Annotated in this window: 53 protein-coding genes (1 of these 53 only partly in view); 19 read left to right on the top strand and 34 right to left on the bottom strand. The window is 66.8% G+C overall.

The features are described 5' to 3' along the window. The first annotated feature begins 70 nt into the window (after positions 1 to 70). Positions 71 to 808, top strand: a complete 738-nt coding sequence (locus tag IEW19_RS02470; RefSeq protein WP_188570109.1) for a dienelactone hydrolase family protein — start codon at positions 71 to 73, stop codon at positions 806 to 808. 88 nt (positions 809 to 896) lie between these two features. Here the strand turns inward: IEW19_RS02470 and IEW19_RS02465 are convergent, their stop codons facing one another. Further along, on the bottom strand, positions 897 to 2,357 hold the full coding sequence (locus IEW19_RS02465; RefSeq protein ID WP_188570108.1) for an amino acid permease: 1,461 nt from the start codon (positions 2,355 to 2,357) through the stop codon (positions 897 to 899). A gap of 207 nt (positions 2,358 to 2,564) precedes the next feature. Between IEW19_RS02465 and IEW19_RS02460 the strand changes: the two genes are divergently transcribed. The 5 genes from IEW19_RS02460 to IEW19_RS02440 all read left to right on the top strand — a co-directional run bounded on the left by IEW19_RS02460 (position 2,565) and on the right by IEW19_RS02440 (position 6,998). After that, positions 2,565 to 3,326, top strand: coding sequence for a CPBP family intramembrane glutamic endopeptidase (locus tag IEW19_RS02460; RefSeq protein WP_188570107.1), 762 nt, complete (start codon positions 2,565 to 2,567; stop codon positions 3,324 to 3,326). 59 nt (positions 3,327 to 3,385) lie between these two features. Continuing rightward, positions 3,386 to 3,826 (top strand): VOC family protein, encoded by a 441-nt coding sequence (locus IEW19_RS02455; RefSeq protein ID WP_188570106.1) that lies wholly within the window; start codon positions 3,386 to 3,388, stop codon positions 3,824 to 3,826. Positions 3,827 to 3,848: 22 nt separating this feature from the next. Next, the gene (locus IEW19_RS02450; protein WP_188570105.1) at positions 3,849 to 4,802 is read left to right on the top strand and encodes a 1,4-dihydroxy-2-naphthoyl-CoA synthase; all 954 of its coding nucleotides are present in this window, start codon (positions 3,849 to 3,851) and stop codon (positions 4,800 to 4,802) included. A gap of 12 nt (positions 4,803 to 4,814) precedes the next feature. Then, a complete protein-coding gene (locus tag IEW19_RS02445; protein WP_188570104.1) occupies positions 4,815 to 6,041 on the top strand; it encodes an AMP-binding protein in 1,227 nt (408 codons plus the stop codon). Between the two features lie 75 nt (positions 6,042 to 6,116). After that, positions 6,117 to 6,998, top strand: coding sequence for a 1,4-dihydroxy-2-naphthoate polyprenyltransferase (locus IEW19_RS02440; RefSeq protein ID WP_188570103.1), 882 nt, complete (start codon positions 6,117 to 6,119; stop codon positions 6,996 to 6,998). Here the strand turns inward: IEW19_RS02440 and IEW19_RS02435 are convergent. Then, entirely contained in the window at positions 6,995 to 7,303 is a 309-nt protein-coding gene (locus IEW19_RS02435) for a DUF4229 domain-containing protein (RefSeq protein ID WP_188570102.1), read from the bottom strand. The two genes, IEW19_RS02440 and IEW19_RS02435, sit on opposite strands and share 4 nt — an antisense overlap. Positions 7,304 to 7,364: 61 nt before the next feature. Between IEW19_RS02435 and IEW19_RS02430 the strand changes: the two genes are divergently transcribed. Both IEW19_RS02430 and IEW19_RS02425 read left to right on the top strand, forming a co-directional pair. Beyond that, positions 7,365 to 7,754: a PLD nuclease N-terminal domain-containing protein gene (locus IEW19_RS02430; protein ID WP_188570101.1), complete on the top strand. Its 390-nt coding sequence runs from the start codon at positions 7,365 to 7,367 to the stop codon at positions 7,752 to 7,754. A 5-nt stretch (positions 7,755 to 7,759) separates the two neighbouring features. Continuing rightward, entirely contained in the window at positions 7,760 to 8,329 is a 570-nt protein-coding gene (locus tag IEW19_RS02425; RefSeq protein WP_229748270.1) for a hypothetical protein, read from the top strand. On the opposite strand, the gene IEW19_RS02420 is transcribed toward IEW19_RS02425, so the two are convergent. From IEW19_RS02420 to IEW19_RS02375, 10 genes are all read right to left on the bottom strand, one after another. Next, positions 8,321 to 9,844, bottom strand: a complete 1,524-nt coding sequence (locus IEW19_RS02420; RefSeq protein WP_188570100.1) for a dynamin family protein — start codon at positions 9,842 to 9,844, stop codon at positions 8,321 to 8,323. The genes IEW19_RS02425 and IEW19_RS02420 overlap by 9 nt on opposite strands. Further along, complete coding sequence (locus IEW19_RS02415) at positions 9,841 to 11,709, bottom strand: dynamin family protein (RefSeq protein WP_188570099.1); 1,869 nt, start codon at positions 11,707 to 11,709, stop codon at positions 9,841 to 9,843. The genes IEW19_RS02420 and IEW19_RS02415 overlap by 4 nt, the downstream gene beginning before the upstream one ends. Before the next feature lie 182 nt (positions 11,710 to 11,891). Then, positions 11,892 to 12,968: an IniB N-terminal domain-containing protein gene (locus tag IEW19_RS02410; protein WP_188570098.1), complete on the bottom strand. Its 1,077-nt coding sequence runs from the start codon at positions 12,966 to 12,968 to the stop codon at positions 11,892 to 11,894. Between the two features lie 164 nt (positions 12,969 to 13,132). Beyond that, entirely contained in the window at positions 13,133 to 15,217 is a 2,085-nt protein-coding gene (locus tag IEW19_RS02405) for a LuxR C-terminal-related transcriptional regulator (RefSeq protein WP_188570097.1), read from the bottom strand. Position 15,218: 1 nt separating this feature from the next. Continuing rightward, positions 15,219 to 17,375 carry an Hsp70 family protein gene (locus IEW19_RS02400; RefSeq protein ID WP_188570369.1) on the bottom strand — a complete coding sequence of 719 codons (2,157 nt, stop codon included), beginning with the start codon at positions 17,373 to 17,375 and terminating at the stop codon, positions 15,219 to 15,221. 162 nt (positions 17,376 to 17,537) lie between these two features. Further along, entirely contained in the window at positions 17,538 to 18,626 is a 1,089-nt protein-coding gene (gene ccsB / locus IEW19_RS02395) for a c-type cytochrome biogenesis protein CcsB (RefSeq protein ID WP_188570096.1), read from the bottom strand. Further along, a complete protein-coding gene (gene resB / locus IEW19_RS02390; RefSeq protein ID WP_188570095.1) occupies positions 18,626 to 20,383 on the bottom strand; it encodes a cytochrome c biogenesis protein ResB in 1,758 nt (585 codons plus the stop codon). Before resB ends, ccsB begins: the two co-directional genes overlap by 1 nt. Beyond that, positions 20,383 to 21,138, bottom strand: a complete 756-nt coding sequence (locus IEW19_RS02385; RefSeq protein ID WP_188570094.1) for a cytochrome c biogenesis CcdA family protein — start codon at positions 21,136 to 21,138, stop codon at positions 20,383 to 20,385. Before IEW19_RS02385 ends, resB begins: the two co-directional genes overlap by 1 nt. A 15-nt stretch (positions 21,139 to 21,153) precedes the next feature. Continuing rightward, entirely contained in the window at positions 21,154 to 21,765 is a 612-nt protein-coding gene (locus IEW19_RS02380; RefSeq protein WP_188570093.1) for a TlpA family protein disulfide reductase, read from the bottom strand. A 3-nt stretch (positions 21,766 to 21,768) separates the two neighbouring features. Further along, positions 21,769 to 22,449 carry a histidine phosphatase family protein gene (locus IEW19_RS02375; protein WP_188570092.1) on the bottom strand — a complete coding sequence of 227 codons (681 nt, stop codon included), beginning with the start codon at positions 22,447 to 22,449 and terminating at the stop codon, positions 21,769 to 21,771. Between the two features lie 203 nt (positions 22,450 to 22,652). Here IEW19_RS02375 and IEW19_RS02370 point away from each other — a divergent pair, with 203 nt between their 5' ends. Both IEW19_RS02370 and IEW19_RS02365 read left to right on the top strand, forming a co-directional pair. Beyond that, positions 22,653 to 23,201 (top strand): YceI family protein, encoded by a 549-nt coding sequence (locus IEW19_RS02370; protein WP_188570091.1) that lies wholly within the window; start codon positions 22,653 to 22,655, stop codon positions 23,199 to 23,201. Between the two features lie 220 nt (positions 23,202 to 23,421). After that, a complete protein-coding gene (locus IEW19_RS02365; protein WP_188570090.1) occupies positions 23,422 to 24,234 on the top strand; it encodes an ABC transporter permease family protein in 813 nt (270 codons plus the stop codon). 69 nt (positions 24,235 to 24,303) lie between these two features. On the opposite strand, the gene IEW19_RS02360 is transcribed toward IEW19_RS02365, so the two are convergent. Then, positions 24,304 to 25,008, bottom strand: a complete 705-nt coding sequence (locus tag IEW19_RS02360) for a redox-sensing transcriptional repressor Rex (RefSeq protein WP_188570089.1) — start codon at positions 25,006 to 25,008, stop codon at positions 24,304 to 24,306. 10 nt (positions 25,009 to 25,018) lie between these two features. Then, complete coding sequence (locus IEW19_RS02355) at positions 25,019 to 25,273, bottom strand: glutaredoxin family protein (protein ID WP_188570088.1); 255 nt, start codon at positions 25,271 to 25,273, stop codon at positions 25,019 to 25,021. Between the two features lie 78 nt (positions 25,274 to 25,351). Between IEW19_RS02355 and IEW19_RS02350 the strand changes: the two genes are divergently transcribed. Then, positions 25,352 to 26,170, top strand: a complete 819-nt coding sequence (locus IEW19_RS02350) for an HAD family hydrolase (RefSeq protein ID WP_188570087.1) — start codon at positions 25,352 to 25,354, stop codon at positions 26,168 to 26,170. Positions 26,171 to 26,236: 66 nt separating this feature from the next. Here IEW19_RS02350 and IEW19_RS02345 read toward each other — a convergent pair whose 3' ends face one another. From IEW19_RS02345 to IEW19_RS02310, 8 genes are all read right to left on the bottom strand, one after another. Beyond that, the gene (locus IEW19_RS02345; RefSeq protein WP_003792170.1) at positions 26,237 to 26,335 is read right to left on the bottom strand and encodes a 30S ribosomal protein bS22; all 99 of its coding nucleotides are present in this window, start codon (positions 26,333 to 26,335) and stop codon (positions 26,237 to 26,239) included. A gap of 151 nt (positions 26,336 to 26,486) precedes the next feature. Next, positions 26,487 to 26,699 carry a helix-turn-helix domain-containing protein gene (locus IEW19_RS02340; RefSeq protein ID WP_043452394.1) on the bottom strand — a complete coding sequence of 71 codons (213 nt, stop codon included), beginning with the start codon at positions 26,697 to 26,699 and terminating at the stop codon, positions 26,487 to 26,489. Positions 26,700 to 26,842: 143 nt separating this feature from the next. After that, positions 26,843 to 27,964, bottom strand: coding sequence for a 3-deoxy-7-phosphoheptulonate synthase (locus tag IEW19_RS02335; protein WP_188570086.1), 1,122 nt, complete (start codon positions 27,962 to 27,964; stop codon positions 26,843 to 26,845). Between the two features lie 297 nt (positions 27,965 to 28,261). Continuing rightward, positions 28,262 to 29,281, bottom strand: coding sequence for an acetylxylan esterase (locus IEW19_RS02330; protein ID WP_188570085.1), 1,020 nt, complete (start codon positions 29,279 to 29,281; stop codon positions 28,262 to 28,264). A 57-nt stretch (positions 29,282 to 29,338) separates the two neighbouring features. Further along, a complete protein-coding gene (locus tag IEW19_RS02325) occupies positions 29,339 to 30,829 on the bottom strand; it encodes a rhamnulokinase (RefSeq protein ID WP_188570084.1) in 1,491 nt (496 codons plus the stop codon). Beyond that, complete coding sequence (locus IEW19_RS02320) at positions 30,826 to 32,862, bottom strand: bifunctional aldolase/short-chain dehydrogenase (protein ID WP_188570083.1); 2,037 nt, start codon at positions 32,860 to 32,862, stop codon at positions 30,826 to 30,828. Before IEW19_RS02320 ends, IEW19_RS02325 begins: the two co-directional genes overlap by 4 nt. 6 nt (positions 32,863 to 32,868) lie before the next feature. Further along, complete coding sequence (rhaI, locus tag IEW19_RS02315; RefSeq protein ID WP_188570082.1) at positions 32,869 to 34,035, bottom strand: L-rhamnose isomerase; 1,167 nt, start codon at positions 34,033 to 34,035, stop codon at positions 32,869 to 32,871. Positions 34,036 to 34,115: 80 nt separating this feature from the next. Beyond that, entirely contained in the window at positions 34,116 to 34,454 is a 339-nt protein-coding gene (locus tag IEW19_RS02310; RefSeq protein ID WP_188570081.1) for an L-rhamnose mutarotase, read from the bottom strand. 149 nt (positions 34,455 to 34,603) lie between these two features. Between IEW19_RS02310 and IEW19_RS02305 the strand changes: the two genes are divergently transcribed. Next, positions 34,604 to 35,626, top strand: coding sequence for a LacI family DNA-binding transcriptional regulator (locus IEW19_RS02305; protein ID WP_188570080.1), 1,023 nt, complete (start codon positions 34,604 to 34,606; stop codon positions 35,624 to 35,626). A gap of 15 nt (positions 35,627 to 35,641) precedes the next feature. Here the strand turns inward: IEW19_RS02305 and IEW19_RS02300 are convergent, their stop codons facing one another. Next, positions 35,642 to 36,019 carry a DUF7793 family protein gene (locus tag IEW19_RS02300; protein ID WP_188570079.1) on the bottom strand — a complete coding sequence of 126 codons (378 nt, stop codon included), beginning with the start codon at positions 36,017 to 36,019 and terminating at the stop codon, positions 35,642 to 35,644. Between the two features lie 306 nt (positions 36,020 to 36,325). Between IEW19_RS02300 and IEW19_RS02295 the strand changes: the two genes are divergently transcribed. Then, on the top strand, positions 36,326 to 36,892 hold the full coding sequence (locus IEW19_RS02295; protein WP_188570078.1) for an ABC transporter substrate-binding protein: 567 nt from the start codon (positions 36,326 to 36,328) through the stop codon (positions 36,890 to 36,892). 77 nt (positions 36,893 to 36,969) lie between these two features. Here the strand turns inward: IEW19_RS02295 and IEW19_RS02290 are convergent, their stop codons facing one another. The 4 genes from IEW19_RS02290 to IEW19_RS02275 form a co-directional block, all read right to left on the bottom strand. Then, positions 36,970 to 37,173 (bottom strand): DUF1961 family protein, encoded by a 204-nt coding sequence (locus tag IEW19_RS02290; protein WP_229748268.1) that lies wholly within the window; start codon positions 37,171 to 37,173, stop codon positions 36,970 to 36,972. A 144-nt stretch (positions 37,174 to 37,317) separates the two neighbouring features. Beyond that, positions 37,318 to 38,676 (bottom strand): ABC transporter substrate-binding protein, encoded by a 1,359-nt coding sequence (locus tag IEW19_RS02285; protein ID WP_188570077.1) that lies wholly within the window; start codon positions 38,674 to 38,676, stop codon positions 37,318 to 37,320. 200 nt (positions 38,677 to 38,876) lie between these two features. Beyond that, a complete protein-coding gene (locus IEW19_RS02280; RefSeq protein ID WP_188570076.1) occupies positions 38,877 to 39,821 on the bottom strand; it encodes a carbohydrate ABC transporter permease in 945 nt (314 codons plus the stop codon). Next, positions 39,811 to 40,755: a carbohydrate ABC transporter permease gene (locus IEW19_RS02275; RefSeq protein ID WP_188570075.1), complete on the bottom strand. Its 945-nt coding sequence runs from the start codon at positions 40,753 to 40,755 to the stop codon at positions 39,811 to 39,813. The genes IEW19_RS02280 and IEW19_RS02275 overlap by 11 nt, the downstream gene beginning before the upstream one ends. A gap of 196 nt (positions 40,756 to 40,951) precedes the next feature. Here IEW19_RS02275 and IEW19_RS02270 point away from each other — a divergent pair, with 196 nt between their 5' ends. Genes IEW19_RS02270 through IEW19_RS02260 form a run of 3 tightly spaced genes read left to right on the top strand, consistent with a single transcriptional unit; the run spans position 40,952 to position 45,312 of the window. Then, positions 40,952 to 42,124, top strand: a complete 1,173-nt coding sequence (locus IEW19_RS02270; protein ID WP_188570074.1) for an acetylxylan esterase — start codon at positions 40,952 to 40,954, stop codon at positions 42,122 to 42,124. Positions 42,125 to 42,154: 30 nt separating this feature from the next. Beyond that, entirely contained in the window at positions 42,155 to 44,200 is a 2,046-nt protein-coding gene (locus IEW19_RS02265; RefSeq protein ID WP_188570073.1) for a DUF6807 family protein, read from the top strand. Further along, positions 44,197 to 45,312 (top strand): M24 family metallopeptidase, encoded by a 1,116-nt coding sequence (locus IEW19_RS02260; protein WP_188570072.1) that lies wholly within the window; start codon positions 44,197 to 44,199, stop codon positions 45,310 to 45,312. The genes IEW19_RS02265 and IEW19_RS02260 overlap by 4 nt, the downstream gene beginning before the upstream one ends. 118 nt (positions 45,313 to 45,430) lie before the next feature. Here IEW19_RS02260 and IEW19_RS02255 read toward each other — a convergent pair whose 3' ends face one another. The 5 genes from IEW19_RS02255 to IEW19_RS02235 are packed head-to-tail and all read right to left on the bottom strand — an operon-like array spanning position 45,431 to position 51,300. Beyond that, positions 45,431 to 46,882: an aldehyde dehydrogenase (NADP(+)) gene (locus IEW19_RS02255; RefSeq protein ID WP_188570071.1), complete on the bottom strand. Its 1,452-nt coding sequence runs from the start codon at positions 46,880 to 46,882 to the stop codon at positions 45,431 to 45,433. Between the two features lie 28 nt (positions 46,883 to 46,910). Beyond that, complete coding sequence (locus IEW19_RS02250) at positions 46,911 to 48,020, bottom strand: mandelate racemase/muconate lactonizing enzyme family protein (protein WP_188570070.1); 1,110 nt, start codon at positions 48,018 to 48,020, stop codon at positions 46,911 to 46,913. Then, positions 48,020 to 48,925: a 5-dehydro-4-deoxyglucarate dehydratase gene (locus IEW19_RS02245; RefSeq protein WP_188570069.1), complete on the bottom strand. Its 906-nt coding sequence runs from the start codon at positions 48,923 to 48,925 to the stop codon at positions 48,020 to 48,022. The genes IEW19_RS02250 and IEW19_RS02245 overlap by 1 nt, the downstream gene beginning before the upstream one ends. After that, a complete protein-coding gene (locus IEW19_RS02240) occupies positions 48,922 to 49,887 on the bottom strand; it encodes an NAD-dependent epimerase/dehydratase family protein (protein WP_188570068.1) in 966 nt (321 codons plus the stop codon). Before IEW19_RS02240 ends, IEW19_RS02245 begins: the two co-directional genes overlap by 4 nt. Before the next feature lie 9 nt (positions 49,888 to 49,896). Continuing rightward, complete coding sequence (locus tag IEW19_RS02235) at positions 49,897 to 51,300, bottom strand: Gfo/Idh/MocA family protein (protein ID WP_188570067.1); 1,404 nt, start codon at positions 51,298 to 51,300, stop codon at positions 49,897 to 49,899. Positions 51,301 to 51,653: 353 nt separating this feature from the next. Here IEW19_RS02235 and IEW19_RS02230 point away from each other — a divergent pair, with 353 nt between their 5' ends. After that, the gene (locus IEW19_RS02230; RefSeq protein ID WP_188570066.1) at positions 51,654 to 52,688 is read left to right on the top strand and encodes a LacI family DNA-binding transcriptional regulator; all 1,035 of its coding nucleotides are present in this window, start codon (positions 51,654 to 51,656) and stop codon (positions 52,686 to 52,688) included. Positions 52,689 to 52,756: 68 nt separating this feature from the next. Further along, positions 52,757 to 54,094: an alpha-hydroxy acid oxidase gene (locus tag IEW19_RS02225; RefSeq protein ID WP_308419964.1), complete on the top strand. Its 1,338-nt coding sequence runs from the start codon at positions 52,757 to 52,759 to the stop codon at positions 54,092 to 54,094. Positions 54,095 to 54,169: 75 nt separating this feature from the next. On the opposite strand, the gene IEW19_RS02220 is transcribed toward IEW19_RS02225, so the two are convergent. Next, positions 54,170 to 54,775: an ArsR/SmtB family transcription factor gene (locus tag IEW19_RS02220; protein WP_188570065.1), complete on the bottom strand. Its 606-nt coding sequence runs from the start codon at positions 54,773 to 54,775 to the stop codon at positions 54,170 to 54,172. Positions 54,776 to 54,845: 70 nt separating this feature from the next. Continuing rightward, complete coding sequence (locus IEW19_RS02215; RefSeq protein ID WP_188570064.1) at positions 54,846 to 56,057, bottom strand: acetoin utilization protein AcuC; 1,212 nt, start codon at positions 56,055 to 56,057, stop codon at positions 54,846 to 54,848. Between the two features lie 107 nt (positions 56,058 to 56,164). On the opposite strand from IEW19_RS02215, the gene IEW19_RS02210 reads away from it, so the two are divergent. After that, positions 56,165 to 56,449 carry the 5' portion of a TrkH family potassium uptake protein gene (locus IEW19_RS02210; RefSeq protein WP_188570063.1) on the top strand. It continues 1,149 nt past the right edge of the window, so only the first 285 of its 1,434 coding nucleotides appear in the window; the start codon lies at positions 56,165 to 56,167; its stop codon lies off the right edge, out of view.

Raw genomic sequence — 56,449 nt, 5'->3', positions numbered from 1 at the left:
CTTTGCCCGCATTCTCCGGCACTGGAAGTCAAGCAGCGGACTTTCCGCAGGCGGACGGTTAGCCTTGGGCATGACCTACGTAGACCTGAGCGCACAGAGCATCGCAGCCGGCGGATCGCCTTCCCTCCGGGGCTACCTCGCCGTACCGGACGGACAGGGCCCTTTCCCCGGCGTCGTCATGATCCACGAAGTGTTCGGCCTGGATGACCAGACCCGCCGGCACGCGGACCGGCTGGCGCGCGCCGGCTACCTCACCCTGGCGCTGGACCTGTACAGCGACGGCGGCGCGCGGCGCTGCCTGGTGGGAACCATGCGCGCCATGGCCGCCCGCAGCGGCCGGCCCTTTACCGACATCGCCACCGCGCGCACCTGGCTTGCGCAGTCGGAGCTGGGTAACGGCAGAACCGGCGTGATCGGCTTCTGCATGGGCGGCGGGTTCGCCCTGCTGGTGGCCCGGGACGGGTTCGACGCCGCCTCAGTGAACTATGGCAGGCTCCCGGGAAAGCAGCAGGAGGAGCTGGTGGAAGCATTGCGCGGCGCGTGCCCCATCGTGGCCAACTACGGCGGCGCGGACAAGTCCCTGAAAGGAGCCGCGGCCCGGCTCGAATCGGCCCTCGACCAGCTGGGCATCGAGCACAGCGTCAAGGAGTTCCCCACAGCCGGCCACGCCTTCCTCAATGATGAAGAGCAGGGGCCGGCACTCCTCAGGCCGCTGATGCGGGTCATGGGCGTGGGCCCGGATCCCGCGTCCTCGCCCGAGGCCTGGCAGCGCATTGAAGACCACTTCGCCCGGTACCTGAAGGAGTGAGCGCTCCCCACCGTCCGTATGAAACGCCGACGGCGGCCCGCCCCACCCAGGGGACGGCCCGCCGTCGAACGTTATTCCGTGAAAAATGCTAGCTGTAGAGCTCGCTCTTGGGCTGGTTGTCCTTGACCTTCTGCCAGCCCAGCCACAGGACCACGGCGAAGAACGGGATGGTGGCCAGGGTCCACAGGCCCAGGTAGAACACTTCGCCGTCCTTGCTGGTCATGGTGTCGAAGCCAATGAGCACGGTGATGGCGAGCAGGCCCAGCATGCCCGCCCAGCTGGTCCATGGCGAACCGGGCATGGGCAGGGTGGAGGTGACGCCCTTGCGGCGCCGGAGCACGATCTGGCTGGCAAAGATGGAGCCCCAGCAGAAGATCACGCCGATGGAGGCGGTGTTCAGGGCGAGGTCGAACGCGTGCGAGCCGCCCAGCCAGATGTTCAGCAGGATCCCCACCAGGTAGAACGCGGCGATGGCGAGAATGGCCGCGTACGGGACGTGCCGCTTGGACATTTTGGTGAGCCATTGCGGGGCGTGGCCGTTGTTGGCCATGGTGCGGAAGACGCGTCCGATGGAGTACAGGCCCGAGTTGCAGGAGGAAAGCGCTGCGGTGATGACGATCATGTTCATCACATCACCCACCCAGCCCAGGCCCATCTGGCCGAAGACGGTGACGAACGGCGAGGTGCCGGCCTTGTACTGGTCGGACGGAAGCAGCATGGCCAGCAGCAGGACGGACCCTACGTAGAACACCACGATGCGGAGTACGACGGCGCGGATCGCCTTGGGCACTTCGCGTTCCGGCTTTTGCATCTCGCCGGCGGTGACGCCAACCAACTCGATGCCGTTGTAGGCGAAGATCACGGCATTCAGGACCAGGACCATCACCAGCGCGCCCTTGGGGAACATGCCGCCCTCGGACGCGAAGAGGTTCGACACGGATGCGTGGCCGTCGCCCACCTTGGCGTTGGTGACCACCATGAAGGTGCCCACGGCCAGGAAAATGACGATTGCGCCGACCTTGAGGCAGGACGCCCAGAATTCGAACTCGCCAAACGCCTTGACGCTGAGCAGGTTGACGGCCACCAGGAGTGCCAGCGCGGCGATGGCCGAGGCTTCCACGGGGACGTTGGGGAAGAAGAACTGGAAGTACAGGCCGATCGCGATGAGCTCCGCGATGCCGGTCATGCCCCAGTTGATGAAGTACATCCAGCCGGACATGAAGGCGCCCTTTTTGCCGAACATCTCGCCGGCATAGCTCACCAGGGAGCCGGAGGTCTGGCGGTACATGATGAGTTCGCCCAGGGCGCGCATCAGGAGGTAGGCGATGACGCCGGCGATGGCGTAGGAGAAGATCAGGGCCGGGCCGGTGGAGGCCAGGCGCCCGCCGGCTCCCATGAAGAGGCCCACGCCGATGGCGCCGCCCATGGCGATCATGGTGACGTGGCGGCGGCCAAGGGTCTTGCTGTAGCCCTCGGCGCTGAGGGAGGGGTCGACGGCGGTGGATGGCGCCGTGCTGTTCATTAGGTCTGTGGGGGTACTTTGAGGCACAACTGTTCCTTGTGGGTTGGGGGTTGGCCGCATCCGGACTTCGTATGATCAAGCTCACAAAATTCGGCCTGTGGGCCGTGCAACCAGCAATTGTGAGGGCAAATCGTCGAACTGCCGAAGCTTCACGCGACCTGATCATCCTACAAGACCGTCGGGGGTGGTACGTGACGCGCACTACATCCGGGTGCCCGGCGATAGGCTGGAGGCATGGCCACAGTCCGCCGCTTACCGCCCGCTCCGCAGCCCCAGCTGTACCGTTTCTCCGCCATGGACCTGGCCACCCTGTGCCTCTATGTTGCGATTGCCGGGTTCTTCGCTGCCGCGGGTGATTTGGTGGCCCCGTTCCTTCGGCAGATTACCCCCTCCCCGGCGGCGGCCTCTTACGCCGTGAACCTGCTGTTCTATGCCTCGGTGGGAATACTCGCGCTCCTGGCGGCCCGCAAAGTGGTGGTCCGCGACCTTAAGGTCCTGGCAACGCGGCCCTGGTTCACGCTGTTGATGGTGCCCGCGGCGGTGATCGCGATGATGATCCTCACCGCGGTGGTGGTGGCCGCAAACGGGCAGGTGGAAACCTCCGCGAACCAGGCCGGGCTGCAGGCGCTGATGCAGCAGGTCCCCGCCTGGCTCATGGTTCCGCTCCTGGTAGTGGTGGGCCCCTTCGTGGAGGAATACATCTTCCGCCACCTCCTGATCGGGAAACTGGGCAGGCGGGTGAACGTCTGGATCTGCTGCGCCCTGTCCGTAGGGCTGTTCGCGGCCCTGCACATCGTGGGGCAGGAAGCGATTACCGTCACCGCGTTGCTGCCCTACCTGGCCATGGGCGCCACGCTGGTGTTCGTCTACATGTGGACCGGCAGGAACGTGATGTTCTCCTACTTCGTGCACGCATCCAAGAACCTGCTGGCCGTAATCCTGGTCTACGCCATCCCGCCCGAAGTCTTCAACCAGATGCAGAACGTGCAGGCGTAGGTACCGCCGGCTCCCCCAAAGATCTTCCGCAACGCCCCCGCCGCATTTACCGTGGACGGATGGGACTGAACATCCAGATAGTTGTCGATTCCGCCCGGCCGCACGAGCTCGCAGACTGGTGGGCAGAAACCCTGCAGTGGGCGGTGGAGCCGCAGGACGCCGGATTCATCCGCTCCATGGTCGAGCAGGGGTTCGCCACGGAGGACCAGACCATGACGCACCGCGGCGACCTGGTGTGGAAGGACGGCGCAGCCATCCGGCCGCCGGAGGAGATTGAGGCTCCGGCCCCGGAGCGGCGGATCCTGTTCCAGGCCGCACCCGAGGGGAAAACGGTAAAGAACCGGGTGCACTGGGACGTCAGGCTCGACGGCCGGGACAAGGACGACGTGCGGCGCGAACTCGAAGCCCGCGGCGCCTCCTTCCTCTGGTCCGCGCGGCAGGGCCCGCATTCCTGGCATACCATGGCGGACCCCGAGGGCAACGAGTTCTGCATCAGCTGACACCGATTACTAGACTTGGACGGTGAGCAACCAGATCCCCGCCCCGGTGTCCGATGTCTTCGATCCCACCCGCTGGCGGGTGGTCTCCGGTTTCGAGGACTTCCAGGACATGACCTACCACCGCCAGGTGGAGCGGGATACCGACGGCGGCTGGGTCCGGGACCTGCCCACGGTCCGCATCGCGTTCAACCGCCCCGAGGTCCGCAACGCGTTCCGGCCCGGCACCGTGGACGAGCTCTACCGGGCCATGGACCACGCCCGGATGACGCCCGACGTCGCAACCGTCCTGCTCACCGGCAACGGCCCGTCCCCCCAGGACGGCGGCCATTCCTTCTGCTCCGGCGGCGACCAGCGGATCCGGGGAAGGGACGGCTACCGGTATGCCGACGGCGAGACGCAGGAAACCATCGACCCCGCCCGCGCCGGCAGGCTGCACATCCTGGAAGTCCAGCGGCTCATGCGCACCATGCCCAAGGTGGTCATCGCCGTCGTCAACGGCTGGGCAGCCGGCGGCGGGCACTCGCTGCACGTGGTGGCGGACCTCACCATTGCATCCCGGCAGCACGGCAGGTTCAAGCAGACGGACGCCACCGTGGGAAGTTTCGACGCCGGCTACGGCTCGGCCCTGCTGGCCCGGCAGGTGGGGCAAAAAACCGCCCGCGAGATTTTCTTCCTGGCACGCGAATATTCCGCAGAGGACATGGTTCGGATGGGCGCGGTGAATGAGGCCGTGGACCACGCGCGGCTGGAGGAGGTGGCGCTGGAGTACTCGGCGGACATCGCCCGGCAGTCCCCGCAGGCCATCCGCATGCTGAAGTTCGCCTTCAACCTGGCCGACGACGGCCTGGCCGGCCAGCAGGTGTTCGCCGGTGAAGCTACCCGCCTGGCATATATGACGGACGAGGCTGTGGAGGGCAAGGAGGCCTTCCTGCAAAAACGCGACCCCGACTGGTCACGCTTTCCGCACTACTTCTAAGGCAGGACGGCAATGAACAGCGAAGCAACCCCGGCGTCCGTCCCCGGCGGACCCCTCAACATCGAACCCGCCCTGAAAGCCCTGGCGGCCGCCCTCCACGGTGAGGGCCCCGCCGTCGAACTATCCGTCGGGCGTGACGGCGGACTCCTTGTGGGGCACGTCGATACCCCAGGCTGCGACGACGCCGTGGCCGTGGTCCGCACCTCCGGATCCACGGGTGCACCCAAGGCAACGCTGCTGACCGTTGAGTCGCTGGCTGCCTCCTCGATGGCCACAGCGCTGCGGCTCAAGGGCGAGGGCCAGTGGCTCCTGGCCCTGCCGGTGCAGTTCGTCGCCGGCATCCAGGTGCTGGTGCGGTCCCTGTTTGCCGGGACCCGACCCTGGGTCATGGACATGTCCGGCGGCTTCACCCCGGAAGCCTTCACCGCCGCCGCGCTGGAACTGACCGACAAAATCCGCTTCACCTCGCTGGTCCCCACGCAGCTCCAGCGCCTCCTGGATGATCCGTCGCCGGACACGCTGGCGGTGCTCCGCCGGTTCAATGCCATCCTGCTGGGCGGCGCACCTGCACCGCAGGCCCTGCTGGCGGCCGCCCGCGACGCCGGGGTACGGGTCATCACCACGTACGGTTCCGCGGAAACCTCCGGCGGCTGCGTGTACGACGGCTACCCGTTGGAAGGCGTTTCGGTCCGGGTAGATACCGACGGCCGCATCCTGCTGGGCGGGGACACGGTCGCTGCCGGCTACATCGAGGCGCCCGACGAGGAAACCCGAACGTTCTTTGAGGAGGACGGGGTGCGCTGGTACCGCACCAGCGATCTGGGCACGATCGACGACGACGGCCGGCTCACCGTGCTGGGCCGCGCCGACGACGTCATCATCACCGGCGGCGTCAAGGTCTCCGCCGGGCATGTGCAGGAGCAGTTGGAACAGTCCGACGCCGTCGCAGCGGCTTTCGTGGCCGGCGTCCCGTCCGCCGAGTGGGGGCAGGCCGTGGCGGCCTACGTGGCCCTGGCCGGGGACGGCGCTGGCGGGGAGCGCGGGTCAAGGCAACGAGGTGCCGCCGGGCAGCAAGCCGGGGACGCCGCCGTCGTACTCCAACAGCACTGGCAGCGGCAACTGGGGGTCCTGGCGCCCAAAACCGTCCTCACCGCGTCTGCATTGCGGATGTTGCCGAACGGCAAACCGGACCGGCTCGCCATGACCGCCGAACTCAGCGCCCTGCACGGGGGAAAGTAGAGTGGACCCTGCACCACCGCGGCGGGTGCGCCCGTTCCATCCTGCCGTCTACCGAAACAACACGAGGTACTAACCGTGGCCACAGCCGCCCAATGGATCCAAGGCGCCCGACTCCGGACGCTCCCGGCAGCAATAGCTCCGGTGCTGATCGGCACTGCCGCCGCCTACGAAATGGACTCGTTCCTCCTGCCCAACGCCATCCTCGCGGCGTTGGTGGCGCTCCTGCTCCAGGTGGGCGTGAACTTCGCCAACGACTACTCGGACGGCATCCGCGGGACGGACGATGACCGGGTAGGTCCGCTGCGGCTGGTGGGCTCGGGGGCCGCCAAGCCGGAGCACGTCAAGTGGGCGGCGTTGGGAACGTTCGCCCTGGCCATGGTGTTCGGCCTGGTTCTGGTGTTGCTCACCCAGGCATGGTGGCTGATCCTGGTGGGCCTGGGCTGTGTGATGGCCGCGTGGGGCTACACCGGCGGCAAGAACCCCTACGGCTACATGGGCCTGGGCGACCTCTTCGTGTTCGTCTTCTTCGGCCTGGTGGCCACCCTGGGCACCACCTACACCCAGGCCGGGCACATCAGCCTGTCCGCGGTCATTGGTGCCATCGGCACCGGACTCATCGCCACCGCGCTGCTCATGGCCAACAACGTCCGGGACATTCCCACCGACATGCAGGCCGGCAAGAAAACCCTGGCCGTGCGGCTTGGGGACAAGCACGCGCGTGAAAGCTACGTCCTGATGCTCGCCGTCGCCATCCTGCTGGTGGTGATCCTGGCACCGGGACGGCCGTGGATCCTGATCGTGCTGCTGCTCATTCCGGCCTGCTTGATGCCGGCTTGGCTGATGATCAACGGCCGCAAGCGCAAGAGCCTGATCCCGGTCCTGAAGCAGACCGGCCTGATCAACCTCGGCTACAGTGTGCTGTTCTCACTGGGGCTGATCCTCAGCCACGGTTTCTAGCTGTTCTTACTGCCCTTGGCGTTGTTGATGGTGATGTCCGGATTGGCGTCAAGCAGCGCGTCCTCAGCGTTTGCGTCCTGGACCTCGCCTGCCGAGCGCAGCGGCTTGGCCTTCCCGGAGAAGCGGTGCTGCAGGGCTGCGGTGGCAGCGTCGCGCTGCTTCTGGAAAAACAGGTAGCTGATGGCGAAGGCAATGAGCGCGGCGCAAATGACGGACATCAACACCCCCACCTGCAGGAGCGCGAACAGGACAAACAGGGGCACGAAGATTGCCAGCCGGATCAGGGAGTATTTCAAAAAGGCCACTACCCAAGTTTAGCCGTCTCCGCCCGCGGCCCCTGCGCGTTCCGACGATAGACTTAATGGCATGCTCTTCCGTGTGGCTTTGGCCGTCGCAGTCCTCGTCATCTTCGTGTATGGCCTTGTGGACGTGATTCGCACTGAGGGCCGCCTGACCCGTGGCATCTCCAAACCGGCCTGGATCATCGTGCAGATCGTCCTTCCCGTCCTGGGTGCCATCCTGTGGCTGCTGGTCGGCCGGCCGCGTGGGACAGCGCAGCCACGGCCCAGCTACCCCCATCCCACGGCACCGGATGATGATCCGGACTTCCTCCGCAACCTTGAGGCCCGCCGCCGCTCCCAGGCCGAGGCGGAGCGCCTGAAGAAGCTTCGCGACGAGCTGGAGGCCAAGGCCAAGGAGGACGGCGGGAAGCGCCAGCGCGGCACCGACGAACACGATACCGACGGACTGAAGTAAGGCCCATGGCGTCCCAACCCGGCGGCGAAGAGCGGCGCGTTTCCGCTCCCCCACCGCGGCCCGGCCTCTCCTACTCGGCGCCGCCGCCCATCCCGGTCGCTCCCCCGGTTCCCCGGACAGTCCGCACCGCCCGGACGCTCTGGCTGCTCAGCTTCGCCGCGGGGCTGGCGGTCCTGCTGGGATCCTTCGTGGCCCGCGAATCAAACCTGCAGCGGCTCCGCGGGGTAGTGGCCGGCATGGCTGCGGGCAGCGACACCGAGTCGGTGGGTACCGCGGCGGGCATCGTCTTCTGGGGAAGCATCTGCGCACTGCTGCTGGTGACCCTGCTTGAGGCGGTTGTCCTTGCTGCGGTGCTGGGCCGCCGGAGCTGGGCCCGCTGGACGCTGGTTCCCCTCCTGGCCAGCCATCTGCTCCTCCTGGTTCCGGCGTCCGCCTTCCTGGTCCCCGGTGGCGCCGCGGGCAGCTACGTGGTGATGCTGTGGGGGGCCGGGCTGCTCCTTGCCTTCGCCGGGCTGGTGCTTCTGTTCCTGCCGTCCGCCGGCGCGTGGCTGAGGCGGGAGCAGGCGCTAGGTTGAGCGCGCACGTCCCGCGCTGACCGCGGCTGCCGGTCCCATCCGGTCCCTGCCTGTGCAATCCGCCAGGATACCCTCACAGCTGCGGATCACAACGCGGCAGGCTTCAAGTGCGGAACGTGCCGTCAGCGGGCTTTCAGCTGCTCCGCGCCAGCGGACCAGGCGCCGCCGGGCTTCGGCCGCCAGCACCTCGGGTCCGGAGTCGGGCGCCACGCCCAGCCGCCGGGACGCGGCCGCGCCGCAGCCCCCGATGAGCTGTTCTGCATCGGCCGCAAGTTCGGGGGCCAGGCCCACCCCCGTGGTCCGCAGCGCCGCCAGGAGCCGGAGTTCGCGGAACTCATGCGCGTTGGCCTGCAGCCGCTCCAGGGAGGCCGCCAAACGGTCTGTCCCCTGCCGGGGGCGGCTGTCCAGGAGGTTTCCCACCGCCGCCAGCGCCGTCCGGGCCTTCAATGCCCCTGCCCTCGCCTGGAACTGCAGGCCCAGCACCTCCAGCAGCGGGTCCAGGCCGCTGCGGCGTGCCAGTTCGTGGGCCAGCGGGGTGGGTTCCGTGAACCCGTTGCGGATCAGGACCACGGCCAGCCGGATGCCAAAGAGCCCATAGCGCTCCAGCAGTGATGCCCGTGCGTCTTCCGTCAGCCCCGCAGGTTCCGTGGACCGGCGGAACCTGTCCGCCGACAGCATCATCCGTTCGCGCGCGGCGCGGTCCAGGGTAGCCAGCAACTGGAGGGCTTCGAAGTCCGGCTGGCGCAAGGTGCGGGCGCTTTGGGCCAGCAGCCCGGCCACCGGGACAACGCCCAGCGCCAGCTTCCGGAGGTTGGGGTCCCGGCTGTACCTTTCCGCGATGCCGGCGGCGGACAAAAGGGAGTCGATGCGTCCGGCTCCCACCTCATCGGCCCGGGACAGCACCGCGATGGCGTTGACCGTGCCCGACCGGCCGGCCTCGGTGTCACGGAATGATTCCAGGAAGCGCAGATCGGAGGCGTGCATGTGGCGCATCAAATAGATGACGGCATCAGCTTCCGACGGCGAATCCTCCGGGGTCAGGAACCTTACGGACCGTGCGGATACATCCTGGGAGAGGGAGGCGATCCCGGGGGTGTCGATCAGCGTCATGGCCTGCAGGGCCGGGGACGGCCATTCAACGTCGAGCCACTCCACTTCTTCGGCCCGCACGCCGTCCAGGACGAAGACCAGGCGCCCGTCCACGCGCTTCAGCGGCAGGTTCCGGGGTTCCCCCGCTGTGGGGTGCAGGGTGATTCGGGGCGTGTGTCCGTGACGGTACCAGGTGAGGATCCGGGTGCATTCGCCTGTATCCGTGGGCGCAATCTCCTCCCCGATGATGGCGTTGAGGAGCGTTGACTTACCTGCCTTCACCATGCCGGCAACAGCAACCCTCAGCGGCTCAGCCAGCCGCCGGGCATAGTCCTGCAGCGCCTCGGTTGCTTGCGGGTCGTCGCCATAGACCTCAAGCGCTTCCCGGATCAGCGCTGCGGCCCCGGCCGTGGTGGATGCCGTCATCCCACCCCCGCCGCAGTGCGGGTCCCGCCAGCGGCGGCTTCCGCTGACACTGCTTCGGCCGCCCGGTGCAGCGCATCGACCTTTTGGAGCTCTGCCTTGATGTCCCGAATGCGGCCTTCCTTCTCCTGGGCATACGAGTTGGCGGCCTTCTGGGCCACGGCCACTGAATCCGACAGCGAGCGGTGGTATTCATCCGCGATCTCTGTGAAGTGGTCCCTAATGGTGCGCTGAACCAGGCGCAGCCTGTCCTTCAGTTGCTTGCCCACCTGGAACGTCACATCGTCCAGTTGGCGCCTGACCAGGGCTTTGGCCTCGCCCTGGCGGCGCTTCAGCCGCGTTTCCCTGTCCTCCCGGTAGGCCTTGCGCCCCAGCAGCAGCCCCGCGCCCACCGAGAGCGGATTGATCAGGGCCATCCCGAAAATTCCCGTCAGGAGGCCAAACATCAACACACCGCCATAGGATCCGCGCATGCCGATGAGGACTTTCTGGATCGGATTGACGCGGCCCGGGTCCAGCTCCGGCATCTGGTCCACCGGGTCCAAGGCATCTCCGGAGTCGGACACATGCAGGACGGGCAGCGACACCTCGTCGGCGGCGAAGTGCTCGGCCACCTGTGCCGCCAGCCACTGCGACCGCTCACTGGTCCAGACGAACGTATCCGAAACCGCTGCGGCAACGCACTCTTCGAGCCACTGGGAGAATTGCGTCCACACAGGGCCGGGATCGCCTTGGTCGATGGCACTCTCGGCTTCCCTTTGGATCCGGCGCAGGCGGTCCCGGAGGTCGTATTCCATGTCGGCAATGAGGTCGTTGATGCCGTCGCTGAGCGTGAGCTGCCAGCGGGCCGACCGCTTCCGCAGGTCGTCCGCCTCCGTCTTGGCCTGTTCAAGCGCTGCGAGCATTTGTGGCGTATTGGCGGGGTTCTCCAACGCCTCAAGTTCGGATTGCAGGGACAGCCGCAGGTTGTCGGTAACCGAGAGCAGGTCCTGGCTTACCGAGCGCCGCTGGATTCGTTGTGCCTTGCCCACCACGTCGTTGCGCAAGTGGGCGACCAAGGCCGGGAAGCCCGACTCGGTGTTGAGCTCGCTGTCCTGGAGCCGGGACGCCTCGAGGCGGAGGTCCGCGGACAACGGAAACAGCGGAATGTCAGGAGCCACCTGGTCCAGGTGTGCCCTGTCCAGCTCCTCCACGCGGCGCCAGTCCGGGTAAAGGTCGGTCTTGGACAGGACCGCTGCAACGCTGGGGGTGATCCGCATGGCCTGGCGCAGGAACCGCAGTTCCGGTTCCGTGTATTCCTGGGACGAGTCCGAAACCAGCAGCATGGCGTCCGCGGTGGGGAGGGCGGTGAGGGTGGTCAGGGTGTGCGTGGAGCCCATGCCCCCCACCCCTGGGGAGTCTATGACGGTGAGGCCGCCGGTGAGGATCCGGCGGGGCAGGCAGACCTCAGCGGCCACGAGTTTCCGGGCGTTGCCCGGGTTGCCCTGCTCGGAGACGAGGGAAGGCAGGTCCTGCAGGTCCACGGGCCGGCGCTCCACGCTGCCGTCCCCGCCGTCGCCGGCACCGTTCCCGGCAGGGCTGTCCGACGTGGGGACCAGGACGGCGGCCGAGGCTGGTTCGCCGTAACGGACGATGGTGGGCAGGGAAGTGGCAATATCGTCATCCACGGGACACACCGGGGCGTTCACCAGGGCATTGATGAGCTTGCTCTTCCCCTGCTTGAACTCGCCCACCACGATGACCCTGATGCTGGGGTCCTGCAACCGGAACATGGCCTGCTCCAGCCTGCGGCGCAGGTCCGAGCGGTCCCCGTTGCCCACCAACTGCAGGCCCTGCTCGACGAGCTTCATCAGCTGTCCGGCCGTCATGGGCCCCCGTGGCCTTGCCGGTCCTGCTTCTGCCACAGCGTGTCCCCTGTCCCAGCGCCTAAGCCCTGTCCCGGTGCCGAAAATCTGCTCCAGTCCGAAAATCCTGCCTGCGGTAAAGCCGGAAGAGCCCGGCAGGAGGTTTATGCCTCCTGCCGGGCGGTTTGCCTCCCGCCACCAGCGTGTTACAGCACGGTGGAGTCGTCAACCACCGAATGGTCAATGGTGGCGTGGTTTTCCAGGTCCGGATCTGTGTGGACGGAGTGGTCCTCCGTGAAGCCGAGCTGGTTGTCCGCCATCACCAGGTTGTCCTCGGCGATGTTTGTGGCCGAATTGTCCTGAATGGAACCGTCCACGTGGAGATCCACCGCGGTGTCGGCGGAGCTGTCGTGGTTGAAGGAATCCTCGGCCACGGTGGAGTTGTCGTGGTTGAAGGAGTCGTCCACCGCCACGGAGTTGTGGGAGGAGTTGTCGGAATTGTCGTTGGACGAGTCCCGGACATCGAGGGCCACGTCGGTGCTGACGGAGTGGTCCGAGTGGTCCGAGTAGGCGGCACGGTCCGAGTTGTCGTTGAAGGAATCGTCCACGTCCAGGCCCAGGTCGGTGTTGAAGGAGTCGGAGATGGCCGTTTCCTCATTGCCGATGCTGACGTCTCCCCCGGCGTGGATGGAGTTGTCCGTGGAGTGGTCGGTGTCGTGGGAATCCCTGATGTTGTTGGAGTCCCGGACGCCGGCGTCGTCACCGGCGGCGACAGCCCGGTCGCCGGAGGCAACCACGGCATCGTTGTCGAACCACTGCTCCACGTCTCCGTGTGCCCAGATGTTCTGGTGGACGGACTGGTCAGTGACGGTGTCATGGTCGTCCAGCATGGTGGTGTTCGTGGTGTAGGAGAAGTGGTTCACCACGTGGTGGAGCTGCTGGACCGCGTGGGCATGGTCATCGTGGTCGTAGTTTGGGCCGCCCTGCCCGCCGGCATGGATGGTTGACACGCTTCCGGGGTGGCCCGTCGACGTGCCTACTGGCCCGGCCCAGGCACTGTTGCCGCCGGTGATGTGCGCCCGGCCGAAGGACGCCGCATTGACGGTGATGGGAGCGTAGTCGAGGACAACAGGCATTGCGGCGTCAACGTCAGCCGAGCACACGTTGCCCAGGCCGTGTTCCTCCAGTGCCCTGGCAGGGTCGTCCAGAAACTCCTGGATCGCTTCCCGGTCCCCGAAGAGGTGCATGAGGAACTGAACAAGGTCGTTTGCGAGTGTTGGCATATGCGTGGTCCTCACATCTTCTTGATTCGGGGATCATCCGGCGAACGTATCCGGTTGTTTCAAACCTAATTTCGCTGCCGGGACAGGGCATCGGGCGCTTCCCCCCTAGCCGCCGGAGCCTGTCCGGGGCCTAGGCGCCTGCGCGCCTAGGGGTGTTAGGGGGGTCATTCCTGTTGCGGATTCAGATGCTGGGAATGTTCAACGCCAAGGGCCAGGCGCAGGCGGGCCAACAGGTCGGAACGGTTTTCCGCGCCCAGACGGCGCCTGATCCTGGCGATGTGGTGCTCTGCGGTCCGGGGCGAAATGTAGATCGCCTCACCGATTTCCCGGTAGGTCTTGCCCTCAAGCACCAGCCTGGCCACTTCCTTCTCGCGCTCGCTCAGTCCGGAGGCGTCCGGCTGCCCCGCTTTGCCGCCGATGTCAGCACCGCTTCCTGCCTGCACCTCCGAGGACCCGGATGCACCGGCAGGACTGCCTTGCGGATGAAGGTCCCGTGCGCAGGAGAGCAGTCGCATCATGTCCCGTCGCTCGTCCGCGCGTGCGGCGGCGTGCCCGGCGAGCCTTGCCCCTTCCCAAGGCATTCCAACCGCACCCAGCAACCGGGCGGCGCCCTCCACCTCGGACGTCCGGAACCGGCCGGCCAGCACCGATACCCAGGCTTTGCCTGCCGTGGCCAGGACTGCGGCGATTTGGCTGTGGGCTGAGGCCCGTGCCAGGGCGGTTGCGTGGGGGGCGAGATCGGCGGGGCTTTCGTTGAGCAGCGCGGCCTGGACGGCGGCCCAGTGCAGGGGGACGGCCCACAGTGCAGGTGCGCCCAGGCGGGCCAGCAGCTTCCAGGCTTCTTCCATGTACTGGGCTACACGGCGCGTCTCCCGCAGGCGGGCAGCAGCAATCAGCAGTTCCCCCCACGGCAGCAGGTTGTAGAGGTCCACGGAGGTGTGGAGCATGGCTTCGCGGGCCCGTTCCCATGCCCTCAGGAGCTCCGGCACGTCACCGTTCCGGCGGGCGAGCCCCACCTCGAGTGCAGCGCACATAAACTCGTCGCGCGGGACCAGCGGCCAGTGGTTGGCTTTGGAAGCTTCCGTGGCGGCAAGGCGGGCCTCCTCCAGTTTGTCCTGCATCATGGCCGACCAGGCCTGGAGCAGCAGGAGCCTGGGTTGGGCGGCATTGCCTCCCTGCCCCGCCGCGGACGCGGCCCGGCAGACGGTTTCGGCAAGGTGCGGCTCGCCGCTGTGCAAGGCCAGCAGGGCTGCCAGGGCGGCTGGCGCCTCCGGCAGTGGAAGGGACGCGCCTGCCGAGTTCAGCATGTCCGATGCATGGATCAGGATGGATATGCCTTGTTGTGGTTTTTCTCCCAGGGACGCAAGGATTCCCTGGCCGGTATGGACCAGGGCAGCTGCCAGGAGTGTTGGGGAGGCCGCCGGGGCCTCGGGTTGGAAGAAGGCCTCCGCACCCGCCCGGTCTCCGGCGCCGATCATGGCGACGGCGGCAAGGGGCGCCGAGGGGCCCACACGCCCCGGGCCCAGCCAGCTGTAGACGTCGGCTCCGCGGGCCAGCATTCCCCGCTGCGCCCAGACAGAGGCAGCCACGTCCGCGCCGCGGCGCACGTCCGGCGGGTCCGCGCTGACCAGGAGGGCGTCGATGATGCGGGCCGCGGCATCGAGTTCCCCGTCGCCGGCCGCGGCCTGGGCACGCCTTGCAGCGGTGGCCAGCGGGTCGGCGCCGGCCAGGAGCGCCTCCTCGTAGAGCTGCGCCGCAAGCCTGGGGTCATCCTCCAGCGCGGCGTTCGCCCATTGCTCCAGTTCAGCAGCCACCCGGTGATCGGCGAGGCCGCCCCTGGCCAGCTCGCGGGCGAGGTTGCCGAGCGGTTGTCCAGTGGAGGCGAAAACGGTCACGAGCTCACGCTGGAGCGCATGCACCTTGGCCGTTGGGGTGGCGGCCAGCAGGGCGTGCTGTGCGGTCCCCACCACCGTGCCGTCGGCCCTCAACAGTCCCGCGGCCTCAGCGCGGTCCACCAGGGAGTCAAGGTCCTCCACCGCCCCGCTGGCGAATTTGTGCTGGAGGCCGGCCGGGAGGGGTCCCGGCAGGGCGAAGCCCACCGAGAGTGCCAGCAGCAGCTCACGCACGGCGGCGTTGGCACCCTTCAATTGCTTGGCCATCAGCTCCGCGCCATGCGGTGGATGCCCTTGGTGGTCCGGTGAAGTGTGCAGGGGTACGGGGCGCTCCGCCCGCTGAAGATGCCCGTCCATGTCAGGCCGCCGGAGAGGTGGTCGGAGCCGTCGCGACGGCTGTTTCAGTGGCGGTGGCGGTGGCAGTGGGCTCCTCCGGTGTTGGTGACGGGGCCACGGCCGGTGTGGGCGTCAATTCCGCCGTTGCGGAAACGGCTGGGTAACCTGTTGGGTCTGTGGCCGCCAACGTTGTGGGTGTCGCTGTTGGCGACACGCTGCCGGTAGCAGATGAAGTCGTGCCGGGCCCCGGAGAAGCGGTGCCGGAAGCAGGGGTCGGCCGATCGGTGGTGCCCGGCGAGGTTGGAGCCGCAGTGCCCGTCGAGGTCGGAGCTGGAGTGCCGGGCGCCGTGGTGCCAACGGGGGCAGTGGCCGTGGGGACGGGTTGCGTGGGGAGTGGTTGCGTGGTGGCGGACGGCGTTGCCGTGCCCACGACTGCGGAATTTGGAACGATCCCGGTCCCGGCCGTGGCCCCACTGGATCCGGCGGGCGGCTTCGCGGCCGGGGCTCCACCTGCCGCAGCAGGTCCACCCGCAGCAGGCCGGCCCGCTGCCGCCGTCGCTTCGCTGCCGGAGGAATGGTTGGTGGGCGAAGCGGATGCCTCGAGCCCGGGCCTTTGTGCGATCGGCTTCCTGGCGCTGGCCTCGATCCCGGCGAGCGGCTGGGGGGCGGCAACGGCGGCTGCTCCCCCTCCGCCGGGCGGTGCTTCCGTCCCACCGGTTCCGCTGGAACCGCCGGTGGTGCTGGCACCGGCCTGCGGAACGAACATCGCGGTCAGGCTTCCGAAGCCGTCCGGGCTTTGCGCGGCAGTGGCCGTGAGAACGGTCAGGACAGCTGCGGCAGCGGCGACAGCCGTGACACGGACCGTGGGTTTGGGCGCGTGCGCGCCCCTTTCCCCATGCCGTGCCCCGCGGGTGGCGCCTGGCCCGGTTCCGGAGCCCGCCGCCGTCGGATATTTGCGCGACCAACTGGGCCTGCCTGGGATTCCTGGAGCAGGTGGCACTTCGGAAGGCACGACGGCGGCGGCCGCCGCTTTTGCCGCCGCTTCAGTCCCTGCCACGGGAGCTTCCACCGCTTCAGTTTCTGCCCTGGCCGCGGCAGTGTGGGCGAGAAGGGCCGCCACCGCAGCCCCCAGGCAGATGGACGACTTGGGGTCCGCGTCCACTGCAATGGGCCGGTCCAGCTCCTCTGACACCACCTGCGCCACCAGCGGGATCCGGGACGAGCCCCCGATCAGCAGCACCGTGGACAGGTCAGCGGGCTCCAGGTGGAGCTGGGCAAGGGAGTGCTCCAGCGCCTCCACCGTTTCCCGCACGGACTCTTCGATCAGCGCCTCGAACTCGGAACGGACCAGGCGTACCTGCTGCTGGATGCCGGGCAGGAGCACTGGGATGTTCGCCTCACTGTCCACGGAGAGGGCTTCCTTGGCCTCAACGCACTCGCGCCGGAGCCGGGTCATGGCACCAAGCACTGCGGGATCAGTGGGGTCGAGGTCTGCCAGGGCGTTCCCGGTGTGCTCGGCAACGTAGCGGAATACCGCGGCATCAAAGTCGGCGCCGCCCAGGTCTTCGATGCCCTCCGGACGCCCCACCAGCTCAAAGCGGCTGCTGCCGGACTTCCTCAGGACCGCGGTGTCGAAGGTCCCGCCGCCAAGATCGTAAACGGCGATAGTGCTGCCTTCCTCCACCCGCACCTGGGATGCGTAGTGCAGGGCGGCGGCCTCAGGTTCGGGAAGGAGCGTAATGTTCCCCAGGCCGTGGGCGGCGAGGGCGCCGCGGACACTGGCCAGTCGATGGCTGCCCCAGGTGGCGGGGTGGGTCAGGAAAACGGCCGACGGCGGGCCCCCCTCGCGTTCGGCAGCCCGGTCGGCCACCCACCTGGCCATGGTGGCGAAGACGTCCTCTGCCTGCAGCGCCAGCGTGCCAAGGATGATGGGCACGTCGTCACCGATCCGGCGCTTGAATTCCCTCACCACGCGTTCCGGCGAGTCCAGCCCGCGGCGTTCCGCGGCCTCCCCCACCAGGACAGTGCCTTCCTCCGGGTAGTACACCACGGAGGGAACGGATGCTCCACGCGCACCAAGGGGCAGGCACTCTGGCGCAGAGGAGGGACCCTGATGAAAACGAACAACGGCGGCTGCCGTGAAGCTCGTCCCGACGTCTACGGCGAGGGCGTAGCTCATGGTTACCTCGGAAGGCTGGGAGTCCACACGCAAGCTTCATCACAGTGGACGACACCAACGTAGCATTACCGAAGGACCGGGGAACACCCCTGTTGCTACATCGAATGGTTATTTGGCGGCCAGTTGGCACATTCCAGGGCGAAAGGCCCGGGACGCCACGGTTTAAAGGCCGGAGTAGGAGTGGAGCCCGTTGAAGAACTGGTTCACGATGGTGAAGTTGAAGATCACGCAAAGGTAGCCCACGATGGACAGCCACGCGGCGCGTGTTCCGGTCCAGCCGCGGGTGGCACGGGCGTGCAGGTATCCGGCGTAGACAACCCAGATAACGAAGGTCCACACCTCTTTGGTGTCCCAGCCCCAGAACCGGCCCCAGGCCTTTTCCGCCCAGATCGCACCGAACATCAAGGTGAAGGTCCAGCCGATAAAGGCGATGGCATTGATGCGGTAGGAGAGGTTCTCCAAGCTCAGCGCCGAGGGCACCAGGCGCATGAAGCCGAGCTTGTCCGCGCCACCGGCAGCAACGGTCCTCTGCCGGTGGGACTGCACCAGCTGCAGGGCGGACATTGCGAAGGTCAGGGTGAACAGGGCCGAGGAAAGCACCGCGATGGATACGTGGATGACCAGCCAGTAGCTCTGCAGCGCGGGAACCAGGTGGCCCACCGGGGTCCAGAACGCCACTGAGGCGGCCACCAGCATAATGACCACCAGGCCGACGACGAACGTACCAAGGAAGCGCAGGTCGCGCCGGATCAGCGAGAGCAGGAACACGGCCGCCACCAGGAACGCGCCGGTGGTGAGGAATTCATACATGTTGCCCCACGGCACCCGGCCGGCACCCAGGGCCCTGGTGACCACGCCGGCGCCGTGGATGACGACGGCGAGGGTGGTCAGGGCTACGGCGACCCGCGCCGGAACGCGGCGCTCCGTGGCGTACTTCATGTCGCCGTCGGCCGTCATCACACCGCCGGTTCCTGCTCCGCCGGCCCTGGCAGCTGACGACGACGGGCGCTCGGCCCGGTCGGCCGGTCCGTCCAGTCGGGCCCCGGCTGAGCCGGCCCCAACACCGGCGCCTACGGGAACCTTGGCGGCAGCGCCGGCATGGGCGGCCCTGAGGTCCACCGCGCGAAGCGCCTTGCTGCTCTTGGCCAGGTCCCAGGCGAAGGCGATGAAGGCCACCGTGTAGGTACCCGCCGCCAGCAGCATGAAGAGTTCGCTGTACTGGCCCATGGTTTCGTTGATTCCAAATGGCATTACTGGTCCTTTTCGGGCCCGGTGGGGCCTGCTGGGGTGGTGACGGAGCCTGCGACATTATCGCTTGGCCGGCTGGGAGTTTGCTGGGACTGTGCCGCGTCTTCAGCGGCCACGTCCTCGGGAGCGGCATCCCCGGGCAGTTGCCATTCGGCGGCGAACAGCTTCCGCAGCGCTGCTGCCTCCCCGGCCAGGCGGTGGTCTTCGCCGCGGGCCAGGAGCCCGTATTCCACCATGGTCCGGCCGTCAGCCGCGGTGCCGGTGCGCACCCAGACGCGGCGGCGGTTGACGTAGAGCGAAAGGATGAGGCCGGCCACAGCCAGGAGGGCGAAGACCAGCGCGTAGGCCTGCCCCGGGTTGTGGTGGATGTCCACGCCGATGTAGCGCTTCACGCCGTCGAAGCTGATGGTTCCCTTGCCGTCGGGCAGCGTGAAGGTGGAGCCCGGCACCAGGGTGATGCCGCCGGCCGCCAGGTTCCTTGCGTTGAGCGGCGTCAGGTTCTTGACGTCCAGTTCGAAAACGTTCTGGGGGGCGCCGCTGTTCAGGCCCAGGTCCCCGTAGTAGGAGTTCAGGGTCAGCTGCGGGTTGAACAGCTCCGGGTCGGCGCTGAACGAAACGTTCTTGTCATTGACGAACGCCGTGGGCAGGAAGAAGCCCACGAAGCCCAGCTGGTCCGGCTGCGCGTCGGGAACCTTGATCACCACGGAGGAGTAGTAGTTCTCGCCCTGCAGTTTGGCCACCACCGGGCCCTGCATGGCCACATTGCCTTGCCCGTCCCGGACGGTCACGACTGGTGCGTAACCGTTGCCGGTGAGGTAGATGCTGGTCCCGCCCAGGCTCACGGGGTCGTTGACCTTCAGGATCTCCTGCTTGGGCGCGGCGTCCGGGTTTTCCTTGGTGGTCACGGTGGCGGCGAAATCGATGGGCTGGCCGAACTTGCCCTTCGATTCGCGGTCGAACGTGATGTTGAATTTGTCCAGCTGGAGCGAATATGGCTGCAGCTGGCTGGACTGGAAGTTGGTGCCCGGGTTGAACTGGTCGTAGCCCACCAGGGTGTTGACGAACGTGTCGCCCTCCACCAGGATGCGCTGGCCGCTGTACCCGAACAGGCCGCCGGCGGCCACGGACACCAGCACGCCGATGAGCGAGGTGTGGAAGACGAGGTTGCCCACTTCCTTCATGAAGCCGCGTTCGGCACCCAGGGACGGAACGGCGCCGTCGGCATCCCTGACCTCCACCCGGTAGCCGCGTTTCCTTAGCACCCCTGCCGCGCCGTTGATGGCGTCCGACGCCGGGATGCCGGTACCGGAGGGAATCACCAGGGTGCCGTATTCCGGCAGCCGGGACAGGCGCTGCGGCGTACGCGGCGGCTGGGAGCGCATGGCTTTGTAGTGGGCGATGGCGCGCGGCACCACGCAGCCGATCAGGGAGATGAACAGCAGGAGGTAGATCGCGGAGAACCACGCTGACGAGTAGACGTCGTAGAGCTGCAGGGAGTCCAGCAGCTTGCCGTAGTCCGGGTGGTCCTTGATGTACTGGGTCACCACCGCGGGGTTGGCCGGCCGCTGCGGGAACAGCGATCCGGGGACGGCCGCGACGGCCAGGAGCAGCAACAGGAACAGCGCGGTGCGCATGCTGGTCAGCTGGGTCCAGGCCCACCGGAGCATGCCCTTGGGGCCCAGGGCCGGAAGGGCTGCCTGGGCTTTTGCCTCCGCGACAGGGGCGGATTGCTTCTTCTTTACGTTCACACGCTCGCTCATCAGATCGGCAACTTCACGTCGGTTTGGAACCAGTACTGCAGCCCGGTCACCCAGGCCCCCCACACGCCGGTGGCCATCAGCAGCCCGAGTACCACCAGGATTCCGCCGCCGGTGCGCTGAATGGCCAGGCGGTGTTTGCGGAAGAATGCCATGACGCCCATTCCGCGGCGCAGGGCCAGCGCGATCAGCAGGAACGGGATGCCCAGGCCCAGGCTGTACACAAAGGCCAGGAAGGCGCCCTTGGCGGCCGAGGATCCGCCGGAGAGGCTGAGCAGCTGCACGGCAGAGTAGGTGGGGCCGATGCAAGGCGCCCAGCCCAGCCCGAATGTCAGGCCCAGCAGGGGCGCGCCCCAAAGGCCGGCGGGCGGCTTGGCATGGATTTTCGCGTCCCGCTGGAGCCAGCTGAAACCGCCCATGAAGACGATGCCCATGATGATCACCAGGACCCCCAGGAGCTGGGTGATCCAGGCGTTCTGGCTGCCGGTGATGAGGGTGCCCAGCTGGCCGAACGCGCCGCCCAGCAGGACGAAGATCACGGAGAAGCCCAGGACGAACAACCCGATGCCGGCCAGCATCCGGCCGCGCTTTTGCTTTTGCAGGTCGACGCCGCTCAGGCCGGTCACGTAGCCCAGGTAGCCGGGAACCAGGGGAAGGACACAGGGCGAAAGGAAGGAGACCAGTCCGGCGAGCAGTGCCACCGGAATGGCCAGCAGGAGCGAGCCGCTGAGGATGGCTTCGGCGAAGGGGCTGTTCACGGTCCCGGCCTGTCCCTATTCCGCCACGGCGGCGGTGATGAGGGCCTTCAGGGTGCCCTTCTCGATCTCGCCGAGGACGCGGGAGGCCACCCGCCCCTGCTTGTCCAAAACCAGGGTGGTGGGCACGGCGCCGGGCGGTACCAGGCCGGATACGGACAGCAGGACGCCGCCGTCCTTGTCGTTAAAGCTGGGGTAGGTCAGGTTGAAGGTCTTCTCGAACGCCTCCGCCGTGGGTTTCTCGTCCCGGAGGTTGACGCCGAAGAACTGGACACCCTGGTCCTTGAACTCCTGGTGCAGTGCTTCGAGCAGGGGTGCTTCCACCCGGCACGGGGCGCAGGCTGCGAACCAGAAGTTCAGGACAGTCACTTTGCCTTGGAAATCGGCCGGGGTGACAGCCGTGCCGTTGAAGAGCGTGCCCTGGACCTGGATGGCTTCCTTGCGGTCAGCGGCCGCGAACTCGGTCACGGAACCGTCACCGGCAACATAGTTCTTGTTGTCCCCAGCCTTGGCCTGCTTGGCCAGGGCATCCTCCTGGGCGCAGCCGGAAAGGCCCAGGGCCAGCGCGGTCAGCGCCAGACCGCCGGCGGCGAGGACGCCCCGGCGGGAGGGAAGGGAGTTGTTAGTCACTGCTTAGGCTCCAGGGGTGCTGGCGGCACCGGGAAGAAGGGACGCCGCGGGCTCGCTGTACTCGACCCGCAGAAGCGAGCCGTCGTCGTCGAACACCAGGGACGTAACGGATGTCAGGGTGCATTCGCGCTTACGGGGGTCATGCCAAAGGGGCCGCCCCTCGGCACTAAGCCGCGCCGCCCAAATCGGCAGCTGGTGGCTCACCAGGATGGCCTCGGGGCCCTGGGTTCCAAAGTCGCCGGCAGCAAGTTCGATTGCCCGCAGGCGGGCGTCCTGCACGGCGGCCGCCACCCTCGCGGCCTGCTGCTTGTACGGCTCACCCCAGGACGGGCGCAGCGGGTTCACGAGGTGCGGCCAGTGCCTTGGGCGGCGGAGTTCCGCTTTAGTGACCTTCATGCCCTCGAAGTAGTTCTCGGCTTCGATGATCCGCTCGTCGGTGTGGATTTGGAGCTTCAGGGCTTCCGACGTCGGCCGGGCCGTTTCCTGCGCACGGTCAAGCGGGGAAGCGGCCAGGTAGGTGATGCGGGCGCCGTGCTCGGCGCGCTCACGGAAGTGCCCGGCAAGCGTCCGTGCCATCTCCTGCCCCAGTTCGGAGAGGTGGAATTCGGGGAGCCGTCCATAGAGAACGCCGTCGGGATTATGGACCTCGCCGTGGCGGAGCAAGTGGACAGTGGCTTGGGGCATGTTTACCAGTTTCTCAAAGATGGCGTGCGATCCGAAATCTTCTACATCCAGTAGAACTGAAGTTTTTGAAGAAATGTTCCGAAACCGGGAACAAAACATGCAAATGCATGTTTATACTGGATGCAGCAAGTTAGTTGAGGCTTCAACTTATGAAGCTTCAACATCAAGACAACAGCAGGCATCCCTATACAAGGAGCAACATCATGGCACTTCCCGCAGACGTCACCACCGGCACCTGGACCCTGGACAACTCCCACAGCGAGATCGGCTTCAGCGTCCGGCACGCAGGCATCAGCAAGGTCCGCGGCCAGTTCACCGAAGCCGCCGCCACGCTGGACCTGGCCGAGGACGTGGCCGCTTCCAGGATCGCTGCCACCATCAAGACCGCCAGCTTCGATTCCGGGGACGCCAACCGCGACGGCCACGTCAAGGGCGGGGACTTCTTCGACGTGGAGCAGTTCCCGGAGATCTCCTTCGTGTCCAACGGCCTGGTGGCCAAGGGCAACAGCTACGAACTCACCGGCGACCTGACCATCAAGGGCGTTACCCGCCCCGTGACCCTGGAAACCGAATTCAACGGTGTGGCCGTTGACCCGTTCGGCAACACCCGCGCCGGCGTTTCCGCCGAAACCACCATCAGCCGCAAGGACTTCGGCCTCACCTGGAATGCCGTCCTGGAAACCGGTGGCGTGCTGGTCAGCGACAAGGTTGCCATCAACCTGGAGCTCGCCTTCATCGCTCCCGCAGCGTAACTCCCCCTCTTCCGGGCACCCCGGCACCAGGCCTTCCCGGCCCGGTGCCGGGGTGCCCTGTTTAACGCGCGGCCTTAACGCATGGCCGCGCGCCCAATACCTCCTGATTCACGCACAACGCCGTCCGCCGGGGGTACGGTGGACTTAAGCCACGCTGGGGGGAAGGCTGAGGACCGATTCCCGGCAGCCTACCCGGATCCCAACCTGCAGAAGGAACGCCATGAGTACTCCTCCCGTCCCGCCTCCCGCGCCCCAAGACCCCGAGTCCGGCAATGGCCAGTCCGGCGGGCAGCAGCCCGGGTCACAGCAGCCGCGCTACGGCCAGAACGCACCGCAGTATGGCCAAAACGCGCCGCAGTACGGGCAGAACCAGCCCCAATACGGTTCCCAGCCGCCGGCAGCGCCCCAGTACGGCCAGAACTCGCCGCAGTACGGTTCCCAGTACGGGCAGAACGCGCCCCAGGCTCCGGGCTACGGCCAGAACGCCCCGCAATACGGCCAGTCGCCGTATGGCCAGTCCCCCTACGGGCAGTACCCCTCGGAGCAGCCGCAGCCGGCCGGAAGCAACGGCGTCCCCCAGCTGGTGAACATCTCCTTCTGGCTGCTGATTGCCGCAGCCGTGATTTTCGTCATCACCATGCTCACCGGGCTTACCCAGCTGGATGATCCCGCCTTCCGGCAGGCGTTTGACCAGCAGGTCCAGGCCAGCGGGGCGGGCGTCACCTACGACGACATCAAGAGCGTTATCGCCGGCACGCTGGTGGTCTTCGCCATCATCGGCGCCGCGCTCTACCTGCTGGTGGCCTTCTTTATCCGCAAGGGCAAGAACTGGGCACGCATCCTGGGAACAGTCTTTGCAGCGCTGTCCGTGCTGGGCCTGTTCGGGGTTCCCACCTTCGGAACGCTCGGAACCGTCCTGGGGATTGCGGCAATCGTGCTGCTCTACCTTCCGGCAGCTGCCCCCTACTTCCGGAAGCAGCAGCCCTTCGCCAACCCGTATTCGGGCGGCTTCGGCAACCCGTACGGGCGGTAGGCGGTACGCTCCCTGAAAGTCAGGCGGCCGGGATGAAGCACTTCATCCCGGGCCGCCTACTTATATCACCTACGCCGTTTGCCCCGGGGCCTGGGCCCGTTGGGCGTGGTAGGCCAGGATTTGGAGTTCGGTAGCCATGTCCACCTTGCGGAGGTTGACCCCTTCGGGGACCTGCAGCATCACCGGCGCGAAGCTGAGGACGCTGTGCACCCCTGCCGCCACCACCCGGTCGCAGATGCCCTGGGCCACCGCGGCAGGAAGGGCCAACACCACCATGTTGGCGCCGGTGCGGTGCAGGACGGTCTCAAGGTCCGCCACGTCGCTGACCCGAAGCCAGCCCACCTCGTTGCCCACCACCATCTGATCGGCATCGAAGATGGCTACGACGTCGAAACCACGGGACTCGAAGCCGCCGTACCTCGCCAGCGCCTTGCCCAGGTTTCCGGCGCCGACGATGGCGACTTTCCAGTCATGCGTTAGTCCCAGGGCTGCGGCGATGTGGCGGCTGAGGTATTGCACCTCATAGCCCACACCCCTGGTTCCGTAGGACCCCACATGGGACAGGTCCTTGCGCAGCGTGGAGGAACTGACGCCGGAGGCTTCTGCCAGGGAATCGGAAGAGACGCGCTCAATCCCCTCGGCAAGGAGGGTGTTCAGGGCTCGGAGGTACAGCGTCAGGCGGGCAACAGCAGCAGGGGGAATCTGTTTGGCCGGTGTGCCCGCGGCATCCGGAAGGTCCGGGACAGGCTGGGGCGTTGAATCCAATGACGTCATTCGCATCCCCCTACATCGCCACGGCGCGCTGCAGCACGCGTTCCAGCCGGGCCTCGTCGATCTTCCAGAAGTCGCGCTGCACCCCGTCCACCAGCACCACCGGGATTTCCTCGGCATAGCGTTCCCGCAGTTCGGGCTGGTTGTCCACCAACTCTTCACTCCAGGTAAGGCCCAATGAGGCCGTGACCCGGCCGACGGCGTCGCGCGCTTCCTCGCAAAGGTGACAGTCAGATTTGGTGACCAGGACGACGCGGGGGGTAGCCATGGCTTAACGGTATCGCCGTTCGCGCCATACGGGTGACGCCGACGGCGGGCGCCCGGTGGATTGACTAGACTCGAGTCCATGCCCGAGGAGAAATACGTCGCCGTAGTCACGCGGCCGGTTGCTGCGCCGCAGCCCGGCGAGGCGGCGTTTTTCGATGTGGACAACACCCTCATGCGCGGGGCCAGCCTCTTCCACGTGGCGCGGAAAATGCACCAGCGCGGTGCGTTCACGCTCAGGCAGGCCGCCGGTATGGCCTGGAAGCAGCTCAAGTTCGTGGCGCGCGGGGAGAACATGGACGACGTCCATGCCGTCCGGGACTTGGCCCTGACGCTGGCCGTGGGCATCAGCGTTGACGACATCAAGGCGCTGGGCGAAGAGGTCTACGACGAAATGATTGCGTCCCGGATCTGGCCGGGCGCTAAAGCCTTGGCCGAACAGCACCTGCGGGTGGGCCGCCGCGTGTGGCTGGTGACGGCAACCCCCATCGAAGTGGCTACCGTGATCTCCACCCGCCTGGGACTGACCGGAGCCCTGGGGACAGTGGGTGAGGTCTCGGACGGCATGTACACCGGGCGGCTGGTGGGGGACATCCTGCACGGCTCAGCCAAGGCGGTGGCTGTCCAGGCCCTCGCCGACCAGGAGGACCTTGACCTCAGGCGCTGCTGGGCGTACAGCGACTCCTACAACGACGTCCCGCTCCTGTCACTGGTGGGACACCCCGTGGCCATCAACCCGGACGCGAAGCTGCGCCGCCATGCCCGTGACCGGAACTGGCCGGTCTACGATTTCCGTGCCGGCCGCCGCGCTGCCACCTTCGGCCTCAAAGCCGCCACCTTCGGCGGGGTGGTCTATGGCCTCTGGAAGGGCTTCGCCCGCATCCGCGGCCCCCACGTTTAGCCCGTCAAAAAGGAACTGCCCGCCGCCTGGGAGGCGACGGGCAGTTCCACGCTGTTCGAAGTATCCCTACTTCTTATTGCGGCGCTGGTGACGGGTCTTGCGAAGCAGCTTGCGGTGCTTCTTCTTGGCCATACGCTTGCGACGCTTCTTGATAACTGAACCCACGAAAGTTCCTTACAAACTAGAGGCAGTACCTGTCTGATGGAGAATGTCCGTGGACAAAGCTACGAACTGAACAACTGACAGATTCTTACAATGACGTAAAACGTTCCTTAACAGGGTACCGCCTATCGGGGGCGGCTCGGGACAGGCCGCCTCAGGCCGTCTCGGTGTGGCCGTCCACGACAGCACCCTTAAGGTACTGTTCAACGGCGTTTTCGGGGACCCGGTAGGAGCGGCCGAAGCGCACCGCCGGCATTTCGCCGGAGTGGACCAGGCGGTAAACAGTCATTTTGGAGACGCGCATGACCTCGGCTACTTCAGCCACGGTCAGGAACTTCGCGTTGGAGAAGTTCTGTTCTGCCGACATTTCCCTATTTTCCTTTGCTGACGGATGGACAACAGTGACCCCAGATACGTGCCAATGCGGTGTTCCGATGCTGAGCCATCCACCAACCACCTAAATAGATACTCTAGATGTTCATGTGGCAGATGTGAAAGTAGGTAAACCCCCTATTTGGCCCCCCGCCGTTTCCGCGCCGATGCCGCCAGTTGCTCCAGGACGGAGGCGGAAACGTCCCAGTCCATGCAGGCATCAGTGACACTCTGGCCGTAGACCAACTCCTTGCGTCCTGCAGCATGATCGGCGATGTCCAGGTTCTGGGCACCCCCCGCCAGGAAGCTCTCCAGCATCACACCCGCCACGGCCCGCGCTGCGGCGCCGCCCTCCTCAAGCTGGGCACCGATCTCCAGTGCAACCTCGGCCTGCCGGTGGTGGCTCTTGCCGCTATTGGCGTGGCTGGCATCCACGATCAGGCGCGGGTTGAGCCCCTTCCCGTCCAGCTCGGCCGAGGCTCGTTCCACATCGGCCGCTGAGTAGTTGGGCCCCTTGCGGCCACCGCGGAGGATGACGTGGGTGTCCGGGTTTCCCGCCGTAGCCACCAGGGCCGCCCGGCCTTCCCCGTCGATTCCCAGGAACGCCTGGGCAGCCGCGGCCGCCCCGCAGGCATCGATGGCAACCTGCAGGCCGCCGTCGGTTCCGTTCTTGAACCCGATGGGCATGGACAGGCCGGAGGCCAACTGCCGGTGGATCTGGCTCTCCGTGGTGCGCGCACCGATGGCGCCCCACGCGATCAGGTCCGCCATGTACTGGGGGCTGATCGGTTCCAGGAATTCGGTGGCGGTGGGCAGGCCCAGCGCGGTGACCTGCTGCAGGAACTGCCTGGCGGTGCGGAGGCCGGTGGCCATGTCGTGGCTGCCGTCCAGCCGGGGATCGTTGATCAGGCCCTTCCAGCCCACCGTGGTGCGCGGCTTTTCGAAGTAGGTCCGCATGACGATCAGCAGGTCTTCCTTGTGCTTCTCGGCCTGGCTGACCAGCCGGCGGGCGTATTCCAGCCCCGCCTTGGGGTCGTGGATGGAGCAGGGGCCCACAATAACCAGCAGGCGGTCGTCCACGCCGTCCATGATGGCGCGCACTTCGCCACGTCCGCGTTCGACGACGGCAGCCGCCCGTGCGTCCAGGGGCAGTTCGGTGAGGAGTTCGGAAGGGGTGGGCAGCGGAGTGAATTCGCTGACCCGCAGGTTCGACGTCGACGTGGTTTCGCTGGCGGGCGCGGCTGCTGTTGCGGTGCTCATGTTCGGGTCCTGTTCCAGATGGGAAGCGGGCCCGGATTTCAGAACCCGCCGGAGAAACGGCGAAGGGCAGAGAACGATCTCTGCCCTGTTGGCTCTGAAGGAATGCTGGATGCGTATCAGTTAGACGCGGGCCCCTCCAGAGCCAACGAAAAATACGCATACCAACGGTTAGTCATGGAAAAGACCCTAGGCTCACGCCGGCCGAACCACCAAATCCCCTCCCAACTAAGTAGCAGTAGATGTCGTTCTGAGGTCCCAAAACGACATCTACTGCTACCTAGTTGGGTTGGGGGGAGATCACCCCAGGATCTTGCGCAGGAACACCAACTGCCGGATCCAGTGGTGCTCCTGGCCGCCTTCATGGTTGTTGAACCGGTACACCTCGATCTCCTTGGCAGCTCCGGTGGAAGAGGTTCCGGACGTGCCGGAGCCGTAGGCGTTGAAGCTGGCGAAGACCGTGGACGGCGGGCAGATATCGTCCATTTGGGCAGCAGAGTACAGAGCGGGCGCCGTGGCATACCGGGCCAGGTTGACGCCGTCGAAATAGTTGAGGACGTCAAGCGCATGCTGGTAGCGGTCCCGGTGCCGGGCCAGGAACTGGGCAATCTCCGGGTAGGGGCCACGCGGGGTGATGTCGATGGCCCGGGGGAAGTCCTGAAGGAACGGAACGTCGGGCAGCGCGGCGATGACGCCGTCGAGCCGTCCCGCGGTGAGCCCTGCCGTGGCCACCACCAGGCCGCCGCCCTGGCTGACTCCGGCCAGCACCACCTTTGCCGGATCCACGGCGGGGTGGGCCTGGGCAGCCTCCACGGCACGGAACGCGTCCACGTAGACACGGCGGTAGTAGTAGTCCTCCCGGCTCCGGATGCCCCTGGTCATCAGGCCAGCGTGCGCCACGTCCCCGGCTGACGGATGGGGGTCCGGTGTGTCCCCCAACGTGCCGCCATACCCTTGGCCGCGGGTATCCATAATGAAGTGCGCGTACCCGGCCTGCGCCCAGCGCGTGTCCTGGTTGACCAGGCCCCGGCCGCCGGAATAGCCGATGTAGTTTACCACCACTGGTAGCCGGGCGCCCGCCTCCCGGTTGGCGGGAAGGTGCAGCCAGCCTTTGACCGGCGACCCGCCAAAGCCCGCGTAGGTGACGTCGAAGGTGTCAACCACCGTCAGGTAGTTCTCCACCGGCTCGAAGGCCGCGTTCAGCGGAAAGGCGCGGGCTTCTTCGAGGGTGGCATCCCAGAAGGCGTCCAGGTCTTCAGGGGGCGTTACCCCGGATGCGTAGCTGCGCAGCTGTGCCAGGGGAAGGTCGAAGAGGGGCATCGTTGTCCTGTTCTGCTTTCGGATGTTCGGCGGCCTTGCGGCGAAGTCCTTCTATTTCTACTGCACGTACCCCTGGCGCACACTGATAAGCGGTTCGTAGCGTCGGAGGCTGGTCCCGCCGGCCACGATTTCCCGCAGCTGCGGCAACCCGCCGGCTGCGGGCCCGGCGGCGCGTGCCTGGACCAGGATGTTGCCCAGCGCAGTGGCTTCGACAGGACCGGCGACCACCGGACGGCCGGTGGCGTTGGCAGTCAGCTGGCAAAGGAGCGCGTTCTGAGAGCCCCCGCCCACCACGTGCACCACGTCCACCGAACGGTCGGCGAGCCGCTCCGCCGCGGCGATGGTCCTGGCATAGCCGGCGGCGAGGCTGTCCATGATGCAGCGGGTGATGGCCGCGGGATCGTTGGGCAGGACCTCGCCGGTGCGGCGCACGGCGCCGCGGATGCGTTCGGGCATGTTGTCCGGGGCGATGAAGTAGGGATCGTCCGGGTTGATTTGCGGGCCGCCCGCCGGAAGGGCCCCGGCGGCTGAGAGCAGGGCGTCCAGGTCGGGCCGGAAGCCCTCGGTGGCCCAGGTGCGTTGGCACTCACTCAGGAGCCACAGTCCGCCCATGTTGCGCAGGTACCGGGTAGTGCCGTCCACGCCGCGTTCGTTGGTGAAGTTCGCTTCCCTGCTGGCCTCGGTGAGGACCGGGTGCTTCAGTTCAAGCCCCACCAGGGACCACGTGCCGGAGGAGATGTAGGCGAAGTTTTCTTCGCCGTTGTCCTCTTTCGCGGGAACGGCGGCGACGGCAGACGCGGTGTCGTGCGAGCCGACGGCCACCACGGTGGTGTCTCCGGGAAGTCCTACCTGCGCGGCGATCTCCGGCAGGAGCGTGCCCACCGTGTCGCCGGGCTGGATCAGCGGCGGGAACAGGTCCTTGCGCAGGCCCAGGGCGGTGAAGAATTCAGTGGCCCACTCCCCGGCCACGGCGTCGAAAAATCCGGTGGTGGAGGCGTTGGTGGCCTCGGTCCGGCGCACCCCGGTGAGGAGGAAGGCGATCAGGTCCGGGATGAGGAGGGCCTGCAGTCCCTCCAGGTTCTTTTCGGTGGCGAGCTGGTAGATGGTGTTGAACTGCAGGAACTGCAGCCCGGTGGTTTGGTACAGGCGCCGGGGGTCCAGCTTCCGGTGCACGGATGCGACGGCGGCCCTGCTGCGGTCGTCGCGGTAGCTGAACGGTTGGGCGGTCAGTTCGCCGGCTTTGTTGACCAGGCCGTAGTCCACGGCCCAGGTGTCGATCCCGATGCTGGCGATTGTTTCACCGGTTTTTTCTGTCGATTTGGCCGCCACGGAAAGGCCTGTGAGCACCTCCGCGAAGAGGGCGTCGAAGTCCCAGCGGAGGCCGCCGTCGATCTCCACCACACCGTTGGGAAAGCGGTGGACGGTCTCCAGCGACACTTCCGCAGGAGAAACGCGGCCCAGGATAACCCGCCCGGAGGAGGCGCCAATGTCGACGGCGGCAAAGACGCCGTCGACACCGGATTGTGCTTGAAACCCGGCCCCGCTCATCGGAGGAAGGCTGCTGCTACTCCGGCGTCCACGGGAATGTGCAGGCCGGTGGTGTGGGACAGTTCGTTGCCGGTCAGGACGGCGGCGGCGTTGGCCACGTGCTCGGGCAGGACTTCGCGCTTGAGCAGGGTGCGCTGTGCGTAGTACTCGCCCAGTTTCTCCTCCTCCACGCCGTAGACCGCGGCACGTTTGGCGCCCCAGCCGCCGGCGAAGATCCCGGAGCCGCGGACCACGCCGTCGGGGTTGATGCCGTTGACGCGGATGCCGTGCTCGCCCAGTTCGGCTGCGAGGAGGCGCACCTGGTGGGCCTGGTCAGCCTTGGTGGCGGAGTAGGCGATGTTGTTGGGGCCGGCGAACACGGAGTTCTTGGAGGAGATGTAGATGATGTCCCCGCCCATGCCCTGGGCGATCATGGCCTTCGCCGCGGCCTTGGCTACCAGGAAGGAGCCCTTGGCCATGACGTTGTGCTGCAGGTCCCAGTCCTTTTCGGTGGTTTCCAGCAGCGGCTTGGAGATGGACAGGCCGGCGTTGTTAACCACCAGGTCCACCCCGCCGAACGCCAGCACCGCCGCGTCGATCGCTGAAGCCACCTGGGCCTCGTCCGTGACGTCCGCCTGGACGCCGACGGCGACATCCGCGCCGCCGAGTTCCTCGGCGACCTTCTGCGCGTTCTCCAGGTTCAAGTCCGCGATGACTACGCAGGCACCCTCCGCGGCAAGGCGCGTGGCGATGGCCTTGCCGATGCCTGACGCGGCACCGGTGACCAAGGCGATACGGGTGGCGTGGGACTTGGGCTTGGGCATCCGGGCCAGCTTGGCTTCCTCCAGCGCCCAGTACTCGATCCGGAACTTCTCGGACTCCTCGATCGGCGCATAGGTGGAGATTGCCTCGGCGCCGCGCATCACGTTGATCGCGTTGATATAAAACTCGCCGGCGACCCGGGCGGTCTGCTTGTTCGCACCAAAGGAGAACATGCCCACGCCGGGGACTAGCACGATGGCAGGGTCGGCGCCGCGCAGGGCGGGGGAATCCGGCGTCGCGTGGCGGTTGTAGTAGGCCTGGTAGTCCTCGCGGTAGTCCGCGTGCAGCTCGTGCAGCCGGGCGATGGAGTCCTCGATGGACGCGTCCGCGGGCAGGTCCAGGATCAACGGCTTGACCTTGGTGCGCAGGAAGTGGTCCGGGCAGGAGGTCCCCAGGGCGCCCAGGCGCGGGTGTTCGGCGGCTTCGAGGAAGTCCAGGACGACGGCGTCATCGCTGAAGTGCCCCAGGACCGGTTTGTCGGTGGAGGCCAGGCCGCGGATCACCGGTGCCAGGGCGGCGGCCTTGGCGTGGCGCTCCGCATCCGGCAGGGCGGCGTAGCCGGGCAGCTTGGCTCCGAAGGGTTCGGCCTTGCCGTTCCCGGCGATGTACTTCTCGGCCTGGTCTATGATCCACAGCGAGTTGGCTTCCGCTTCCCCGGACGTCGCGCCCCAGGCGGTGATGCCGTGGCCGCCCAGGATGGTGCCGACGGCCTGCGGGTTGGCGTCCTTGATCGCGGCGATGTCCAGGCCCAGCTGGAAGCCGGGACGGCGCCACGGAACCCAGACCACCTTGTTCCCGAAGATCTTGGTGGTCAGCGCCTCGCCCTCGGCCGCCGTCGCGATCGCGATGCCGGAGTCCGGGTGCAGGTGGTCCACGTGGGCGGCGTCCACCAGGCCGTGCATGGCCGTATCGATCGACGGGGCTGCACCGCCCTTGCCGTGCAGGCAGAAATCGAAGGCGGCCACCATCTCGTCTTCACGCTCCACGCCCGGGTAGACGTTCTTCAGCGCGGTCAGCCGGTCCAGGCGCAGCACCGCAAGGTTCTGCTCCTTCAGCGTGCCCAGGTCCCCGCCGGAGCCCTTCACCCAGAGCAGCCGGACGTCCTCGCCCGTGACGGGGTCCTTCTCGGTGCCCTTCGCGGAGGTGTTGCCGCCGGCGAAGTTGGTGTTCCGCTTGTCCGCCCCCAGGCGGTTGGAACGCGAAACCAGGTCTTCAACAGTTTTGTTGCTCATAGCTCTTTATGCGCCCCATCCGGCTTGCTGGCCGCCTGCGCGGTCCTCGTTGATCTGTTTCTGGTAGCCGCTGGCCTTGTAGGCAGCTATCGGGTCCGCGGGCAGGCCGCGGGATTCACGCCACCCGGCCAGGGCCGGGCGGACATCCGTGTAGAAGGCGTCGTTGAAGATGCCGTTGGCGGCCAGGACGTCCCCGGCACGCTGGGCTTCGTCCAGGACTGCGGTGTCGATCAGCAGGGCGCGGGCCGTCATTTCCTGGACGTTGAGTACCGACCGGATCTGGCCCGGGATCTTCTCCTCCAGGTTGTGGCACTGGTCCAGCATGAGGGCCACGCCGGAATCCTTGCCGAACCCGCCGCCACGGATCACCTCATGCATGATCCGGAAGAGCTGGAACGGATCCGCGGCACCCACGATCAGGTCGTCGTCGGCATAGAAACGCGAATTGAAGTCGAAGGACCCCAGCTTGCCCAGGCGCAGCAGCTGCATCACGATGAACTCGATATTGGTGCCCGGCGCGTGATGGCCGGTGTCCAGGCAGACGAACGCCTTCTCACCCAGTGCCAGGGTCTGCGCGTACGAGGTACCCCAGTCCGGAACATCGGTGTGGTAGAAAGCCGGCTCGAAGAACTTGTACTCCAGCACCAGCCGCTGCTCGGCACCAAGGGCCGCGTAGATCTCCTGCAGCGACTCCGCCAAACGGTCCTGCCGGCCGCGCATGTCATCCTGGCCCGGGTAGTTGGTGCCGTCCGCCAGCCAGATCTTCAGGTCCTTGGAGCCAGTGGCGTCCATGATCCGGATGCACTCCAGGTGGTGGTCGATAGCACGGCGCCGGACAGCCTCATTGGAGGAGGTCAGCGAGCCGAACTTGTACTCGTCATCCTGGAAGGTGTTGGAGTTGATGGTCCCCAGGCCGACGCCCAGGCCGACGGCGTAGTCCTTGAGGGCGGCGTAGTCGTCAACCTTGTCCCACGGAATATGCAGCGCCACCGTCGGCGCCAGACCTGTCAGTTCATGGACCTTGGCGGCGTCCGCCAGCTTCTCCTGCACAGTACGCGGCGTGCCGGGGGTGCCGAACACCCTAAACCGCGTACCTGAATTTCCATAAGCCCACGAAGGGACCTCAATGGCAAGCTCCCCGAGCCTGCCCAGCGCCGCTGCTACGTCATTCATGATGGTTCTTTCCGGGTGTTTGAGTGTCTGTCTGATGCGTTTGGTTGATGCCCCGCTGCTGGAGCCTGGTACTGCTGTGGTTATTGAGTGCCTGCCGCCAACTGGCTGTCGAGGTTGAAGACTTCCTCAAGCACTTGGAACCCTTCGTCGGGTGCCTGGCCGGAATCTTCAAAGAGGGTTGCCATCTCGGCCTGCCACCGGGAATTAACGTCCGTCAAGGCCATGCGGGCACGGACTGCGTCAAAGTCGTCGCACTCCACGTAACCCACCAGGAGCCCGTCCGCTCCGAGGAACAGGGAGTAGTTGTGCCACCCTGCCTCCTGGAGGGCATGCAGCATCTTCGGCCAAACAGCAGCGTGCCGGCGCCGGTATTCCTCGATCAATGCGGGCTGGATCGAGGAACGGAAACACACCCTCATCGGGACTCCCCTTCAATCTTCCAAGTTTTGAATCGTTTCATTGGTACGATTCAAAGTACTCTTGGACCTGAGCAGGTGTCAAGCAATGGCAGAAACTTTGATCTCCCGCGCGAAACACACCGCGGCGGGCATATCAGCACGGAGAGTCGATGAACCGCACAGCCAGTATCAAGGACGTGGCCAACCACGCGAGCGTGGCCGTGGGGACAGTCTCCAACGTCCTGAACTATCCGGACCGGGTGTCGGACCGGACCAAGGAGCGCGTCCTGCGCGCCATCGACGAACTGGGTTTTGTCCGCAACGATGCCGCCCGCCAACTCCGCGTTGGCCACAGCCGCACCATCGGACTCATCGTCCTGGACGTCGGCAACCCCTTCTTCACCTCCGTGGTCCGCGCGGCCGAGGACGCCGCAGCACTCCAGGGAAGCGCCGTCCTGCTGGGCGACAGCGGCCATAACGCCAGCCGGGAAGCCAACTACGTCGACCTCTTCCAGGAGCAGCGGGTCCAGGGCCTTTTGATCTCGCCAGTGGGAGATATCACGGACAGGCTGGACCTCCTCCGCGAGCGCGGCATCCCCACGGTACTGGTTGACCGGCTGGCCGACGAGTCCAGGTTCAGCTCAGTTGCAGTGGACGACGACGCCGGCGGGTACCTCGCCGCCCGGCACCTGCTGGACACCGGCCGCCGTCGACTCGCCTTTGTTGGCGGCGCAACGTCCATCCGGCAGGTGGCGGACCGCCTCCAGGGTGCCCGGCGGGCCGTAAAGGAGGAGCCGGACGCCACGCTCGAGATCCTCACGGCGGAGGGTATGACCGTCCTGGCCGGGCGCAGCATAGGCAACGAGCTCGTGGAGCGGGGCCCAGCGGAGTTGCCGGAGGGGATTTTCTGCGCCAACGACCTCCTGGCCCTGGGCGTTATGCAATCACTCACCATGACGCACACGTTCCGTATCCCGGAGGATGTGGCCTTGATCGGCTATGACGACATCGACTTTGCAGTCTCCGCCGTGGTGCCGCTGTCCTCCATCCGCCAGCCCACCGAACTGCTGGGCCGGACCGCAATCGAGCTGCTGTCCGAAGAAGTGGAGTCCCGGAACCCCGTCCACCGCTCGGTGGTTTTCACCCCGGAACTGGTGGTCCGGCAGAGCACGGCAATGCCTGATGCCGGCTGATCCGGCCCGCGCGGATTATGTCCCGGCCTGCTGCAGCCACCGCATGGATTCCGGCCGTGAGGTGAAAAAGCGGGTGGGGCAAGGTGGGATGTGGACGCCCAGGAAGAAGTTCGCAATAATCCGGTCCACGGGACTTGCCCCAAGGAGGGCAATTCGGTTGGCCGCGCAGGGAATGGAGAACACCGAGCGGGCCTCCCTGCTGACCGCCTCGGTGGTGGCCATGTCCACCAGCATCGGGTAGTTGCCGTCACCGGCTATCTCGTTGACCGCAGCCATGGCCGCCTGGGCGTCATGGATTTCAATCCGGACCTTGGGTTCCCAAATGAGGTGGATAACGCCATCGGGGCCCAACTCCACGGTACCTTTGCCGCCGTCGACCATTACGGGCTCCATGCGCCGCCTCCCTCCAGTGGGCAGTTCCTGACCCCTCCATCTTGCCGTACCACGCAAGGCGCTGGCACCCGCGACTCCCCAACACGCGCGACCTTCGGCCGCCTTGACTGATCAGCATGCTTACTAATAGGTTGGTCGACGTGCCCGTGGCCTGGATCACCGTCCGACGCCACGCATCGCGGCCCACCAGGGCTGCATTTTGAAATGAACTGCATCTGAAATAAACAGTTCCGCCGGGGTTCTCCATGGGGGCGGAGCCTCGGGGATTCGCTGCGCCGCACTTGGCGCTGAAAGGATTTACCGAAAATGCGAACAAAGGTCTCAGCTTCAGTCACAGCCATTGCCCTCTCCGGAGCCATGCTCTTTGGCATGGCAGGCCCGGCGACGGCAGCAGCACCCGCGGCTCCTCCTGCCGCTTCCCAGTCGTCACAAGCTGCCAACCTGACGGGAACAATCAACCAGACCATTAACGGCGTGGGCACCTTCGTTGGCTCGTTTACGCCGTCCAATTTCAGCGCCCAGAACGGCCAGCTGACCGTCACCGGCCTGGTACAGGGCACCTTCACCGACCTTGCCGGTGTGGCCACTCCCGTCAGCCAGACAGTGACCACCACCGCTACTGCCGCACCATCTACAGCAGCTTCCCCGGCCACTGGCGGCAGCTGCGACGTCCTGAACCTGGTCCTCGGGCCACTGCACCTGGATCTCCTGGGCCTTAACGTCGACCTCAACAAGGTGGTACTGGACATCACCTCCCAGACCGGAGCGGGCAACCTGGTGGGCAACCTCCTTTGCGCCGTCACCGGGCTCCTCGACGGCGGTACGGGCCTGAACGGCCTGGCCAACCTGCTCAACCGCGTCCTGGGACTCTAGTTTCAGGTAGTTTGAGCAACCGGTACTGCAGCAATAAGGCGGGCGGCCCTTCGGGGCTGCCCGCCTTGTGTTGCCGCCTAAAGCTTCGCTACCACCAGGTTGCGGTAGGCGGCCCGGAGCGGGGCCATCTGGCGGAAGCCGATCCGGCCGCCGCCGAGCACTTTGGCGGAGGAATCCCGCCACTCAAAGAGGAGGAGCCCGTTGATGGAAAACGCCACCCGGGGCCCTTCCTTCACCACTTCCAGCCGGTAGAAGTCCGTGGCGTCCCGGGCTGGCGGCAACGGGTCCGCGCCCCCACGGGGGGGAAAGTCGCCAGCGGTCAAGGGACAGGGAAAGCCCGGTTCCATAACGGCGCCGGAGCTTATACAACTCCGCCCCGCAGGAACCTGGGTTCCCTCCGGGGCAGTGCTGTTACCCGCCGTCGGCTAGCTGCTGATGGCGGACTTCATCTCATCGGTCGCCTTCTTGCCGGCGTCCACCGGAGAGAGACGCTCGAACAGGACTTCCGAGGTGTACCGCTTGATGATTTCCTGGATGGCGCCCGCACCCTTCGGTGGCGGTGCCGGGGCCTCGCCGAGCTCATCCTTGATCTGGTCGATGAAGTTGACCACCTTGACGTCGGCCGGGGTCAGTTTCGGCTGGATGGCCGCCCGGACGTCGGAGTTCGGGTAGACGCCGCGGTCAGCCAGGAGGGCCTCGCCGGCCTTGACGTTGTTGGTCAGGAAGTTGATGAACTTGGCGGTTTCCTGCGGGTGCTTGGTGCGCGAGGATGCCGACCAGAACTGTGATGCCTTGTACCAGAGTTCCGTGTCAGCGGCCTTGCCGGTCTTGGTGGGGAACCGCAGGATCTTCAGGTCTCCTCCACTTGCCTTTTCCAGGGCCGGAGCCTGGTTGGACCACCAGAACGCCATGCCGTTCTTGCCCGTTGCCAGCCCGCTCTGGTCAAGCGGAGCAGCCTCGGCTTCCACTACCTCGGATGCGGACGGCACCGCCTTCTTCTGGCTCAACTGTTTCAGGAAGGCCCACCACTCGGCGACGTCGCTCGGCTCGAAGCCCAGCTTCCCGTCAGATGTATAAAGTGACTTGCCGTTCTGCCGGAGCCAGACACCCAGGGAAGCCTCGTCAGTTCCGTAGGCTGCGGCGCCGTATGTTCCCTTCGGCGACTTGGCGGTGATCTCGGAGGCGATACGGCCGAAGTCGTCCCACGTCCATTTGGTGTCGTCGGGCAGTGGGACGCCTGCTGCTTCGAAGACCTTGGGATTGGCCAGGATGGTCGCGGCGTTGATGCCCGCGGCGATGCCCGTCAGCCCTTTCTGGCCCTTACCGGCGTTCAGTGCGGCCTCGTCCAGCTTGGAGGTGTCGATGTCGTACTTGGACAGGTCCAGGAGGGCGCCGCGGCTGGAGTACTCCGTAATGTACTTTTCGTCCATCTGGATGATGTCAGGGGCATCGTTGGCCGCCACCTGCGTGGCCAACTTGTCCCAGTAGCCGCTCCAGTCACCGAACTCCGGCTTGATCTTGATCTTGGGGTTTTCAGCTTCGAACTGCTTGATGGCTTCCTGGGTCAGCTGGGCACGTTTGTCGCCGCCCCACCAGGAGAAGCGAAGCTCCACAGTGCCGTCCGCGTTCTGCGGGGCGGCTCCCCCGCCGCAGGCGCTGAGAGCCATGACGGCGGCGACGGCGGCGGCAACTGCGCCGGCCTTACGGTTTCGGCGCGATGCGCCTGAAGTGGGTGCCCCTGCATTCTGCTGGGCAGCAGACGCAGGTCGGGGAAAAAGCGGCACTATGGTACTCCGATCTTCTTTGATCCAGGTGCGGGTGATTGTCTGTGAAAGCGCTTTCTGAGACTAATGCTACAAGTACAAAACTTGTAACACAAGACGTTCGTGGGCCATCGGCGACGGAAGGTGGACCGGCCAACACGCAACGAACGGCCCGCCACTGGGGACGGGCCGTTCGGGCGGCCTGGGTTGTAGCCCGGGACTTACTTGATACCGGTGGTGGCGATGCCTTTGATCAGGAACCGCTGGCCGAAGAGGAACACCAGGAAGACCGGCAGCAGGGAAACGATGGACATCGCGAACAGCGATCCCCAGCTTGTGGCTGACTGGGAATCCACGAACGCCCGCAGCGCCACCGGAACGGTAAACATGTCCGGATCCGTGAGGTAGATCAGGGCGCCGAAGAAGTCGTTCCAGGTCCAGATGAACGTGAAGATGGTGGTAGTGGCCAGCGCCGGCACCATCAGCGGCAGGATGACCCGCAGGAAGATGCGCGGATGGCCTGCGCCGTCGATGCGTGCCGCTTCATCGAGTTCCCGCGGAATGCCGCGGATGAACTGCACCATCAGGAAGACGAAGAACGCATCCGTGGCCAGCAGCTTGGGCACCAGCAGCGGCCAGAAGGTGTTCACCCAGCCGATCTGCGAGAACAGGATGTACTGCGGAACGATCACCACGTGGAACGGCAGCATGATGGTCAGCAGCATGATGCCGAAGAACAGCTTCTTGCCGGTGAACTGGAGCCGCGCAAAGGCGTACGCCGCCATGGAGCATGACACCAGGTTTCCCAGGATCGAGCCGATCACCACGATGGCCGAGTTGAGCATGTAGTGGCCGAACGGATGGGTCAGGGCTGACCAGCCGGATGTGTAGTTGCTCATTTCCAGGCTGTTGAGCCACAGGCCGGGCTCACGGAAGATCAACTCGTTCGGGCGCAGCGAGGACACCACCATCCACAGGAGCGGATAGATCATCAGCGCGCCGGCCAAAATCAGGATGCCGTGCTTCATCAGCGATTTGCCGCGCTGGGCCCGGCTGAAGGCCAAGGTTCCCCGGGACTCGCGGACCCTGGGCTTGCGGTTCGTAGGCTTGCCGGCGCCCCCGGACTTCTTTCCCGGGGTGGGCAGCGTCTCAAGCTTAGTCGTCATAGAAAACCCAATACTTAGAAGCGATGAAGTTGATGGCGGTGAACACGCCGATGATGAGCAGCAGCACCCACGCCATGGCTGAGGCGTAGCCCATGTCGAACTGGCCGAAGCCCTTTTGGTAGAGGTACAGCGTGAAAAACATGGTGGAGTCCGAAGGCCCCCCGTTGCCGCCGGAGACGATGAACGCCTGCGTGAACGACTGGAACGAACCGATGATCTGCAGCACCAGGTTGAAGAAGATGATCGGGCTCAGCATCGGCAGGGTGATCCGCCAGAACTGCTGCAGCGTGCTGGCGCCGTCCACCTTGGCGGCTTCGTAGTACATGTTGGGGATCTGCCGCAGGCCCGCCAGGAAGATGATCATCGGGGCGCCGAAGGTCCAAACGTGCAGCAGGATGATCGACCCCAGCGCTGTACTGGGATCCGAGATCCAGCCCGGACCCTGGATGCCGAACATGGCCAGGACCTGGTTGACCAGGCCCGTGGTGCCGAAGATCTGCTTCCACAGGATGGCGACTGCAACGGAGCCGCCCAGGAGGGACGGCAGGTAAAACACGGAGCGGTAGAACGGAAGTCCCCGAAGCCCTTTGTCCAGTACGAGCGCAATCAGCAGTGCCACGCCAAGCTGCAGCGGCACGCCGACGAAGACATAGGTAAACGTGACCCTCAGCGAGTTGTGCAGCCGGGCGTCACTGAGCATCCGGGTGAAGTTGTGCAGCCCCGTCCATTCCGGCGGCTGGAGCAGGTTGTAGTCCGTGAAGGACAGGTAGAGGGACATCAGCATGGGGCCGATGGTGATGGCCCCCAGGCCCACCAGCCACGGCAGCAGGAAGATGTAGGCGGCCTTGTTGTCCCGCTTGTTGGCCTTCTTCTCCTCAGCGGTGGCCTTGCCCTTCCGCCGGGTGATGGAGCTGAGTTCGCTGATGGCGCTCACAGGAGCTGCTCCGTCCTGGGAATCTGCTTTGCGGCCATGTGGTCTCCTTTGGTCATCGTGGCCTCCACGTTGCGGTCATCGCCGGGCGATGGGGATTGGGCATTGTCGGATTTGCGGCTCCGTACCAAAGTAAACGTTTTCTTGACTCCTGTATAGCCCTTTGTTAGTTTTTCAGAAAACGCTTTCTCACCAAACGATGGATGTACTCTTCGGAGAGACCACCGCCCCCAAGGAAGGAGGCAGGAAACTGGTTCCAACAGCGCGGCCCAGCGCCATCGCGGGCTACGACGACTGGCCTGCCTACGTCCGGCACAAGCCGCACCACCAGGCCTCCACAGGCCCGGCGCAGGAGCTTTCGGACGCCCTGGGCGTACCGGGTGCGGACGCACCTCCCGAGGTAACGGTGCACTGGGAGGAAACGTACGACGGCGCCACCACCACCCAGCTCAGCTGGCAGTTGGGTTTCGGTCCGCGGACTACGGGCTGGCTGGTCAGGCCGGCCGGAAGTTCCGGTCCCCTGCCGGGTGTCCTGGCCCTGCACTGCCACGGCGGAAACAAGTTCGGCGGCGCCGACCGGCTGGTGGAGCTGCCCGACAGCCACCCGTCGGCAGCTGCCGACCGTGCCGGCCACTACGACGGGCGTCCCCTCGCCACGGACATCGCCCGCCGCGGCTTCGCGGTCCTGGCCCACGACACCTTCGCCTGGGGCAGCCGAAAATTCGACCTTTCAACACCCCCGTGGCGGACCGCCTCCGCAACAGCGGCGAGGCAGGCGCAGTGGCGGGAGGACGGCGTCGTGCCTTCCGACGCGGACGAATACAACGCCGCCGCCGGCTTCCACGAAGACACGGTGGCCAAAGCCGCGGGCCTGCTGGGCACCAGCCTCGCCGGCATGGTGGCGCACGACGACCTGGCCGCAGTGGAGATCCTGGCAGCCCTGCCGGACGTGGACCAGGACAGACTGGGCTGCATCGGCTTCTCCGGCGGCGGTGGGCGGTCGCTTGCCCTCGCAGCCCTCAGTCCCCGCATCCGGGCGGCGGTGGTGACCTGCATGATGACCACCTTCGAATCCCTGCTCCCGGCCTACCTGGACGCGCATTCCTGGCTGCTGCAGACCCCGGGCCTGTGGAAGCTGGGCGACTGGCCGGAGCTTACGGTCCGCGCAGCCGCCGCCCGGTTCCTGGTGCAATACGCCCTGGCGGATGAACTTTTTCCGGCGGACGGGATGCGCCAGGCGCACCGGTTGCTGGAATCCCTGCACGGCGGCACAGACACCTACACCGGCTGCTTCTGGCCAGGCGGGCACGTCTTCACGGCGGCCATGCAGGACCAAGCCCTCGATTTCCTGGCCCAATCGCTGGCCTCCTGACCCCTTCCAACGACATCTTCAAGGACCCACGTGACCACACAGCGCTCAGCCGAATCCACGCACCCGCAGGCCCCATCCACCGCCATCCCGCGGGTGGCCCTGGTGGGCGTGCACGGCTTCGGTGAACGGCATCTTGCCAACCTGGCCCGGCTTGAAGAAGCCGGCGCCCTGGAACTGGTGGCCGTCGCCGATCCCAACCCGCCGCAGCCCGGCACCCTGGCCGGCTCCGTGGCTGTGTTCGCCCACTTGGACGCACTGCTGGCCGCACAGCCAGGTGTCGACGTCGTCATCATTGCCACCCCCATTCAAACCCACGCCCCGCTGGCCATCGCCGCATTGTCCGCAGGGATGGATGTTTACCTCGAGAAGCCACCGGTGGCCTCGCTGGCCCAGTTCGAGCAGGTCCTTGCCGCCGCGCAGGAGAACGGGCGCCTGGTCCAGGTGGGCTTCCAGAGCCTGGGTTCCCACGCCCTGCCCGCCATCAGGGGCATGGTGGCGGCCGGGGACATCGGCACCGTCCTGGGCATCAGCGCCACCGGCCAGTGGCTGCGGACCAAGGCCTATTTCAAGCGCTCGCGCTGGGCCGGAAGGCGCAGCCTGGACGGCGCCGATGTGGTGGACGGCGTGGCAACCAACGCACTGGCCCACGCCGTCGCCACCGGCCTGCACCTGGCCGGTGCGCACACCCTCGCCGACGTAGCCTCCGTGGAAACGGACCTGTACCGCGCCAACAACACCGAAAGCGACGACACGTCGGTGCTCCGCGTCGGCACAGCCCAGGGAACCACACTGCTGTGCGCCCTCACGCTCTGCGCCCCCGAACAGCTGGACCCTGCCGTCACCGTGCACGGCACTCTGGGCGACATCACGCTCTCCTACACGCGGGACGAAGTGTTCATCACCACCTCCGGCGGCGAACGACGGGAAACGTTCGGCCGGACCGACCTGCTGGAGAACCTTCTGGATGCCCGCGCCACGGGTGTTCCCCTGCTCTCTGCGCTGCAGGACTCCGGCGCGTTCACTGCCGTCCTGGAGGCCATCCGTACCTCCCCCGTGCCTGCCCCGATCGACGCCAAGTATGTCTCCTGGGAAGGCGAGGGCGACGGCGCCCACCCCGTAGTCCAGGGCATCACCGACCTGATCGAGCGGGCCGTGAAGGCGCAGGCCACGTTCGCCGAACTCGGCGTCCCGTGGGCCCGGGCCCTTCCGCCCGTCCGTACGCTGACCGTGGACGGCCGGCCGGTGGCCGACTACCAGGACGGCAGCCACATCCGCGCCGTCTCCTCCCCGCGCCCCTACCTGCACCCGGTGCGGACCCTGAACGGCGCCGTGGTGACGGACCACCAACCGCTGGACCACGTGTGGCACCTTGGCGTGGGCGTGGCCCTGCAGGATGTGGACGGGGTGAACTTCTGGGGCGGCCGCACCTACATTGGGGAGGCCGGGCAATACGTCTGGCGCCCGGACCACGGCAGCATCGCCGGCACCGGCACCACTGTTGAGCGGCTCGACGCCGGCAACGGGCAGGAGGGCCGGCTCCAGGAGACCCTGAGCTGGAACGGCCCCGACGGCACCCCTGTCCTCGTGGAGGAACGCACCTGGGCATGGTCCGGCGTCGCGCCTTCCGTCTGGCGGCTGTCCCTCGACTTCGGGCTGTCCCCCGCCAGCAGCAAGCCCGTCAGCCTGGGCAGCCCCGGATCCAACGGACGCTTCGAGGGCGGCTATGGCGGCTTCTTCTGGCGCCTGCCCGCATGCGGGGACGCCACGGTATGGACGCCCGCCGGCACCGGCGAGTCGGAGACCCACGGCAGCGTCACGCGCTGGCTCGCCTGGGCTGGAACGTTCGACGGCGGCCCCGCCACCTTGGTTTTCGCCGCCCCGGAAGACTCCGCCGACCCGTGGTTTGTCCGCGTGGACGGCTACCCCGGCGTGGGCCAGTCACTGGCATGGGACACGGCCGTCATCGCCCAGCCGGGCAGCCAGGTGCGGCGGCGCATCACCGTTTTCGTGGCCGACGGAATCATGGCCACCACCGACATCGAAGCATTGATCAACCCTCAGGGGGACCCGTCATGACCCAGGCAACAACCGCAGCCGCTGCCCTGCAGGAGGCGCGCCAGGCTCCCGGGTCACGGGCGGACCGGGCCATCAAGCGCCGTCGCGTCCTGGACATCCTGGATGCCGCTGGGCGCGACTCGCTGCTCCTCACCACCAACACAGCCCTCACCTGGTACCTGGACGGCAGCCGTGTGCACATCAGCCTCGCCGGCGATCCCATCGCCGCCCTGCTGGTGGACCGCGACGGCGACCATCTGGTGACGTTCAACAATGAAGCAGGCAGGATCGCCGCCGAAGAGCTGCCGGCCGGGGTAAACCTGCACACCGTGCCCTGGTACGGGAACCTGCACCAGGCCGCTGCCGCCGTCGGAACCAGCGGGCAACCGCCGCTGCCAGAAGCGGATGCCACCGCCCAGCTTCGCGCCGCCCGGCAGCAGCTCCTCCCGGCCGAAAGTGCCCGCTATTCCCTGCTCAGCGCGGAACTGGCCGGCATCATGACGGACGTGCTGTCCGCTGCCCGCCCCGACACCACGGAATTCGGCCTGGTCTCGTCACTGGCCGCACGCGTGGTGGCTGCCGGCGCGGAGCCACTGGTGCTCCTTTGCAACGGCAGCTCCCGCAGCAGCTTCCGGCACCCGTTGGCTACCCATTCCCCCCTCGGCAGGCGTGCCATGGCCGTGGTGTGCGCCCGACGCGACGGCCTGGTTGCCAACATCACCCGCTGGATAAGGTTCGACGCCGGCACGCCTGAAGAGCGCGACGCCGAGGCACGCATCGCTGCAGTGGAAGCGGACATTTTCGATGCAACCGTTCCCGGCGCCCGGCTGGACAGCATTTTCACCGAGATCAAGGCCGCCTATGTGCGGCATGGTTTCGGGGCGGACCAGTGGGAGCAGCACCACCAGGGCGGTCCGGCCGGTTATGCCGGGCGCGATCCACGGGTAACCGCTGCCGTCTCCGACACCGTGGTGCGGGACCAGGCCTTCACGTGGAACCCCTCGGGCCCTGCCGTGAAGATCGAGGACACTGCGCAGCTCACAGAGTCCGGGCTGCAGGTCCTCACTGCCGATCCGCGGTGGCCGTCCACGATCGTGAACGGCCTGGAGCGGCCGGTCACGCTGCAACTGTAGGCCAAACGCCCGCTCACTTCCTGGGCCCAAACCACAAACGCCCGCTCACGTAGGGCCGCCGATGCGGACCTATGTGAGCGGGCGTTCCGGTTTAACCGGCCATACGTGAGCGGGCGTTTCAGGGAAGCTGCAGTTCGCCGTCCACGCGGCGCGGGATGCCCAGCGGGTTCTCCTCGCGCAGTGCCGGATGCAGCACTGTTTCCGGTGCCTCCTGGTAGGCCACCGGGCGCTGGAACCTGCGGACCGCCGTCGCGCCCACCGAGGTGAACAGCGACGTGGTGGCCGGGTACGGGCCGCCGTGCTGCTGGGCCCAGTTGACCGCGACGCCGGTGGGCCAGCCTGCGAACAGGACGCGTCCGGCGAGCCCGGACAGCTGCTCCACCAGGGCCTCGATGTCCTCGCCCTGTTCGCTGTGGAGGGTGGCCGTCAGGCTCCCCGGGACCTTGGCCAGGACAGCGGACAGTTCGTCCTGGTCAACGAACTCGATGAGGATGGTGGTGGGTCCGAAGCATTCTTCCAGCAGCTGCTCCGGGCGTTCCAGGACCTTGGCCGCGCTGGTGCAGAAGACCACCGGCGCTGCGCCGTTGGCTGCCGCGTCCTGGTCGACGCTGCCGCTGACAACCTCCACCCCGTCCACCGAGGCGAAGCTGCGCAGCCCGTCCGGGTAGGCTTCCGCGATCCGGGTGGTGAGCATGCCCAGGGCGGGCTTGTCCGTGCTGGCCTCCGCCACTTCCTTGGCAAACTGCGTCCCGGCAGGGATGAACACCAGGCCCGGTTTGGTGCAGAACTGGCCGGCGCCCAGGGTGAAGGAACCTGCAAGCCCGGCGGCAAGTTCCGCTGAACGCTGCTGCAGGGCCGCGGCCGTGATCACCACAGGGTTGAGGCTGCCCAGTTCCCCGTAGAACGGGATGGGATCGGGCCGGGAGGTGGCGAGGTCGAACAGGGCACGGCCGCCCGGGATGGAGCCGGTGAAGCCGACGGCCTTGATGGCGGGGTCCTGGACCAGGGCGGTGCCCATTTCGCGTCCGCTGACCAGCCCGAAGAGTCCGTCGGGTGCGCCCGCGCCGCGGAGGGCCTCCGCCACGATTTCCGCCGTCCGTTCGGAAAGCCGCAGGTGGCCGGAGTGTGCCTTGACGATCACGGAGCAGCCGACGGCGAGGGCCGAGGCGGTGTCACCGCCAGCCACAGAGAAGGCGAACGGAAAGTTCGACGCCGAGAAGACAGCGACGGGGCCGATGGGCCTGAGGATCCGGCGGAGGTCAGGCCTGGGCGGGGTGGCGGCCGGGTCCGCGTGGTCGATGATGGCCTCAAGGTAGGAGCCCTCAGTGATCACGCGGGAAAACAGGCGCAGCTGCCCGGTGGTCCGGGCCACCTCCCCTGCCAGGCGTGGGACGCCGAGGTTGGTTTCGGCATCCGCGATCTCCACGAGTTCGCTCGCGTTGGCGTCCAGGGCGTCGGCCACAGCGTTCAGCCAACCCGCCCGTTCGGCGTCGGAAGCGGCCGCTGAAACCCGTGCCGCCGCCGTGGCGGCAGCGGTGAGCTCTGTCAGGGTAAGCGTTGCAGTTGTCACGTCAGGTACCTGTTCTGTGGGTATACGTTCATCGTTGCAGCGAGTCCCGGAAGCGGAACCCCAGTCCGGGCTGGTCCGCCAGGGTCACCCGGCTGTTGCTGAACCGCACCGGCGACGGCCCGGCCAGGATGCCAAGCTGTTCAAAGGACGCCTCCTCAACGTCCTCCACGAGCGTAGGCTCCGCGAGGGTCAACGCCAGTTGCCCAGACAGTTCCGGCAGCAGGTGCGGCATCACTTTGATGCTGTGGGTCCGTGCCAGCTCCACGATCCGCCGGAACGGGGTGATCCCGCCAACGCGGATGATGTTCGGCTGGATGATGTCCACTGCCTCCGCCTTGATGAAATCGCGGAACCGGTAGATGGTGTGCAGATTTTCGCCGAGGGCGATGGGCACGGGTGAGTGCTTCCGCAGCCGCCGGTAGGCCCAGAGGTCATCCGCTCGGATGGGTTCCTCCAGCCATTCCAGCCCGAATTCGGCCAGGGCGTCGAGGGCCCTGAGGGTGGTGGGCAGGTCCCACCGCTGGTTGGCGTCGATCATGAGCCTGCGGTCCGGGCCCAGGACGGAGCGGACGGCGGCAACGCGTTCGCGGTCCTCGCGGATGTCCGGTTTGCCCACCTTGATCTTCACTGCCTCATGGCCGGCGGCAATCCAGCGTTCGGCCTGGGCCACCAGTTCGTCCAGAGTGTAGTGCAGGTTCACGCCGGAACCGTAGACCTCGGCGGATTCATGCCGCTGCCCCAGCAGCCCGGTGACCGATGTGCCGGCACGGCGGCCCTGCAGGTCCCACAGGGCCAGATCCACACCTGCCATGGCGATGGTGGTGAGCCCTCCGCCGCCGGCCTCGTGCAGCCGCTTCCACAGCACATCCCACACCGCCTCGGCGGTGGCAGGCAGCCCGGTGACGAAAGGGGCGATGTCGCAGTCCAGCAGCGCCTTGACTGCCTGCGGGCCGATGGTGGGGGTCCAGGAGAATCCGAAGCCCGTGCCGCCGTCGTCCGTGGAGATCTCCGTGGCGATCACGTGGTTCTCCGGCGCTTCCACGCCCCAGCTGCGGCGCAGCGGAACGGTCAGGAGCCGGGTGGCCAGGCCGGTGATGCTGGGAACGGTGCGGACGGTCTCGGCCGCGGGCGCGCTCATCAGCGGCCGGCCAGCTCGTAGCCCTTGGCGAGGATGGCCTTGAGTTCCACCAGCTGTTCCTCTGTGGGATCAACCAGCGGCGGCCGGACGGAACCGACGGGCAGTCCGGCCAGCCTCAGGCCGGCCTTGATCAGGGAAACGCCGAAGCCGGGGGTCTGGTCACGGAGGCGGACCAGGGGGGCGTAGAAGCCTTCAAGCAGGGCATTGCGGCGGTCTTCGTCCCCGGCCACGTAGGCGTCGTAGTAGGCCTTGGCGATTTCCGGTGCCATGGCGAACGCCGCCGACGAGTAGAGCGGGATGCCCAGTCCGCGGTAGGCGCCCTGGGTCAGTTCGGCGGTGAGCAGGCCGTTGAAGAAGGCGAAGTCCTTTCGCCCGGATGCCTTGACGGCGGTCACGATTTCCTGGGCCAGGCCCACGTCGCCCAGGCCGTCCTTGAAGCCGATGACCTTGGGATTGGCAGCGAGCTTGGCCATGGACGCTGCAGTGAACTTGGCGTTGCCGCGGTGGTACACGATCACCGGCAGGCTGCTGGCATTGGCCACGGCCTCGATGTAGGCCACCAGCCCGACGGTGGGGCCTGTGACCAGGTAGGGCGGCAGCACCAGGAGGGCGTCGGCGCCGGCTTCCTCGGCGGCACGGGCGGCGGCGAGGGCGTGGCCCAGCGGTCCGCCGGCACCTGCCACCACAGGAACCTTGCCGGCCACAACCTCGACGGCGGCCGCCACCACGGTGCGGACCTCCTCGATGCTGAGGGCATGGAATTCACCGGTGCCGCAGGCGGGGAAGACTCCGCCTGGACCGAAGGGCAGGCGGGAGCCGATGTGCTCCTTGAGCAGGTCCACGTCTACGGCGCCTTGGGCCGTGAACGGAGTGACGGGGAAGAACAGTACGCCGTCGAATTTCATGGTGTCTCCTTGCCCCCGCTGCCGGCATTGACCAGCGCGGAGGCCTCGTCGTTGAGGTTGTGATGGGACTTCAGTTCAGTGCGCCAGGTGCGCTTGGGCTGCCAGCCCAGGAGTTCCTGGGCCTTGGCGATGGAAAAGGCTGGGCTGGTGCCGGTGAGGCCTGCGCTGAGCGCTTCGCTTCCCGGCAGGAACGTGGGCAGCAGTTCCGCCAGGGGTGCCGTAGCCAGAGCGTCCGCCGCGCCCACGAAGAACGTCTCGCCGTTCGGAATGGACTCCATTTTCTGCAGCAGCAGGTCCAGGAAGTCCGCCACGTCCCGGGCGTCCACGTAGTTGAACAATGCGGGTGCGGAGAGGGCGGGGTCGGCGAGGCGTTCGGCGAGGGTATGGCCCTGCTGGGTGGGGGCGCCTTCCCACTCCTCCGGGGAAATCACGAAGCAGGGGCGGAACGCCGCATAGCGGATCTTCTCCCCCTGGGCGGTGGCGAACATCTGCACCGTCTGTTCCGCAATGTGCTTGGACAGGGCGTAGGCGTTCCAGGGCCTCGGCGGGGTCCGCTCATCCAGCGGGAACGACGGCGGCAACCAGCCCGCCGGACACCCATAGCCAAGGACGGTGGGGCTGCTGGCGGTGACGATTTTCGGGACACCCACCTCCGTCGCCGCGCTGATCACGGCGAAGGCGAGCCGGGTGTTGGTGCCGAAAATGACGTCCTCCGGCGCGCTGAACGGTACGGCAATCGCCGCGAGGTGGATGACGGCGTCGGGCCTTGCCTCCCGGATGAGGCGCAGTGCCTCGCCGGGGGCAAGGAGGTCAGCGGTTTCCTGGACGACGCCGGCCGGCAGCTGGTCGGCGGGCGCGGCGTCGCGGTCTACCGAGACCACCTCATGGCCGGCCCGGGCAAGCCCGGCCACCACGCTGCGGCCCAGCCGGCCGGAGCCGCCGGTGACAAAGATCCTGCTCATGGTGCGTCCTTACTTGCCGCGGCGAAGGTCGACGCCGAGGTCCAGGTCCTCGACGCGCACGGGGAGGGACGTTTCGAGGGAGCGGTTGCCGGCGATGCCCACGGACACCGAACGCAGCCCGTCCAGGTAGCCGGAGGGACGGCCCAGCGGATCCTCGCCCGGTCCGTTGAAGAGGTCCGAGAGCAGCAGTTCGTCGCCGCCGCCGTGGCCGCCCTCGCCGTTGACGATGGGCACCTCGTAGGCGGCCTCCCAGTGGCGCTGGACCACCAGGCGCTCGCCGTTGCGGCGCACGGCGTCTTCTTCCTCAACCGGTGTCGCGGAAGGGTCCACCACGGTCTTTTTGTCGGTGCTGTGCAGCACCGCTGCGCGCTCCACCACTTCAAGCTCGGCCCGGCCCCCGGTGCCGTTGACCGCCACCCGGTAGCCCTCCCATGGGCTGTGCGCGTTCAGTGAGTAGCTCAGGCGGGGGCCGCCCTGGTACTCCACCACCAGCGCCAGGTTGTCCTCGATGGTGATGCCGCCAGTGAAGACGTCCTGGTCGCGGCGGTAGCCGTCGTAGTGTTCGTTGTCCAGGAACAGCGCTTTGAGCCGCTCGTCCTCCCTCAGGTCAAGCGCGAAGGGGTCCTTTTGGGTGGCGGGCGCACCGGCGTCGGGCGTTCCGCGTTCCGGGCGCGGGCCCAGTCCGCGTTCGGCAGCGTTCTTGTCGCCGTAGAACTTCAGGCCGCCGGAGGCGAAGACGCGCTCGGGGACGTCGTCGATCCACCAGTTGACCAGGTCGAAGTGATGGGACGCCTTGTGGATGAGCAGGCCGCCGGAGTTCTTCTTCTCGCGGTGCCAGCGGCGGAAGTAGTCCGCGCCGTGGACGGTGTCCAGGACCCAGCTGAAGTCGATGGACGTAACCTTGCCGATCACGCCGCCCTGGATGATCTCCTTGAGGGCGCTGTTGCGCGGCGAGTAGCGGTAATTGAACGTGACCACCACGTTCCGGCCGGTTTCGTGCACGGCCTGGGTGATCCGGCGGCAGCCCTCGGCGTCAATGGTCAGGGGCTTTTCGACGACGACGTCCGCACCGGCGCGGAGTCCCTCCACGATGAAGTCGGCGTGGGTGTAGTCCGGCGTGGTGACGATGACCCGGTCAATATTGTTGGCCTGGATGAAAGCGGTGAGGTCGGCAGGGGCAAACGACGCGACGGGCCCTGCAGCACCCAGTTCCTGGATGAGCTTCTGGTAGAACTGCACCCGGCCGGGGTTCACGTCGGAGAACGCCACCAGCTCAGCGGTGTCAGCGTGCTTGCCGAAGATGGCGCGGATGTACATCTCGGAACGGCCGCCGGTGCCGACAAGGGCAACGCGGGACTTGCCGCCGTCCTGGGAAGTGGCTGCGGCCGAAGCCTTCTGGGCTGTGTTGACCATGGGGTCCCTTTCGAAAGCTCATTTACTGGCCGCTGGCGCGGATGCTGTAGTTCGGCGGCGCTCTGCTGCACCATGATGACCAACTAGCGAGAAAACGCTTTCTCGCTTTGCTATAGCAGTTCTATCAACCCGCCAGTCCATCCGTCAACCACTTTTGGGGCGCCAAGAAAGCGTTTTCCTGCTCGCGCCGGTGGACCTTCGTCCGCCGCGCGGGAAAAAGAGCGGGAAAACGTAGAAATCGCTTTCCGCGTCCCGTATATGCTGTCTTTCAACGCACCAGCCAGCAAGGCCTGCGCGGGCCGGGCGCCGAATGCTCCCGGCGTATGGGCTACGGCGCAAGAGAAGGGTTCCCCATGGCCAGGAAATCGGCAAGCGGCCGGATCGGCATCGCGGACGTCGCGGTGAAGGCTGGAGTCTCCCATGCCACGGTTTCGCGCGTCATGAACGGAAACTTCACGGTGGACCCGGACATCGCGGCCCGGGTCCGCGCAGCTGCAGCCGAACTGAAGTACCAGCCCAATCCGGTGGGACGCAGCCTGGCGCTGGGCAAGACGGACACCATCGGCATCGTGGTGCCGGACCTGGCCAACCCCACCTTCCAGGCTATCCTTCGCGGCCTGAGCCGGGCGGCCGCCGAGGACGGCTACCGGGTGCTGATCGCGGACTCATTCGAGGTGTCCAGCGAGGAATCCATCCTGGCCGGCGAGGCCCGCCGCCGGTGTGACGGACTGGTACTGTGCGCCCCGCGCATGAGCGACGCGGAGCTGGAGGAGATCGCACCCTCGCTGCACCCGCTGGTGCTGATCAACCGCACCACCGCCGCCCCGCATGTGCCCAGCCTGGTGGTTGACTATGGCCAGGGCGTCCAGGACATCGCGGGGCATCTGGTGGAACTGGGCCACACCCGGCTGGCCTTCCTTGCAGGACCGCCCCGCAGCGCCTCCAACGAGATGCGGCTCAAGGGCCTGGAGACCTTCAAGGCAGCCCATCCCGAGGTGCAGGTGACCATGCTGGAGGGGGGCTCCGACTTCGACACCGGGCATGAAGCGGTGGATGCCGTGCTGGCGAGCGGGGCCACCGGCATCCTGGCCTTCAACGACCTGGTGGCCATGGGCCTGATGAGCGGCCTCCACGAGCGCGGACTGGATGTCCCCGGCGACATTTCGGTGACCGGCTTCGACGACATTCCCTTCGCCAAGTATACGACGCCGGCCCTCACCACCGGTGCGGTCCCCATCACCGAGCTGGGCGAGCAGGCATGGCACCAGCTCAGGGCACTGATCCGTAAGGAAGAGGACGGAACCCCCGGCGGCCGGTACCATCCGCGGCTGGAAGTCCGTGCCAGCACGGGACCGGCCAAAGCGCCGCGGAGCACAGTCCACGGCTGACCGCCGCCGGACCAATAACTGGAGTATTTTCGCCCAAACCCATCTTGCCTGGAGCAACGGAGGACGCCATGACCCACACCATCCAGCCCACCAACCCGGAAGCTACCCCGGCGCCGGACAGCACGGACATTCCCGCAGCGCCGGCACCTGCCGCGGCTCCGTCGTCGTCCGCCCTTCCCGCGGCCCTGAAGCGCCGCGTCCCCAGGTACTCGGACCTCGCGCCGCTGATGCAGTTCAAGAAGCCGGAATTCAGCAGGGAGGCGCGGCTGAAGCGGGCCAGCACCGTCTGGGAGCTGCGCGACATCGCCAAGCGCCGCACGCCCAAGGCACCCTTCGACTACACGGACGGGGCGGCCGAGGGCGAAATCACGCTCCGCCGCGCCCGCCAGGCGTTCCTGGACATCGAGTTCCGGCCCGGCATCCTGCGGAACGTCTCCACCATCGACCTCAGCACCGCCGTCCTGGGCAAGAAGTCGCGGCTGCCCGTCGGCATAGCACCCACCGGCTTCACCCGGATGATGCAATCCGAGGGCGAGTACGCGGGATCCCAGGCCGCTGAGGCCGCCGGCATCCCCTACACCCTGTCCACCATGGGCACCGCTTCCATCGAGGACGTGGCCGCCGCAGCCCCCAACGGGCGCAACTGGTTCCAGCTCTACCTGTGGACAGACCGGGACCGCTCCCTGGAACTGATCGAACGCGCGGCCAAGGCGGGCAACGACACCCTCATGGTCACCGTGGATACCGCCGTGGCCGGCGCCCGGCTCCGCGATGTCCGCAACGGCATGACCATCCCGCCGGCGCTGACCCTCAAGACCGTCCTGGATGCCTCCTACCGGCCCGCCTGGTGGTTCAATTTCCTCACCCACGAGCCGCTGACCTTCGCCTCCCTGTCCCGCTACACCGGCACGGTGGCGGACCTGATCAACTCGATGTTCGATCCCACGCTCACGTTCGAGGACCTGGACTGGCTGCGCGAAACCTGGAAGGGCAACCTGGTGGTCAAAGGCATCCAAACCGTGGAGGACGCCCGCCGGGTGGTGGACCACGGCGCAGACGGCGTGGTCCTGTCCAACCATGGCGGCCGGCAGCTGGACCGCGCCCCCATTCCGTTCCACCTTCTCCCGGAGGTCAAACAGGCGTTCACCGCTGACAACACCGATGCGGCGATCATGCTGGACACCGGCATCATGAGCGGCGCCGACATCGTGGCGGCACTGGCCCTCGGCGCCGACTTCACGCTGATCGGCCGCGCGTACCTCTACGGCCTGATGGCCGGCGGACGCGCGGGCGTGGACCGCACCCTGGAGATCCTTGAGAAGGACATGGCACGCACCATGGCGCTCCTGGGCGTCAGCCGGATTTCGGAGCTCACCCCGGACCACGTGCGCGTGCTGACGAATTAGTCCCAACTGAGTAGCGCCAAGTGTCGTTTTGCGCGTTCAAAACGGCACTTGGCGCTACCTACTTGGGTCCACGGGCTATTTTTTCCGGCCAAACTTCGGCAGGTTGGCCAGCAGGTCAGCCGCCTTGGTGGCCGCACGGCCAACAGTGCGGCCGATTTGTTGCGGAACGCTGTCGTCGCTCAGCGGGGCGGCGGTGCCGCCGGGAATCACGACGGCGGGGCTCAGCTCGGCGCCTTCCCGCACCAGGACGGGTGCCGGGACTTCCCCGCGGCCGGCCTGCGACGCCGGTTCCAGTGTCCTGTGGGCCGGTGGCTGGGAGGCGGCCGCAGCAGCGACGCCTTCCTTCAGGTGGGCCGGCGCCGCCTGGCCGCCCGCTGTCTGGTCCAGGCTGGCAGGTGAAGCGGCAGCCGGGGCGCCAGTGCCGACGTCGAACGTTTCCAACCAGCTGGCGATGCCCTCCAGCGGCCCCCGGTTCAAGGCGTAATAGCGCTTCTGGCCCTGCGCGCGCATGCTGACCAGCTGTGCTTCCCGGAGGACTTTCAGGTGCTTGGAAATGGTGGGCTGGCTCGCCGCCAGTTCCTCCACCAGTTCCCCCACGGCTTTGTCTCCTCCCCGGAGGGCCACCAAAATGTCCCGCCGGGTGGATTCCGCTATGACGGCAAATACGTCGTCTGTCACCATGCCTCCCACCCTAGCGACATATACGTCCAAAGGCATCAACTATTTCGGCCGTGCAAACGTCCATGCCGGACTAGTCGAACCAGGGGTCCAGCCCATGGAGCGGAAACACGGCCTTGCGCGTGGCCATGACCGTGCGGTCCACGGCGTCATTGGGATCGAAGCCCACTTCCCAGGACCGCCACCACAGCTCCACGTCGTCCCCCATGAGGGCTGGCGCCCCGGTGCCGAACTTCTCTGTCACGTACTGCCGCCACTCCCCGGGCACCGGCGTCCGCAGCGGCACGGGCCGTCCCGCCGCGATGGCCACCAAGTGGCTCCACGCCCGCGGCACCACATCCAGCACGTTGTAGCCCCCGCCGCCGGTGGCGATCCAGCGCCCCTCGCAGTAGCGCTCGGCCAGGTGCCCGACGGCGGTCGCTGCCTCGCGCTGTCCGTCCACGCTGAGGTTGAGGTGCGTGAGGGGGTCGCTGCGGTGCGAATCGCAGCCGTGCTGGCTCACGATCACCTCCGGCTGGAAGGCGCCCACCAGTTGCGGCACCACGGCATAGAAGGCCCGAAGCCAGCCGGCGTCAGCAGTGCCCGCCGGGAGGGCGACGTTCACGGCCGTCCCCTCTGCCGCCGGGCCGCCGATCTCGTTGGCGAAGCCGGTTCCGGGGAAGAGGGTCAGCCCTGTCTCGTGCAGCGAGAGCGTCAGGACGCGGGGATCGTCCCAGAAGATGTTCTGCGTGCCGTCGCCGTGGTGCGCATCGACGTCGATATAGGCCACCTTGCCCACGCCTCCGTCGAGCAGCCTTCGGACGGCGATTGCGGCGTCGTTGTAGATACAGAATCCGCTGGCGCGGTCCCGGGCGGCGTGGTGCATACCACCGCCGAAATTGACGGCATGCACGGCGGATCCCGCCAGCACGCGTTGGGCCGCCATCAGGGATCCGCCAGCCAGGCGCGCCGCGGCCTCGTGCATGCCGGCGAACGCGGGGTCGTCCTCGGTTCCAAGTCCTCGCGATTCGTCAGGTTGCGAGGGATCGGCGCTGACGCGCCGGACTGCCGCCACGTAATCGGGTGAGTGGACGGACTGCAGCTCGGCGTCGGAGGCCACGTCCGGCGCCGCCACGTCAACGTGCTCCAGGTCGAAGAGCCCCAGGCTGCGGGCAAGGCGGGCGGTCAAGTCCATGCGCTCCGGCGCCATGGGGTGGCCCGCGCCGAAGTTGTAGGCTGTCATGTCAGGACTCCACGCCACCATCGTTGGGGGCGCGGGCTGGCTGAGTCCGGGCAGGTATGTCATCAATCACAGGCTACCCGAGCCCGCACTGCCGGCCCCCGCCCGGCCAGGATGCGGGCTTTAGTGGTTTACTACTGAGGGAAGCCGTTTCAACCGAGGAAAAGCCACACATGACGCAAAGCCAGTCGAGGCCCCGGACCCCGGCCCCCTGGCACCCCCCGGCGCAGGAGCGGGAGGGCCTCTGGATCTTCACGCGGCTGCGCGACTTCATTGACGACATTGCCAACACCTCTCCCGCACGGCTGGCCCTGACCGCGTTCGGCGCCGTCTGCACGGTGTTCACGTTCCTGCTGTCACTGCCGGTTTCTTCAGCCGACGGAACTCCCACGCCCTTCCACCAGGCGCTGTTCACCGCTGTCTCGGCGGTCTGCGTCACGGGGCTCACGGTGGTGTCG

The organism is Arthrobacter liuii (genome assembly GCF_014639275.1).
GTDB lineage: Bacteria > Actinomycetota > Actinomycetes > Actinomycetales > Micrococcaceae > Arthrobacter > Arthrobacter liuii.
The sequence above is the reverse complement of the archived record's forward strand: the minus strand, read 5'-3'. Positions and strand labels throughout refer to the sequence as shown.

Bases quoted from the DNA above. Each gene is read 5' to 3' on its own strand.
- IEW19_RS02425 (WP_229748270.1), top strand. From the start codon at position 7,760: ATGGCGTCCCAACCCGGCGGCGAAGAGCGGCGCGTTTCCGCTCCCCCA.
- IEW19_RS02330 (WP_188570085.1), bottom strand. From the start codon at position 29,281: ATGCCCCTCTTCGACCTTCCCCTGGCACAGCTGCGCAGCTACGCATCC.
- IEW19_RS02410 (WP_188570098.1), bottom strand. From the start codon at position 12,968: ATGCCAACACTCGCAAACGACCTTGTTCAGTTCCTCATGCACCTCTTC.
- IEW19_RS02305 (WP_188570080.1), top strand. From the start codon at position 34,604: ATGAACCGCACAGCCAGTATCAAGGACGTGGCCAACCACGCGAGCGTG.
- IEW19_RS02295 (WP_188570078.1), top strand. From the start codon at position 36,326: ATGCGAACAAAGGTCTCAGCTTCAGTCACAGCCATTGCCCTCTCCGGA.
- IEW19_RS02375 (WP_188570092.1), bottom strand. From the start codon at position 22,449: ATGCCCCAAGCCACTGTCCACTTGCTCCGCCACGGCGAGGTCCATAAT.
- IEW19_RS02365 (WP_188570090.1), top strand. From the start codon at position 23,422: ATGAGTACTCCTCCCGTCCCGCCTCCCGCGCCCCAAGACCCCGAGTCC.
- IEW19_RS02420 (WP_188570100.1), bottom strand. From the start codon at position 9,844: ATGACGGCATCCACCACGGCCGGGGCCGCAGCGCTGATCCGGGAAGCG.
- IEW19_RS02310 (WP_188570081.1), bottom strand. From the start codon at position 34,454: ATGAGGGTGTGTTTCCGTTCCTCGATCCAGCCCGCATTGATCGAGGAA.
- IEW19_RS02300 (WP_188570079.1), bottom strand. From the start codon at position 36,019: ATGGAGCCCGTAATGGTCGACGGCGGCAAAGGTACCGTGGAGTTGGGC.
- IEW19_RS02415 (WP_188570099.1), bottom strand. From the start codon at position 11,709: ATGACGGCCGGACAGCTGATGAAGCTCGTCGAGCAGGGCCTGCAGTTG.
- IEW19_RS02325 (WP_188570084.1), bottom strand. From the start codon at position 30,829: ATGAGCGGGGCCGGGTTTCAAGCACAATCCGGTGTCGACGGCGTCTTT.
- IEW19_RS02445 (WP_188570104.1), top strand. From the start codon at position 4,815: ATGAACAGCGAAGCAACCCCGGCGTCCGTCCCCGGCGGACCCCTCAAC.
- IEW19_RS02270 (WP_188570074.1), top strand. From the start codon at position 40,952: ATGGATGTACTCTTCGGAGAGACCACCGCCCCCAAGGAAGGAGGCAGG.
- IEW19_RS02455 (WP_188570106.1), top strand. From the start codon at position 3,386: ATGGGACTGAACATCCAGATAGTTGTCGATTCCGCCCGGCCGCACGAG.
- IEW19_RS02355 (WP_188570088.1), bottom strand. From the start codon at position 25,273: ATGGCTACCCCCCGCGTCGTCCTGGTCACCAAATCTGACTGTCACCTT.
- IEW19_RS02340 (WP_043452394.1), bottom strand. From the start codon at position 26,699: ATGTCGGCAGAACAGAACTTCTCCAACGCGAAGTTCCTGACCGTGGCT.
- rhaI (WP_188570082.1), bottom strand. From the start codon at position 34,035: ATGAATGACGTAGCAGCGGCGCTGGGCAGGCTCGGGGAGCTTGCCATT.
- IEW19_RS02400 (WP_188570369.1), bottom strand. From the start codon at position 17,375: ATGAGCTACGCCCTCGCCGTAGACGTCGGGACGAGCTTCACGGCAGCC.
- IEW19_RS02260 (WP_188570072.1), top strand. From the start codon at position 44,197: ATGACCCAGGCAACAACCGCAGCCGCTGCCCTGCAGGAGGCGCGCCAG.
- IEW19_RS02470 (WP_188570109.1), top strand. From the start codon at position 71: ATGACCTACGTAGACCTGAGCGCACAGAGCATCGCAGCCGGCGGATCG.
- IEW19_RS02405 (WP_188570097.1), bottom strand. From the start codon at position 15,217: ATGGACGGGCATCTTCAGCGGGCGGAGCGCCCCGTACCCCTGCACACT.
- IEW19_RS02460 (WP_188570107.1), top strand. From the start codon at position 2,565: ATGGCCACAGTCCGCCGCTTACCGCCCGCTCCGCAGCCCCAGCTGTAC.
- IEW19_RS02370 (WP_188570091.1), top strand. From the start codon at position 22,653: ATGGCACTTCCCGCAGACGTCACCACCGGCACCTGGACCCTGGACAAC.
- IEW19_RS02230 (WP_188570066.1), top strand. From the start codon at position 51,654: ATGGCCAGGAAATCGGCAAGCGGCCGGATCGGCATCGCGGACGTCGCG.
- IEW19_RS02225 (WP_308419964.1), top strand. From the start codon at position 52,757: ATGACCCACACCATCCAGCCCACCAACCCGGAAGCTACCCCGGCGCCG.
- IEW19_RS02320 (WP_188570083.1), bottom strand. From the start codon at position 32,862: ATGAGCAACAAAACTGTTGAAGACCTGGTTTCGCGTTCCAACCGCCTG.
- ccsB (WP_188570096.1), bottom strand. From the start codon at position 18,626: ATGCCATTTGGAATCAACGAAACCATGGGCCAGTACAGCGAACTCTTC.
- IEW19_RS02335 (WP_188570086.1), bottom strand. From the start codon at position 27,964: ATGAGCACCGCAACAGCAGCCGCGCCCGCCAGCGAAACCACGTCGACG.
- IEW19_RS02430 (WP_188570101.1), top strand. From the start codon at position 7,365: ATGCTCTTCCGTGTGGCTTTGGCCGTCGCAGTCCTCGTCATCTTCGTG.
- resB (WP_188570095.1), bottom strand. From the start codon at position 20,383: ATGAGCGAGCGTGTGAACGTAAAGAAGAAGCAATCCGCCCCTGTCGCG.
- IEW19_RS02350 (WP_188570087.1), top strand. From the start codon at position 25,352: ATGCCCGAGGAGAAATACGTCGCCGTAGTCACGCGGCCGGTTGCTGCG.
- IEW19_RS02360 (WP_188570089.1), bottom strand. From the start codon at position 25,008: ATGACGTCATTGGATTCAACGCCCCAGCCTGTCCCGGACCTTCCGGAT.
- IEW19_RS02215 (WP_188570064.1), bottom strand. From the start codon at position 56,057: ATGACATACCTGCCCGGACTCAGCCAGCCCGCGCCCCCAACGATGGTG.
- IEW19_RS02250 (WP_188570070.1), bottom strand. From the start codon at position 48,020: ATGAGCGCGCCCGCGGCCGAGACCGTCCGCACCGTTCCCAGCATCACC.
- IEW19_RS02280 (WP_188570076.1), bottom strand. From the start codon at position 39,821: ATGACGACTAAGCTTGAGACGCTGCCCACCCCGGGAAAGAAGTCCGGG.
- IEW19_RS02240 (WP_188570068.1), bottom strand. From the start codon at position 49,887: ATGAGCAGGATCTTTGTCACCGGCGGCTCCGGCCGGCTGGGCCGCAGC.
- IEW19_RS02220 (WP_188570065.1), bottom strand. From the start codon at position 54,775: ATGGTGACAGACGACGTATTTGCCGTCATAGCGGAATCCACCCGGCGG.
- IEW19_RS02235 (WP_188570067.1), bottom strand. From the start codon at position 51,300: ATGGTCAACACAGCCCAGAAGGCTTCGGCCGCAGCCACTTCCCAGGAC.
- IEW19_RS02245 (WP_188570069.1), bottom strand. From the start codon at position 48,925: ATGAAATTCGACGGCGTACTGTTCTTCCCCGTCACTCCGTTCACGGCC.